The organism is Shewanella inventionis (genome assembly GCF_019931735.1).
In the GTDB taxonomy this organism is placed as follows: Bacteria; Pseudomonadota; Gammaproteobacteria; order Enterobacterales; family Shewanellaceae; genus Shewanella; species Shewanella inventionis.
The window spans coordinates 173014-230684 of record NZ_CP082926.1; the positions used below are offsets into that span (position 1 = coordinate 173014).

General features: G+C 40.5%; 54 protein-coding genes, 1 pseudogene and 1 riboswitch (2 of these 56 only partly in view). Of the genes and pseudogenes, 24 read left to right on the forward strand and 31 right to left on the reverse strand.

Features of this window, described 5'->3' with window-relative positions; translation table 11 throughout:
* On the forward strand, positions 1 to 951 hold the 3' portion of the coding sequence (locus tag K8B83_RS00840) for a glutathione synthetase (protein WP_223418938.1). The gene continues 420 nt to the left of window position 1, outside the view; the window shows 951 of its 1371 coding nt (coding positions 421–1371); its start codon lies off the left edge, out of view; its stop codon occupies positions 949 to 951.
* A 114-nt stretch (positions 952 to 1065) separates the two neighbouring features.
* Here the strand turns inward: K8B83_RS00840 and sigZ are convergent, their stop codons facing one another.
* Positions 1066 to 1602 carry an RNA polymerase sigma factor SigZ gene (gene sigZ / locus K8B83_RS00845; protein WP_188736001.1) on the reverse strand — a complete coding sequence of 179 codons (537 nt, stop codon included), beginning with the start codon at positions 1600 to 1602 and terminating at the stop codon, positions 1066 to 1068.
* A 154-nt stretch (positions 1603 to 1756) separates the two neighbouring features.
* The gene (locus K8B83_RS00850) at positions 1757 to 2641 is read right to left on the reverse strand and encodes a LysR family transcriptional regulator (protein ID WP_188736003.1); all 885 of its coding nucleotides are present in this window, start codon (positions 2639 to 2641) and stop codon (positions 1757 to 1759) included.
* Between the two features lie 148 nt (positions 2642 to 2789).
* Here K8B83_RS00850 and K8B83_RS00855 point away from each other — a divergent pair, with 148 nt between their 5' ends.
* Positions 2790 to 3395 (forward strand): short chain dehydrogenase, encoded by a 606-nt coding sequence (locus K8B83_RS00855; protein ID WP_188736006.1) that lies wholly within the window; start codon positions 2790 to 2792, stop codon positions 3393 to 3395.
* A 201-nt stretch (positions 3396 to 3596) separates the two neighbouring features.
* On the forward strand, positions 3597 to 3821 hold the full coding sequence (locus K8B83_RS00860) for a putative periplasmic lipoprotein (protein ID WP_188736011.1): 225 nt from the start codon (positions 3597 to 3599) through the stop codon (positions 3819 to 3821).
* Between the two features lie 1473 nt (positions 3822 to 5294).
* Here the strand turns inward: K8B83_RS00860 and K8B83_RS00865 are convergent.
* Positions 5295 to 5444 carry a hypothetical protein gene (locus K8B83_RS00865; RefSeq protein WP_223418940.1) on the reverse strand — a complete coding sequence of 50 codons (150 nt, stop codon included), beginning with the start codon at positions 5442 to 5444 and terminating at the stop codon, positions 5295 to 5297.
* A gap of 341 nt (positions 5445 to 5785) precedes the next feature.
* Here K8B83_RS00865 and K8B83_RS00870 point away from each other — a divergent pair, with 341 nt between their 5' ends.
* Genes K8B83_RS00870 through K8B83_RS00880 form a run of 3 tightly spaced genes read left to right on the forward strand, consistent with a single transcriptional unit; the run spans position 5786 to position 8018 of the window.
* The gene (locus tag K8B83_RS00870) at positions 5786 to 6568 is read left to right on the forward strand and encodes a TIGR04255 family protein (RefSeq protein WP_223418941.1); all 783 of its coding nucleotides are present in this window, start codon (positions 5786 to 5788) and stop codon (positions 6566 to 6568) included.
* Complete coding sequence (locus tag K8B83_RS00875; protein WP_223418943.1) at positions 6559 to 7161, forward strand: helix-turn-helix domain-containing protein; 603 nt, start codon at positions 6559 to 6561, stop codon at positions 7159 to 7161. The genes K8B83_RS00870 and K8B83_RS00875 overlap by 10 nt, the downstream gene beginning before the upstream one ends.
* The gene (locus K8B83_RS00880; protein WP_223418944.1) at positions 7161 to 8018 is read left to right on the forward strand and encodes a hypothetical protein; all 858 of its coding nucleotides are present in this window, start codon (positions 7161 to 7163) and stop codon (positions 8016 to 8018) included. The genes K8B83_RS00875 and K8B83_RS00880 overlap by 1 nt, the downstream gene beginning before the upstream one ends.
* 98 nt (positions 8019 to 8116) lie before the next feature.
* Here the strand turns inward: K8B83_RS00880 and K8B83_RS00885 are convergent, their stop codons facing one another.
* Positions 8117 to 8401 carry a hypothetical protein gene (locus K8B83_RS00885; RefSeq protein ID WP_223418946.1) on the reverse strand — a complete coding sequence of 95 codons (285 nt, stop codon included), beginning with the start codon at positions 8399 to 8401 and terminating at the stop codon, positions 8117 to 8119.
* Between the two features lie 52 nt (positions 8402 to 8453).
* Between K8B83_RS00885 and tnpA the strand changes: the two genes are divergently transcribed.
* From tnpA to tnpC, 3 genes are all read left to right on the forward strand, one after another.
* Positions 8454 to 8753 carry an IS66 family insertion sequence element accessory protein TnpA gene (tnpA, locus tag K8B83_RS00890; RefSeq protein ID WP_188741263.1) on the forward strand — a complete coding sequence of 100 codons (300 nt, stop codon included), beginning with the start codon at positions 8454 to 8456 and terminating at the stop codon, positions 8751 to 8753.
* On the forward strand, positions 8750 to 9094 hold the full coding sequence (gene tnpB / locus K8B83_RS00895; protein ID WP_012088183.1) for an IS66 family insertion sequence element accessory protein TnpB: 345 nt from the start codon (positions 8750 to 8752) through the stop codon (positions 9092 to 9094). The genes tnpA and tnpB overlap by 4 nt, the downstream gene beginning before the upstream one ends.
* Before the next feature lie 84 nt (positions 9095 to 9178).
* Positions 9179 to 10723, forward strand: coding sequence for an IS66 family transposase (tnpC, locus tag K8B83_RS00900; RefSeq protein WP_223418948.1), 1545 nt, complete (start codon positions 9179 to 9181; stop codon positions 10721 to 10723).
* Between the two features lie 29 nt (positions 10724 to 10752).
* On the opposite strand, the pseudogene K8B83_RS00905 reads toward tnpC, so the two are convergent.
* The 8 genes and pseudogenes from K8B83_RS00905 to K8B83_RS00940 all read right to left on the reverse strand — a co-directional run.
* A pseudogene (locus K8B83_RS00905) lies at positions 10753 to 11115 on the reverse strand (IS982 family transposase); the annotation flags it as partial.
* Positions 11116 to 11686: 571 nt separating this feature from the next.
* On the reverse strand, positions 11687 to 12343 hold the full coding sequence (locus K8B83_RS00910; RefSeq protein ID WP_223418951.1) for a Qnr family pentapeptide repeat protein: 657 nt from the start codon (positions 12341 to 12343) through the stop codon (positions 11687 to 11689).
* 584 nt (positions 12344 to 12927) lie between these two features.
* Positions 12928 to 13209 carry a hypothetical protein gene (locus tag K8B83_RS00915; protein WP_188923194.1) on the reverse strand — a complete coding sequence of 94 codons (282 nt, stop codon included), beginning with the start codon at positions 13207 to 13209 and terminating at the stop codon, positions 12928 to 12930.
* Between the two features lie 128 nt (positions 13210 to 13337).
* On the reverse strand, positions 13338 to 13985 hold the full coding sequence (locus tag K8B83_RS00920) for a hypothetical protein (RefSeq protein ID WP_223418953.1): 648 nt from the start codon (positions 13983 to 13985) through the stop codon (positions 13338 to 13340).
* A 334-nt stretch (positions 13986 to 14319) separates the two neighbouring features.
* On the reverse strand, positions 14320 to 14886 hold the full coding sequence (locus K8B83_RS00925; protein WP_223418954.1) for a hypothetical protein: 567 nt from the start codon (positions 14884 to 14886) through the stop codon (positions 14320 to 14322).
* Between the two features lie 83 nt (positions 14887 to 14969).
* Complete coding sequence (locus K8B83_RS00930; protein ID WP_188923196.1) at positions 14970 to 15368, reverse strand: hypothetical protein; 399 nt, start codon at positions 15366 to 15368, stop codon at positions 14970 to 14972.
* A gap of 3 nt (positions 15369 to 15371) precedes the next feature.
* Entirely contained in the window at positions 15372 to 16289 is a 918-nt protein-coding gene (locus K8B83_RS00935) for a zinc dependent phospholipase C family protein (protein WP_188923197.1), read from the reverse strand.
* A gap of 504 nt (positions 16290 to 16793) precedes the next feature.
* The gene (locus K8B83_RS00940) at positions 16794 to 16967 is read right to left on the reverse strand and encodes a hypothetical protein (protein WP_188923198.1); all 174 of its coding nucleotides are present in this window, start codon (positions 16965 to 16967) and stop codon (positions 16794 to 16796) included.
* A 209-nt stretch (positions 16968 to 17176) separates the two neighbouring features.
* Between K8B83_RS00940 and K8B83_RS00945 the strand changes: the two genes are divergently transcribed.
* A complete protein-coding gene (locus tag K8B83_RS00945; protein ID WP_188923199.1) occupies positions 17177 to 18058 on the forward strand; it encodes a WYL domain-containing protein in 882 nt (293 codons plus the stop codon).
* Positions 18059 to 18078: 20 nt separating this feature from the next.
* A complete protein-coding gene (locus tag K8B83_RS00950) occupies positions 18079 to 18849 on the forward strand; it encodes a hypothetical protein (protein WP_188923200.1) in 771 nt (256 codons plus the stop codon).
* Between the two features lie 492 nt (positions 18850 to 19341).
* Here the strand turns inward: K8B83_RS00950 and cas6f are convergent, their stop codons facing one another.
* The 4 genes from cas6f to K8B83_RS00970 are packed head-to-tail and all read right to left on the reverse strand — an operon-like array spanning position 19342 to position 24330.
* A complete protein-coding gene (gene cas6f / locus K8B83_RS00955; protein WP_223418956.1) occupies positions 19342 to 19962 on the reverse strand; it encodes a type I-F CRISPR-associated endoribonuclease Cas6/Csy4 in 621 nt (206 codons plus the stop codon).
* Positions 19955 to 21004, reverse strand: coding sequence for a type I-F CRISPR-associated protein Csy3 (gene csy3 / locus K8B83_RS00960; protein ID WP_223418957.1), 1050 nt, complete (start codon positions 21002 to 21004; stop codon positions 19955 to 19957). Before csy3 ends, cas6f begins: the two co-directional genes overlap by 8 nt.
* A gap of 9 nt (positions 21005 to 21013) precedes the next feature.
* Complete coding sequence (locus K8B83_RS00965) at positions 21014 to 23110, reverse strand: type I-F CRISPR-associated protein Csy2 (protein WP_223418959.1); 2097 nt, start codon at positions 23108 to 23110, stop codon at positions 21014 to 21016.
* Positions 23104 to 24330 (reverse strand): TniQ family protein, encoded by a 1227-nt coding sequence (locus tag K8B83_RS00970; protein WP_223418961.1) that lies wholly within the window; start codon positions 24328 to 24330, stop codon positions 23104 to 23106. The genes K8B83_RS00965 and K8B83_RS00970 overlap by 7 nt, the downstream gene beginning before the upstream one ends.
* A 394-nt stretch (positions 24331 to 24724) precedes the next feature.
* Here K8B83_RS00970 and K8B83_RS00975 point away from each other — a divergent pair, with 394 nt between their 5' ends.
* The 6 genes from K8B83_RS00975 to K8B83_RS01000 are packed head-to-tail and all read left to right on the forward strand — an operon-like array spanning position 24725 to position 32102.
* Positions 24725 to 26191 carry a class I SAM-dependent DNA methyltransferase gene (locus K8B83_RS00975; RefSeq protein WP_223418962.1) on the forward strand — a complete coding sequence of 489 codons (1467 nt, stop codon included), beginning with the start codon at positions 24725 to 24727 and terminating at the stop codon, positions 26189 to 26191.
* Positions 26188 to 27375, forward strand: a complete 1188-nt coding sequence (locus K8B83_RS00980; RefSeq protein ID WP_263283568.1) for a restriction endonuclease subunit S — start codon at positions 26188 to 26190, stop codon at positions 27373 to 27375. Before K8B83_RS00975 ends, K8B83_RS00980 begins: the two co-directional genes overlap by 4 nt.
* A 47-nt stretch (positions 27376 to 27422) precedes the next feature.
* Positions 27423 to 29978 (forward strand): EcoAI/FtnUII family type I restriction enzme subunit R, encoded by a 2556-nt coding sequence (hsdR, locus tag K8B83_RS00985; protein ID WP_223418964.1) that lies wholly within the window; start codon positions 27423 to 27425, stop codon positions 29976 to 29978.
* 34 nt (positions 29979 to 30012) lie between these two features.
* Positions 30013 to 31134 (forward strand): ATP-binding protein, encoded by a 1122-nt coding sequence (locus tag K8B83_RS00990; protein ID WP_223418966.1) that lies wholly within the window; start codon positions 30013 to 30015, stop codon positions 31132 to 31134.
* 1 nt (position 31135) lies between these two features.
* On the forward strand, positions 31136 to 31456 hold the full coding sequence (locus K8B83_RS00995) for an STAS-like domain-containing protein (RefSeq protein WP_223418968.1): 321 nt from the start codon (positions 31136 to 31138) through the stop codon (positions 31454 to 31456).
* Between the two features lie 13 nt (positions 31457 to 31469).
* Positions 31470 to 32102 carry a hypothetical protein gene (locus K8B83_RS01000; protein WP_223418970.1) on the forward strand — a complete coding sequence of 211 codons (633 nt, stop codon included), beginning with the start codon at positions 31470 to 31472 and terminating at the stop codon, positions 32100 to 32102.
* A 4-nt stretch (positions 32103 to 32106) separates the two neighbouring features.
* Here K8B83_RS01000 and K8B83_RS01005 read toward each other — a convergent pair whose 3' ends face one another.
* Positions 32107 to 32418 (reverse strand): helix-turn-helix domain-containing protein, encoded by a 312-nt coding sequence (locus tag K8B83_RS01005; protein WP_223418971.1) that lies wholly within the window; start codon positions 32416 to 32418, stop codon positions 32107 to 32109.
* A gap of 219 nt (positions 32419 to 32637) precedes the next feature.
* On the opposite strand from K8B83_RS01005, the gene K8B83_RS01010 reads away from it, so the two are divergent.
* Together K8B83_RS01010 and K8B83_RS01015 are read left to right on the forward strand one after the other, a co-directional pair.
* The gene (locus tag K8B83_RS01010) at positions 32638 to 33165 is read left to right on the forward strand and encodes a hypothetical protein (RefSeq protein ID WP_223418973.1); all 528 of its coding nucleotides are present in this window, start codon (positions 32638 to 32640) and stop codon (positions 33163 to 33165) included.
* Positions 33162 to 34574, forward strand: a complete 1413-nt coding sequence (locus K8B83_RS01015; protein WP_188918613.1) for a DEAD/DEAH box helicase — start codon at positions 33162 to 33164, stop codon at positions 34572 to 34574. Before K8B83_RS01010 ends, K8B83_RS01015 begins: the two co-directional genes overlap by 4 nt.
* Here K8B83_RS01015 and K8B83_RS01020 read toward each other — a convergent pair.
* From K8B83_RS01020 to K8B83_RS01035, 4 genes are all read right to left on the reverse strand, one after another.
* The gene (locus tag K8B83_RS01020; RefSeq protein ID WP_188918611.1) at positions 34556 to 35578 is read right to left on the reverse strand and encodes a TniB family NTP-binding protein; all 1023 of its coding nucleotides are present in this window, start codon (positions 35576 to 35578) and stop codon (positions 34556 to 34558) included. The two genes, K8B83_RS01015 and K8B83_RS01020, sit on opposite strands and share 19 nt — an antisense overlap.
* On the reverse strand, positions 35575 to 37425 hold the full coding sequence (locus K8B83_RS01025) for a transposase family protein (protein ID WP_223418975.1): 1851 nt from the start codon (positions 37423 to 37425) through the stop codon (positions 35575 to 35577). Before K8B83_RS01025 ends, K8B83_RS01020 begins: the two co-directional genes overlap by 4 nt.
* Entirely contained in the window at positions 37425 to 38048 is a 624-nt protein-coding gene (locus tag K8B83_RS01030; protein WP_223418977.1) for a TnsA endonuclease N-terminal domain-containing protein, read from the reverse strand. Before K8B83_RS01030 ends, K8B83_RS01025 begins: the two co-directional genes overlap by 1 nt.
* Positions 38049 to 38292: 244 nt before the next feature.
* A complete protein-coding gene (locus K8B83_RS01035) occupies positions 38293 to 39069 on the reverse strand; it encodes a class I SAM-dependent methyltransferase (RefSeq protein ID WP_188736012.1) in 777 nt (258 codons plus the stop codon).
* A 127-nt stretch (positions 39070 to 39196) separates the two neighbouring features.
* Between K8B83_RS01035 and K8B83_RS01040 the strand changes: the two genes are divergently transcribed.
* The gene (locus K8B83_RS01040; protein ID WP_188736014.1) at positions 39197 to 40042 is read left to right on the forward strand and encodes a 23S rRNA (adenine(2030)-N(6))-methyltransferase RlmJ; all 846 of its coding nucleotides are present in this window, start codon (positions 39197 to 39199) and stop codon (positions 40040 to 40042) included.
* Positions 40043 to 40113: 71 nt separating this feature from the next.
* Here K8B83_RS01040 and K8B83_RS01045 read toward each other — a convergent pair whose 3' ends face one another.
* The 6 genes from K8B83_RS01045 to K8B83_RS01070 form a co-directional block, all read right to left on the reverse strand.
* Positions 40114 to 41433, reverse strand: a complete 1320-nt coding sequence (locus tag K8B83_RS01045; protein WP_223419979.1) for a M28 family peptidase — start codon at positions 41431 to 41433, stop codon at positions 40114 to 40116.
* Between the two features lie 127 nt (positions 41434 to 41560).
* A complete protein-coding gene (locus tag K8B83_RS21680; protein WP_373284847.1) occupies positions 41561 to 42298 on the reverse strand; it encodes a lytic transglycosylase domain-containing protein in 738 nt (245 codons plus the stop codon).
* 217 nt (positions 42299 to 42515) lie between these two features.
* Complete coding sequence (locus K8B83_RS01055; protein WP_188736021.1) at positions 42516 to 43055, reverse strand: hypothetical protein; 540 nt, start codon at positions 43053 to 43055, stop codon at positions 42516 to 42518.
* A gap of 438 nt (positions 43056 to 43493) precedes the next feature.
* The gene (locus tag K8B83_RS01060; RefSeq protein ID WP_188736044.1) at positions 43494 to 46649 is read right to left on the reverse strand and encodes an efflux RND transporter permease subunit; all 3156 of its coding nucleotides are present in this window, start codon (positions 46647 to 46649) and stop codon (positions 43494 to 43496) included.
* Positions 46650 to 46658: 9 nt separating this feature from the next.
* A complete protein-coding gene (locus K8B83_RS01065; RefSeq protein ID WP_188736046.1) occupies positions 46659 to 47810 on the reverse strand; it encodes an efflux RND transporter periplasmic adaptor subunit in 1152 nt (383 codons plus the stop codon).
* A gap of 293 nt (positions 47811 to 48103) precedes the next feature.
* The gene (locus tag K8B83_RS01070; protein ID WP_188736048.1) at positions 48104 to 49267 is read right to left on the reverse strand and encodes an MBL fold metallo-hydrolase; all 1164 of its coding nucleotides are present in this window, start codon (positions 49265 to 49267) and stop codon (positions 48104 to 48106) included.
* 106 nt (positions 49268 to 49373) lie between these two features.
* On the opposite strand from K8B83_RS01070, the gene K8B83_RS01075 reads away from it, so the two are divergent.
* A complete protein-coding gene (locus K8B83_RS01075; RefSeq protein WP_223418979.1) occupies positions 49374 to 49982 on the forward strand; it encodes a TetR/AcrR family transcriptional regulator in 609 nt (202 codons plus the stop codon).
* 6 nt (positions 49983 to 49988) lie between these two features.
* On the opposite strand, the gene K8B83_RS01080 is transcribed toward K8B83_RS01075, so the two are convergent.
* Positions 49989 to 50678 carry a DNA-3-methyladenine glycosylase I gene (locus K8B83_RS01080; protein ID WP_188736052.1) on the reverse strand — a complete coding sequence of 230 codons (690 nt, stop codon included), beginning with the start codon at positions 50676 to 50678 and terminating at the stop codon, positions 49989 to 49991.
* Between the two features lie 92 nt (positions 50679 to 50770).
* On the reverse strand, positions 50771 to 51301 hold the full coding sequence (locus K8B83_RS01085; protein ID WP_188736054.1) for a thioesterase family protein: 531 nt from the start codon (positions 51299 to 51301) through the stop codon (positions 50771 to 50773).
* 247 nt (positions 51302 to 51548) lie between these two features.
* Positions 51549 to 51716, forward strand: a riboswitch (FMN riboswitch).
* 95 nt (positions 51717 to 51811) lie between these two features.
* Between K8B83_RS01085 and ribB the strand changes: the two genes are divergently transcribed.
* Complete coding sequence (gene ribB, locus K8B83_RS01090; protein WP_188736056.1) at positions 51812 to 52468, forward strand: 3,4-dihydroxy-2-butanone-4-phosphate synthase; 657 nt, start codon at positions 51812 to 51814, stop codon at positions 52466 to 52468.
* 69 nt (positions 52469 to 52537) lie between these two features.
* Here the strand turns inward: ribB and K8B83_RS01095 are convergent, their stop codons facing one another.
* Both K8B83_RS01095 and prlC read right to left on the reverse strand, forming a co-directional pair.
* A complete protein-coding gene (locus K8B83_RS01095; protein WP_188736058.1) occupies positions 52538 to 52744 on the reverse strand; it encodes a prolyl oligopeptidase family serine peptidase in 207 nt (68 codons plus the stop codon).
* 399 nt (positions 52745 to 53143) lie between these two features.
* Positions 53144 to 55183: an oligopeptidase A gene (prlC, locus tag K8B83_RS01100; RefSeq protein ID WP_188736060.1), complete on the reverse strand. Its 2040-nt coding sequence runs from the start codon at positions 55181 to 55183 to the stop codon at positions 53144 to 53146.
* 338 nt (positions 55184 to 55521) lie between these two features.
* Here prlC and K8B83_RS01105 point away from each other — a divergent pair, with 338 nt between their 5' ends.
* Positions 55522 to 56847, forward strand: coding sequence for an IS4 family transposase (locus K8B83_RS01105; RefSeq protein ID WP_188741272.1), 1326 nt, complete (start codon positions 55522 to 55524; stop codon positions 56845 to 56847).
* A 65-nt stretch (positions 56848 to 56912) separates the two neighbouring features.
* On the forward strand, positions 56913 to 57671 hold the 5' portion of the coding sequence (locus tag K8B83_RS01110; RefSeq protein WP_188739067.1) for a hypothetical protein. The gene runs 3 nt beyond the window's last position; 759 of the gene's 762 nt are visible here — the first part of the coding sequence; its start codon is at positions 56913 to 56915; its stop codon lies beyond the right edge, outside the window.

Consider the following 57671-nt stretch of genomic DNA (forward strand, 5'->3'; position numbering starts at 1 on the left):
CCCTCGGCAATACCTGAAAAAAATACCGCGCTCACCCAATTGGCCTCTGGCATCACAGTTGCCGCATTCAAGGTAAAAAATGAGGCTGGCGACGCAGGTAAACCGACATTTATGATGGTGATACAAAAAAATGAAGATAATGTGTATGACCAGCATTTACTCGAAATTGAGCTTCAACGACTCGGCATACGTACCGTTAGACGCACTTTTGAACAGCTTAGCACTGAGCTTTCTAGCGGCGAAAACCAACGGCTAATATTACAAGGTGTTGGTGGCATTGATGTGGTCTATTTACGGGCGGGATATCAGTACGCTGACTATTATGCTCCCGACATGGACCAACACGAGTGCTGCCACACATTAAGTCAAACACGCCTATTTATAGAGCAACATAATGTGGCCATGAACGCCACCATAAGCCAGCAATTAGCCACCAGTAAAACAATCCAGATGCGACTGACAATGATGCCTGCAACTAACTATGGGCGTTGGGGGCTCAGTATTGAAGAAGCCATGCTGATAAAAAGTGTATTGGCAGAAATGAAACCCGTGAATACCGACACCATTACGTGGTTCAACACCACAGCCAATAAACAACAATGGGTATTGAAAAATCAAGGCGAAGGCGGCGGACATTGTATTTTTGGAGAAGACATCAGTCATAAGCTCAAGCAACTTCCGCCTAAAGAATACGATGCCTGGGCATTAATGCAACGCTTATACCCGCGTGAGCGCGAAGTGCCGACCATGGCAATAAGAAATAGTAAACAAACCTATATTGATAATCTTGTAAGCGAAATAGGGCTGTTTACGGTCACCTTTAATGATGTTCCGGCTACAACGTTAGATGGATATGCAGGCTATTTAGTTCGCAGCAAACCCGCGAATGAAGGCGAAGGAGGCATCCACAGCGGCCAGGGTATTTTAGACTCGTTAGCATTGGTTGATTAAGCGACCCATTGTACGCACATGCGCTATCGTTTATTGATGATACCCAAGCGCACATCAATAAACGATAAACATCGACAACATACAAGCATATTTATTGCGATATTAAAGGGAGTGTTAGCGGCAAGAACGTTTAGGATCTTTGACTGAATAGCCTGAAATGCCGTGCTCATTAATTTCAAAATCACAACAGGCCATTAGCTGTTCGCGAAATTTAACTCGGCTTCGTTGTACACGACTTTTAGCGCCAGAAAGAGACAAGCCAAGTTGATCGGCGATCTGCTGTTGTGGCATGCCCTCTAACTCGGCTAAACGTAAAGGAATACTGTACTTTTCAGGCAGTTCATCAATCAGTGGACGTAAGCATTCGGCTAACTCTGCACGCGCCTCTGCACCGCTATCTTGCTCTTGTGCGACTAAATTGTCAGGCAATTCATCAAAATGCTGCCGGGTCCGATAAAAGTCCATCAAGGTGTTATGTGCAATACGGTATAGCCACCCTTTTAAACTGCCTGCAGACTTCAATTGGTGTAAATTAATGCTGGCTTTGATGTACACATCTTGCAAAATATCATCGACAGCATCAACGTCATCGATACGCTTTGCCACATAGGATCGAAGCTGCGTTTTATGTTTTTGCCATTCTGCCAACATAAGAATATCGCCCTAATCTAGAATTAATCGAAATTTAACAGGTTAATTAAGACGTATTAATTTGCAAAAGACGCATAATATTTTATGTTTATGCGCACATTGTATGCCTTTTAGTTGTAACCACATACTATTGATACTCTGCTAACTCAGCTCATTATTCAACATCAAGTAACGATATCACCCACTTTTGCAAAGGGTCGTCGTGGTAGCGCGGATGCCAAGCGGCAATCACATCAAAACAGTCCGGCGATTGCTCAAGTTCAAGGGTGACTACATCTAACCCTTTAATCGCTCGTAAGGGTAAAAAAGCAATTGAGTCGGTTGTTTCAAGATACATAGGCACCACCGAAAAACAGGGCGCAGATACAACTATGTTTCGTTGTAAACCAAATTGCGCAAACCAATCATCAATAGAACCTTTAAAGTTGGGCCGAGACGGTGACGCAATAATGGTAGGATATTGGGCTATCTCAGCTAACGAAGGTATTGTTTTTGATATTGTTGAATGGGTTGAAGTCACACAAACATGGCGTTCTTCAAACAGCTTAATAACGCGATAACTATCAGGAATATAATCAGGAAACGCGATAGCCAAATTCACCTTTCCGCTTTCCATTTGTTCATGCAATTTATCTATCTCAAAATCTTGCACAATCAGCTTTAAGTTGGGCGCTTGAACCCTGAGTTTGGCAATCAACATAGGCAGAACAATTTGCTGCGCATAATCTGTCGCAGAAATAGTAAAAGTGCCTTTGGCCTTATGTGGAATAAAGGTTTTGGTTGATATTAATGAGTTGAAATCAATCAGCAGCTTATCAACCCCAACCGATAATTCCTCAGCAAAAGGCGTTGGCACAAAGCCATTTGTTTTCCTAACAAACAACCTGTCATCAAAGACGTCTCTGAGTTTTTTCAAATGCTCACTAACAGCTTGTTGAGTCAAACCGAGCTGACTTGCAGCTTTAGACGCATTCTCCTCACGCATAAGCGCCTGAAAAACCTTCAATTGTTTTAAGTCTAATCGGTCTAATTTACTCATAATTTATCCTTCATACATCATCGCTGGCCCACTCCGCTAACCATTAACAAGTATAACTTGTATCACTTACAATTAACGATTGTTTCTAATTGTTTTACTCATTCGCTAAAGTCTACCCATCAAGTTAACTCAATAGATGGAAACAAAAATGAAAACAGTAATTTTAATTGGTGCACTAGGCAAAATGGGTCAAGCAGCGTTATCTGGCTTAGGTAAGCATAAGGTTATCACTGCGGGCCGCTCTGGCAACGTCGACCACATTGTCGATATTACCGATGAGCAATCGATTGAGGCTCTATATGCAAAAGTCGGTCACTTTGATGCTGTGGTTAATACCGTTGGCGTTTGTGAATACGCGCCATTTGTAGAAATGACAGAAGCGCAGTGGATGACCACTGTCATGAGCAAAATGATGGGCCAAATTAACCTAGTACGGATTGGCCAAAAATACATTGCTGATGGCGGCTCATTTACCTTAATTAGCGGCATATTAAATATTAAGCCTATTCCGTTTGCGATTGCCGATGCCACCACCAGCGGCGCCATTGATACCTTTGTAAAGTGCGTCGCCTATGAAATGCCAAGAAACACCCGCATCAATGTGGTTAACCCAACGGTGTTAACTGAAGCGTGGGATGTGTATGGCGAAATGATGCCAGGGTTTGAGCCAGTACCAGGCAAGTTAGTTGGCAAAGCGTTTGAACGTTCTGTCGATGGTTTTATTACTGGTGAAGTGATTTTTGTAGACGCTTAATCTCATGAAAACGAGGGAGCAAAACAACAATGCTCCCTTCGATTAAGCAATTCTATGCATTAGGCCAAGCCATTCTAAAGGCCGAGTCAGTAGCATTTTCACAGCCTAATTTACTCAGCCCTAACGGACTCAAGCAAATCAAAAAGATAAGCGGCTTAAACAGACGTAATCACGCTATCAATTAATATTTAGGAATACACAATGAAAGTTTATACCCTTGCAGCAATCATCATGTTTTTATCCGGCTGTGCGCATTTGCAAACTACTGATACCTCAAGTTCTGAGCGTCAAAACATAGGCTCTCGAGGCACTTATTCTCAAAATATAAGTGTCGATGATTTAGCAACTCAATCCACTGACCCAAAACAAGTATGTAAAAGGATAAAGCGAAATAAACATTTTATCACCCGTTGCCAACCTAAATAAAATCTTGCTAAATAAAATCTTGCCACCCATTTTTAAGGCATTTTTAAAAGTGGACTCAATATTCGACAAAAATAAAAAACATTTAATTTCAATGCGTTACAGCATTCTCGATTAATTTTTCGTACGACTTTAGTTTGCTTATTAGCCAATTCAATTTAAAACACGCCAAAAAACATTACAGCTGTTTTTTACACAGTACACACTACATAAAGGTGGGAGACATGGTTGGCACAGGATATTGCCCGACATTTGTAAGCCAGTTATAGATGAAGTGTAACGATGAGCGAAGCGCCATGATGTTAGTGGTCACAGGCCATATTTGAAGCACACTTTGGCGAAGATACGAGTGAGTTTTTTATTTTAATTCATCTCGGAACTTGAGGCCGTTGAAGACTCCTTACAAAAGAATACGTGAGCAGGCTACAAACGAAGTTAAAAGCAGGATCAGGTCTCATGCCTACCTCGAAAATATGACAGCATGTGTAAATATGTAAAATGGCTTTATTAGGGATTAGCCTCGTTGAGGTTTAATATTCGTGTAATTGGATACACAATCAATATCAACAACACACAGAATAATGTGTTGTAAACAACACCTTCAGCAGGCGCTTTAGAAATAGGTTCATAGAAAAAAAGTGCGATACAAAATGAAAATATTGAAAAGCCGATCTTTCGCGGAACATGACAGATGTCGAATTCAGTTAAGATAAGTTTAAACCAAGGAAAACCACAAACAATAGATATTGAGACAATTGGTAAGATTGTCGTACTCCAATTTTCAATTATTTGTCCTACTACGAGTTGACTCGTACTGGAGTTTGAAAATAGTGCTAGCACTACTACCGAGGTTGTAGCGACCCAAGACAAAAATATAAATATATTGACTAATTTTACATATATATCTGGTAGCTCATTTTTCATCGAATCCCTCTTAAAGCTACAAAAAACCACACTGGAGTTAAACATTTTTAATTCATGAATCAATAATATATAAAACAAAATGTCATTGAATGGGTTAAATTTGTCAAACTATGGGTGCATTATGTCAATGTATGGGTTCAGCGACAAAATTTGTCGCTGAACCTAAATACTGACATAACCGCATATAAAATAACAATCACTTACCTGAATGATTAACCCATACATTGACATAAAATAAACCCATAGTCTGACAAATCGGAACCAGTTTTAGCTGCTAATAATTATAATGTGTACTTTTATTACAACTGAAAGTATATCTCTTGCAAACTCATTTTTGGACAAGACTTGTTAACCCCTTTCTCGTCGTTCCGGCAGGGCCTTTGGGCCGGGATCCAGGTATTTGTACTTTTGTGCTTATTTACTTATGGCCTGCGGACACTAACGTCGTGGCGCTTAACTCACACCAGACCAAGAGGAAACCAACGGCTGTTCTCTCTTTATTCTCTATAAAAGAATTGGCCCATCAGCTACATCAAAATTATCCCATTTGATTTAAATAATAGGTGCGATAATTTCGCGACGTGGATGAATCCAGCTTTTAACTTCGTCTGTGTGTTCTTCAGCCCATCTTGTAGTAAAGAGTGAAAATGCTATCACTTCCGATGGTACATCCTGTACCGCGAAAGCTAGCGGGCTATCCATGCCCAGCTCACGCTATTTTCTTCAACAGCCTCAAGTTCAAAGCTGAATTTAGACATTTTCAAGCAGAGATCAAATAGCTACAGCTTTGATCTTACGGACCGCCCCCTTAACTAAATTTTTATGGCAGTTAAATAAGATCTTTTTTAGATAATCATATAGAAACCTTCCGTAGCACATGGCCTAGCATCACGAATCCATGTAGCTACCCTACAAATAAGTAAAGAATAACAGCCATTTCACACCCTAATAATGTATAAAATATTGTATAAAATAGTGTATAAATTAATATTTACACGTATACTTATCTCGTTCCCATACTAAACACGATGAGATGGTACGATATGCCCGACTATAGAAAATTAGAAAATCAACCACTGGTCTTAGCATTAGTAGAAGTAAGATTTTCTCCAATATTTGGCATCGAAAAGTACATCCCTGACTTGCAAGACAAGCTTCGGGGGGCATACCCTCACGTTGAAAGTAGTCTCAGTCAATCGATAGAGGTTAATGAGCAAGGGGTTAACTTGAGCAATGTGAATCGCTGGGCATTTGCGTCAAAAGATCATAGCTCTGCTGTTGATATTAGCTACAATCGAATTGTTTTTTTTACAACTAGATACCCAAGATTTGAAGGCTTCGCAGAACAAGTTAAGCAACTGTTAGATATATTGAATGATATAGCTAAGCCTTCACTATGTTCACGCATCGGCCTTAGATATTGTGATGTAATAAAGACCGCTCAGGATGAAACACTTGGACAACTCGTTTCTCCCGGATTTTTATTACCAGATTGCTTGTCTCAGTCAGGCCCAATAGCACAACACCTTACAGAAACGGTCATTGAAACTAATGGGATTAGTCATTTAGTGGTTAGGTCGCTTCAAGCTGTGACGAATAATGTAACACCACCAGACATTCAACAAGTACCTGTAAAAATCACACATGATGATGAAGCAAGTAATCGCCTTATCCTAGACTTTGATCATTTTTGGCAAAATGAAGATGAACAAAAAGATTTTTGTCCGAATGAAATAATTCAAATGCTTTCACAGCTTCACATTGATTCAAGAAAAGCATTTTGGAACGTTACAACTGACTATGCGAGGAATGAAAAATGGACATGATTCCAGCAGATATACAGGCCACACAAGCTGCGTTGTCACAAAGCTCTGGTGTTTATTTTGAACCGCAATTCAAAATTCACAGACCATTGAAAAAAAATGAGTACTCTTTACCTCTTGATTCATTTACTGCATCAGGAGCGAACTCCGATTGGTTTTACCGGGCATCTAAAAGTGGTGGGGTGATTGTATCTACCAATGCCAAACAAAATAAAAAAACTCAAAATGATAAAAATAGCGAATACACAATCTCACTGATTGAGAAAATACAGGGGACGTTTAATCTCAGTGTTGAAGAAACTGCTACTATATGTGGCGTTACAAGAAAGACCTTATACAATTGGAAAGATGGTGATAGTCCTAGGAAAAGTAAGTTTAAACGACTGATTGACGTTGCGTTCATAGCGGATTATTGGAAAAGCTCCTCTCTTTCTTCCGACAGAGCATTACTAGAACAACCATTTTACAAAAATCGTTCGATAATGGAATTATTAGCAGATAAGCATCTAGATAAAGACACAATACTTTTTGTTGGTTCAAGAATGCAGCTTGACTCAATTAACGATGCTGCACCGATTGAGGATCCGTTTGCATAATGACAAAAGTGAACAGGTATGGTGAATTTCTTGAACACCTAGGGTGGCTACAGGGTGCTGTAGTCACCGATGCTCACGCCCACGCTATTATAAATAATGCTTCCAATTCCATCGAAATATTTTCTCCTAAACTTCTTTCAGAAGATTTCGTACTAATTACGGCTTCTCAATCTTGTAATATTGCAAACGACGATATGGATTTGGGGCCTCATGTGGAGTTTTCCGTAGGTAGGTTAATAACTAGAATTGATGGCAACTACAGCTACAACAAAAATCCTCGTAAGCTACATACGTCCTATAACGAGGCTACTGATGAAGGCGTGGTTCTCAGAAACATAGAAATACTTTCCAAAGAATCCATCTTCATTGCCAAAGAAAGCTTAGTTACCTCTAATATTTTGTTTAATAAAAATGCTCAATTTGGCTACCATGAAATAGATAGTTATGTAGCATGGTTATCTGGTCACTATAATAAACCTGCTCTACCAACAGCATTTAACAATCGCCTTATTGAGACTGATAGGAAAGACAAAAGAAAGGCTAAAGCCAAATCGCTAAGCCCTTTATTATCAGGGATTTATGTTGAAATAAATCCATTTAAAGAGCTTCCTCCTGATGAGCATTACAGTGTGAATCTACTTGGTTTACTCCCTGTAGGTAATAACGAAGCCGAAATAATTTCTGCGACAAAAACCATGGAAACGTTTGCTGACTTAATGCGTTCTGCCACCATGAATGTTAAGTTAGTTGTGACGACTGAAGATAAAATAACTGTTGCAAGATTGCGAAATTTTAAAAGATTTTACTATGATGATCTTTCATACAGGGAAGTTTCTCATCCTTTACCTCCAGAATGAGATGTCCTGTTACAACGTTATAAATGTTGTTGTGGCTTAGTTATTTTGGCCACCTAGATAGAAATAATCTAATTAGCAATTGTAATTTTTTACGTAAACTAGCCCTGATTCATATAAGCACTATTTTCAAGTTTTTTATACAGTAACTCACCAAGCTCACCAGTAAGCTCATTACCAGTTTCATCTATTAACTTGTAACTTTGTTGACTTCCACCCAGTGAAACAGCCCCCTCAATACCACAGATAATATTATGTGTTGCTTCTCCAACAGCAAGCTTAACTAAAGCCAATACTTTTTCTCTCTGCAAAAGTGTGAGTCCAATATTATCGAGTTCATAGCCTAGATAGGTTGGTCCTTCGTAAGCGGTAAATAAACCCCACATACTCAATCATAAAAATAGTTGTCATAGTACCTCACCAATTTAAGGAGGCACTATGTCATCACAAGAAAAACACCAGTATTGGTCTTCATTAATCGAGCAGCAAAAACAAAGTGGCATTAGCATCACTCAGTTTTGCGCTGAGCAGAACATAAGCTATCAAACCTTTTATACATGGGCCAAAAAACTCCGAACACAGCCGGAGCCACAACGATTGCAACCCATCATTGTGACCGATACATCCGTCGTGAGTGAAAACGTTGTCACGCTAACCCTTGCAAATGGTTTGCGTGCTCAGTTGCCAATTCATTTAAGCGCTAGCCAAATCCAGCATTGGGTTGCTGCCCTACAATGACACCATCTGCTCAAGTTTATCTCGTCACGGGTGTCACAGATATGCGTAAGTCTATCGATGGCCTATCGCTTATCGTTGCACAACATCTTGAAATGGACCCGTTTAGCGAATCCTGGTTTATTTTTTGTAATCGTCATCGAGATAAACTCAAAATCTTGTTTTGGGACACTAATGGCTTTTGGCTTTATTATCGGCGGTTAGAAAAAGGCACCTTTAAGTGGCCAAAGCCAACACACGATGGCGCACTACATATCAGCAAGGCCCAGCTGAATTGGCTGTTATCGGGGTTATCTATCGAGCATCACAGAGCACATCGACCAATAACTAACCTAACAGTGTGATCAAAAAGGCGATCACATTTTTATGCTTGAACGATCCTTTTTCGCTGTCACAATAAGGAGAAATGAATACAAACTTCGCTAATAATGACAACACTTCCTGATGATATTGAGCAACTTAAGGCCATGGTACTGCAGCTGCAACAAGCTGCTGACATTGCACAGGCACAAGCGTCATTAGCCAAGGAAGAAGTGCTTGTTGCTCAAGAAGAAATCACCGAGCTTAAAACACAAATCCAGTTGTTAATTGAGCAATTAAATTTAAGTCAATCTAAGCGGTTTTCTTCTAAGAGTGAAAAAGTCGCCAAAGGCACCTTCAACGAGGCCGAGCAACAAGATATTGCTGAGCCATCAACGCAAACAACAAAGAAAACAGGCCGTAAACCGTTACCTGAAGCGCTAGAGCGTGAAGTTATCACACATGAAATTGACTCACCTTGTTGTGAATGTTGTCAGTCTCCATTGCACCAATGCGGCGTCGAAACCAGTGAAGAGCTTAAGATTATTCCTCAAAAAGTCACGGTTATCCGCCATGAACGGGTGAAATATGCCTGTCGTCAGTGTGAAAAAACACACACAAGCTCACGTATTATCACCGCCCCTAAGCCACCCAGCTTAATCCCCAAAAGTATTGGCAGTGCCGAGGCATTTGCCGCCGTTGTCACCGCGAAATACGTCGATGCACTGCCACTTTATCGCCAGGTTGATATCTTAATCCGCTCAGGTATCGATATCAGCCGAGCGACATTAGCCAATTGGTGCGTACAATTAGGCATGAAAGTTCAGCCCATTATTGATGCGATGCAGTCACAACTGCTTAATGAAAAGCTGATTTGCGCTGATGAAACCACTGTGCAAGTCTTAAGAGAAGCAGACCGAGAAGCACAGTCAACCTCGTATATGTGGGTGTATCGCAGTGGTGAGTTTGTCCAAACGCCTATCGTGATTTATGACTATCATCCAAGCCGAGCAGGCCGTTGTGCTCAAGCGTTCTTGTCTGGCTTTTCTGGTTATTTACTGACAGATGGCTACGGCGCTTATGGCACATTAAAAGATGTCACCCATGCTGGCTGCATGGCACATGTGCGCCGAAAGTTCACTGATGCACAAAAAGCGAGTGGGTCAAAAAAAGCAGGTAAGCCCGAAGTTGCACTGAGCTATATAGCCAAACTTTACGCTATTGAAAAACGTTCAAAACAACTCAGCGCTCTTGAGCGCCAACAATTAAGACAACAAGAAGCTGTACCAATATTAGCGGAGTTTAAAACCTGGCTGGAGAAACAACAGGTACTTCCCAAAGGGTATTTAGGTAAAGCCATTACCTATGCACTAAACCAATGGCCAAAATTATTAACTTATCTTGAAGATGGTGACATTAGCATCGACAACAATGTCACTGAACGAGATATCCGCCCGTTCACAACGGGGCGTAAAAACTGGATGTTCTCAACGTCAGTCAACGGCGCGCATGCCAGTGCGAACTTGTATAGTTTAGTGATGACCTGTCGAGCGAACGATATTAGCCCATATTACTACTTCAGACACTTGTTTACCGAGTTACCCAAGCGCCAGCCTACCGATGATTTAACCGATTTAATGCCGTGGAATGTTGTTCTGAGCAATTTGGCTTAACGTTTCACTGCTTCATTTACCGCTTACTGACAGACTTCAATTTTAGTGGAGTCGACAAACTGAATTCCAGTTGGCTTTCCAAGCTTTGAAGTCAGATAGCTACACATGGGCACAACGACGCTAGGCATTAATGCAAGGAAACGCGTATAGCTTAACAACTCAGGAAAATAGGGCTTTAGCTGGCGACAAACATAGTTCAGATAGTAATTTTTGAAATCTCGGTAATGTGATTGATGGAAATGAATAATAATGGTCATCACTTCTGCAGGAGAAAGGCGACAAGCTCTATTGCGCTTCATTTCACCATTTTCAAGCAGTATGCGCTGCCAATGTGGGATAAATAAATGACAGAAATCATCGACATCACAATAGGTTTCAACTAATTTATTCATGCTCGTTCCTTTTTCTAATCACTCTTGGTCGAATGATCGGATCAAGGAACGAGCATTTAGTTCCTTTAGGGAGCTAATTTCTTATCCGAAGCTCAGGTTATTTAGGTTGGATGAGGGCGTTGGAGCATGTATCTACAGCTAAGGAATTTACATTAGAAATGTTATTTGACGCTGCATTTAAGTGTGAGTACGTACCAATCAATAATAAAAAGTGCATAGATGATGAGGCTTTAGAGCCTGCATTCTAGCGCTACACTATGACCGTTTTGTGCCAATCTCGGTTAATCGATTAGTTGCCTTAACTTTTAACTTCAGTAAGAAAGCAGACGTTTGGCTTTGCTACTATAAAGTTAAATTTTAGCTTAGAGAAACATCAAACTTTTGTGAAGCCGTTATAATATTTAATCGAGGTTTTATGCTCGCTGTGAGACGGGTTTAAGCTCTTTGCTGCCAGTGAGAATCCATCACTTGATGATAACTTTGAGCGATTAGAAGACATGTATAGGTCAATTCATAACATTAACTCCTTAAGGAGCTAATGTTATGAATTGCGGTTAATAGTTTTGCCTATTTAGCTTGGTAATACGATAACACCTAAGCTATCTAACAGTTGCTCTTGTTGCCAATCACAAATTTTCACCCCATCAAGCCTCACTCTTCTAATGTTGAGGCCATTTAATTCTGTATGTGTTAAGTCGCAACCTTGCATTTGGAATTGCTCCCAAGCATCTTCTGAAAATTCACTTCGGCTTAAGTCTGAATTTGTAAGTGAAGCACCTTGAAGATTAGCTCCACTCCAGCGGTTTTCAAATAAGTCACACTTCTCAATGCGTACACCAGCAAAGTTTGCATAAGATAAATTACACCCCGTGATGTATGCCGAGCAAAAGTATGTATTACGTGATATTTGATTTTCGAATCTCGCTTGAGAAAAATTGGCACCTTTCAAATCACATTCTCTAAATTCAATACCTAAGCAATTCGCTCCGATAAAACTAGACATAGATAATCTACACCCTTTAAAGCTGGCATCTCGTAAGTTGGCGTAATCAAATCGACAGCCATCATCGATACCTTGCTCTACAAAGTTGCACTCATTGAATTTGACATCCGTTAAATCAGCCCTATTAAAGTCACATCTATAGAAGTCACACTGTTTAAAATGCATATCTTTAAGGTCTTGGTTAGAAAAGTCGTGATTGATATAGGTTTTGTTAGTGGCTAGCATAATGGTCTCCAAATGATGATGCGCGAAGGATATCATCTATACACATAAAAACACCACCAATAAAAACCATTAAAAAACAACAGTTTGCGAGGTCGTTATTTGGCTATTTAAAGGCGTCAAAATGAGGCTTTAAGGGCTACAAGAGTACCGAAAGGTACGCGAGATTAAAAAATAAACTTTATCATCTTAAATGAGTGCTGAAGGTGGTTACTATTCTTCATTGATTCATTAACTCTCTATGTAAAGTTAGCACTTCAAAATCGACTGTATTTGGCACCTTTGAAGTCATGCCAATATAATTACTTGAACGACCGTTATGGTGGCTTTGCTGTCTGTCAGGATAATAGCTGACCTATTGAATTATTTGCTCTAAACAACCAACTATACTTTTAATGCTAATTCGGAATTTTTATTGGTATGTGGGATTAATTGACCGCTTACGGTCCTTCTTTACCTTTGGAGTATGAGGCCACCAAACAATCTATAGATTTGACCACATTATTTATAAACTCTTTCGGTGACATAGTTTCCCCCAAATTACAAAGTGTCTAGCAAGCTAGTGATCCCTGAACTTACCAAACAGATTATTTCAATTCGTAATTTACAAATTGATTCCATTCGCCTATGGCATCGTCAGCAGCATTTAAATGTTTTTCCGATGCGTCATTCATTTCCTCTACAAAATCAGCAATGCATTGCTTGTAGCGCATAACATCATCATTAAAGCTATCTATTTGCCATTGTGATGTAAATTCATAAGGCTTGTAAGGTTTCGAACAAGAAGGTGAAGGAGTGAACATATCACTAAAAGCAGGAAAGCTAGAAAAAACCACTAGAATTAGGGGGATAAAGTGTCTGTAACGCATTGAACTATCCTTGTCTCTAAAATTAACCAAAATATCTTAATTCAATCCTAAGAACGAGTCACCAAGCAAAGTTATTAACTGTTAAGTAACACTTATACTTACAACCGTTTACTATCTATAGCGACAAATTAAAGTAACCCCTTTTTCTTTCGCCAATCGTTAACTTTAGCCTTTGTTTTTTCAGTAAACCCACTTCTAACATTATTTAGAATTATATTTTCGGACCCATGTGATGAACGAAGCCCCCAATATTGAGATGAACGACACATAATTACTAGAATCTTGCCATTCTTAGCTTTTGGAATTAACACATCTCGAAGATAACTCTGGGCAGCCCAAACACTAGGTATGCTATTAGCTATGAACTGGACTTTATCCATATTGACAGAGGCATAAGGAATTAGATTGAACACTGCAATATTTTTAGCAGCAGCTTCAATATCGCCAGAATACAAATGCTTTGCGACAGGTTGAAACCACTTATCCCAGCTAGGAATATCATATGGATAAGGCTGTTCACCATCTAATTGTTTAGAAAGTACCTCTTTTAATTCTGCAGAGCGTATCACCTTACTAGATCCATTATCTACGCTTGGATTTGCATAACAAAGGACAATACTTGCTGTTTTCAAAGGTCCAAAATATGGGCCAGGAGGAAGCTCATATTCAAATTCACCACCAATTAATAACTTAAGCTCTTCCAGGACAATAGCATCATTCGGATGTCGGAAAGTGCCTTTGGTGCGGCAAGCGCACCAGTAGTCAAAAAAGTCCATTTTTAATCCTTATGTTACTAAACTGATTATTGGCTATATTTCTTTTACTTACTGTCGCTGCAAGCGAAAAGTCTGACATGAGTAGCTTCCAGCTTTCAATCACTTACCTTAATAATTAACCCGTACTTTGTCATAAAATATAACAATAGTCTGACAAATCGAAAGCTCTCCGATAAATGTCCACGTAGTATGAGCTTTTATTACAATAACGGTTCTGTTCTTTAGTAGATCACCTTAAAGCAAAAGTGAGTTTAAATTATGGATACAATTAAGTCTCAACCGGTGATAGCAATTAGCCACCACAAGTTTGTTGATTGCATGACTTGCGATATCCCTACTTTATCTTTAATTTTTCATGAAAAGACAAAACATTTTTAGGAATATTGTTGCCACTATAAAGCTCTACCTGCCAGATCCTGTCTTTAACTTCTGGAATACCTAGCCTCTTGAAAAACTTCCTATAATGCGCAATTTTTGAACTGTGGCTTTCATGAAACTCTATAATGACTGCATTTTTAGATTTAAAGAACTCGATGATAGAGTTGAGAAATTTTTCACCGAGTTTATTTTTGGTCAAATCTGCATTTAGAGCAAAATGCCTGATACGCACAGTTCCGCCTGAATGCATTGAAATACCTTCAACATTTCCAATTTTGAGTGAGTATTTATATTCTTTATATTGACATCTTATGTCAGGAAAGCTGCTGTAGCCATGAGTATCTGGAAGGCCTTCTAATGGTGCTATCCCGTACCCAGTTGTCCATTCGAGTTTTGCTCCATAATATCCAAAGAAATATGCTTCAGGTTCTTTTAGCCATTCATTAATGAATAGCTCATTATAATTAGGGCTTTTGCCATACTTTCGATTAAACTTTATCTTTTCAATTAGATTTATAATCATTGAAGTTCTCTAGGATAGATTTAATTACAAGACGGTATCAAGCTCATCTAATGTGATGACCAAATATTTAAGCAACGACAAAATCATTGGCAGAGCAGAGCGCTATCAATAGTAAATTCACAACTATCAGCTTTAGCATCTATCCAATGGTTTACGTCCAATTTACCATTGCAACCAGCATCCTCAATAATGGCGATATTTTCATCACAAAGTAGCAGAATTGCATTACCACTTTGTATTTTTGTCATTATCGTAAAATCTTTAAAAGGAGCAATTAACTGTGGATATCGCTCTGATATTTCAGACAATAATTGAGCACCATCATCGACTTGCTCACCACTGAACTTAAGGTGTCCATCGACTGCTTGGGATAAATCCTTAAACTTTGATGCTAAATCATACATTGACTCATCATCATATTTATCAGTGCAAGAACAACTTAAGGATAAAAACATCAATGCAAAAAAAACGATAAATTTCATCGGTTAACTCCAAGCGGTAAGGGTTTTATTTTCTGAAAGGCCTGTATCTAAGTTCCAACTTAAAAACATATTATCGTCACCATCTTCAAAAACTGCTTTTGCCAAATAGCACCAATATTTTTGAACATTCTTTACCGCCAAATCAAAGATATCATCGTAATCCATACTCCCATTTGGAGTCTTCAAGTTTTGAATATAAGACATATCAAGATCATCAATTGATGGATAAAGAATTCCAACTGAAGCAGCTACATGACGAGCAAACGGAAAAAGTCTATGCCCTTCATCAACATTGTCCACGACTATCTGGAATCCTTTATGCCACGAATGAATTTCTGGAGGAGAAGAACTAAACTTATCTGGAAATACAGTTTTTAAAGCGTCATACCATAAACCATGAATGACACTATCCAACTGAGATGAATCATTTAAATCAATACAAGAACCAATATTCAATCTAACACGATCAGCCAAACCAATGTCACCAAGATTAAGACGCCCCCAGATATAGGTGTCCTGATTCATCTCACAGATCCGATGCTCTTTCTGATTTTGCTCATAAGGCCCAACTCTTAATTGCACCACAGGATGAACGGTTATGTCACAAATAACATGAGCTACGTAACCAGAGAGCCATGCAAATGCCCTTTCCTGTTCCTTATTTGATAACTTCTTCGTTAGGTTAATAAGCTTTTTAATAAATAGATCTACACTTTCATAGTGCATTTTATCAGCCCATTCATTCTGCTCACTGTCGCCGATTTTCAAATAAGGATAATCAGGGCTTACACACCCTAACTCCATGAAACTTTTCTCTCTAGAAAGTATCAATTTTGCCTTTTGTGGCATATCCAATTTAGATAGGTCATTGTTTGATGATGCAAGATTTACTGCCGTAATATGGGCAAATGCTCCAGGCATAAGAACTCCTTTTCAAAATTTATTAAATTTACACAAATCTAAAATAGCTAAGCCACTACAATTCGGGAAAACATGACCGGAACCGGCAATTCTAATAATCGAATACCGAATTAATAGATAATATTGATCACATTAGAAGGTTGTATGACCCAAGTAACACTAGGGTCATACAACCTATCATATTTCTAACAAATAGTTAGTGTGGTAATGAGCGTAAATGTGAGCACACATTTTCCCATTGACCTGCTCGGTAGCGCATATATGCGCATACTCGGCCAACTTTTGATCCAGACATAGCTGTAATCTCCAAAAATATAAAGGAGGGAGCTCTGGCATATTGAGTTGGAAGCATCTACCCTGTAGGATGTAACCGTATTAAAGTGGTCCTAAGGTATTTACTGACTTGAGACCTCCCAGTGTTGAGTCGATAATTATTGTTGGTAGCAATATTTATCACCAGCTCAATACTTAAAAGGCTTCTGCTAACTAATAGCTGAAGCCTTTTTATTTTTCTTTGGTAACACCTTTATAGACTCCGCCTGTTTTTTTCACACTCATAAATTGTCCCGTTTCAGAATCACGTTTCGTCCATAATTGTGTTTGTGGATTGAATACTTGAGTACGTTCACGTACAGCACCAATTCTTGCATTATCACCGTAAGGTTTGTTAACAGCCATTATCACGCTCCAAATAGTATATATTGTGTTATAAATTAAAAATGGCACACAATGTAGTGTTTCCATTAATTCCATTATAATCGGAACAAAAAAAGATCGCAAGCATAAAGATGCTGAAAAAGTGACCACCAGATCATTTTGATGTTGTTATTGTTTAGGATAAGTGCTAATTTTATCGTCAATATCTATAAAATAGCAGGCATAAGCACATGCAATTACTCCCTGTAAATCGTCAAGAGCGATTAGCTTTTATTGAACTCAATTTATTATTTGTAGGCACAATCACAAGGAAGACATTGAAAGAAAGGTTCCAAATTAGTGACGCTGCCGCAACTAGAGATCTAATAGACTATCAAAAGTACTGCCCTGATAATTGCACTTACGATAACAAACTCAAAGCATACCTATACAATCAAAGTAGCTTTACTCAACAATTTGAAATTGACGTTAATGTTGCATTGTTAGAATTAACGGGACAAAGGCAAAGTCTGACTCAGAAAACACATGAACGATTTTTGAGTAGTGAAACTCTAGAAATGATTACAAAACCGAAGGTTGAAATCGTTTCTGCAATAACGAGATCTATGGCTAGCGCTATTCCTATAGAAATTGAGTATTACTCTGTTCGATCAGGGAAGCGCCGAGCAGTCATTATTCCTCACTCTGTCGTTAATAATGGGGAAAGATGGCATTTCAGAGCTTATGACAGAGAAAAAGACTTATTTTCTGATTTTGTTATCACTCGAATTGAAAAGGTTAAAGGAATCAAAAGTAAGGTTAATAGCTATGAAAATAAAACTAATGATACTGAATGGAATAGCGAAGTTAGGCTAGTTTTGGTACCACATCCATTATTGCAGAATCCACGCTCTATTGAATTAGATTATGCGATGCAAAATGGTGAACATAGAGTGACTGTAAAAGCGGCCTTAATGGGATATTTTCTCAGACATTGGAATGTTGACTGCTCGCCCGCCGATAATTTACTAGTTGGCAAACAATATCATTTATGGTTAAAAAACAATGAAGTTATCTTACATAACCAGCAAAGATTTTTTGTACCTGGTTTCGAAAATCATAAGATAAATTAAGGCAAAAATGGATAAAGGTGATGTTAGATTCTTGGGTTGTGGATATTGATATAAAAGTTATTATTGCTTTGATTAGTATTGTTGGCATTCTTATAACTGCCATACTGAGTAGTTCTGGGTATTTTTACCGTAATAGATTTGAAAGCAAAAAAAGTGCAAGAAAAGTGCTCTATTTGCTTCTAGAGATTCGACACGCGATAAATGTGTCACTTTTTGATGTTGATGAAGTAACAGATCAATACATTGAACATTTTGTAACACGCCTACAAAGCAAAGGTATGCCGGTCAAGAAAGAAGAAATTGAAGGAACATTATTTGAAATGATCAGAAGCCATATCGATAATCTAAATTCAGCAATTAAAACAGACATATCAATCCGCTTGTTGCCACAATTCGAAGATACATTAATGGAACTAGCTTCTGTGGCACCGGTGCTGGCATATCAACTACGTGGCAAAGAAAAAATAGAAGCCTTAATTGATCTTACAAACACATATATTGAGAGAATAGATTCTGAATTGATTCCAACAGTGAACGTAGATTGGATGAAAAATATGTTGGTCGATATTTCTCAGCAACAGAAAGTAGATACGTTGAAAGAAGTATCAGCGAGCTTAGATACAGATGTAATCTTACTGGCAAAACATTGTGGAAGAAGTGACTTATTGAAATGTAAAAAGGCGTTAAAATCGGGAGCTAGCAACAAATTAGACTTTCAAGATTTAGATAAAGTGATCGATAAAATCATAGATAAATTAATAGTTACTGCTAGTGCACAAAATCCTAAATAACACCCTATACCAATACAAAATACCATCACAGTATGAGTTAAATTAATAACCGATGAGTAACCAATAAAAAGCCTCCTCTCAGTGACACAAGAGGAGGCTTTTACTACCTTTTCGGCAGTTTGTGCGCGAACATATACGTCGAAACGATTATCTTCTTTTTCAACTGCCTATTCGGCAGAGACCGCATTAACCTATACATCATATCGATTGTTTTTATTTTCAGCTGCCTATTCGGCAGGTCACGTTAGTCTCACCGAGGGAGGAAAGCCAGCTAAATTTTCAGCTGCCTATTCGGCAGGTCACACTTGCCGCGAGTCGAGCCAAGTGATTATGTCATTTTCAGCTGCCTATTCGGCAGGTCACAATAAACTTACCAAATAAAATGCTACAAGATCAACCACTAAATATCCAAATAGAATAATGACCATTTAATTTTCGAGATGGGAAATATGCATAAAAATCATATAGTAAAAATAATTTAAAAATAAAGGGTTAAACATTATCTGTTAAAAATGATAAATCCGGTACGGTCCCACTAACTAACTTATTAGTGGCAAAGCCATAACTATTAAATAATGGTTCATATTGTTTCTCACCCACAACCTTCTGAATATGCAATATATAATCTTGCTTGGTACTTTGACTAGTCATTGCAATTCGATGAAAAACATCAAGCTCTCTTGGCTCAGTATTTTTACTAGGTTCGAAGATCTCACCTCTCGCTATTGCCCGTTTTTCCAAACGTTTTAATCGTCGCCTTGCTTCGCCAATAAACATCTTAGCGATTGCTTGGTTTCGCTTAAATCTAACTTCAGGACAGTCAACTGGAACAGTTTCAACCTCACTCACTTTAAAATAACCACAATCTTGCATGTCTTGAAAGTAGGACTGTTGTTTAAGCTCATTTAATATTGATGTATCACTGTGAACAAACGCAACAGCATTACCAATTGATGTTTCAGACCAAGCCGGAAAACTCACGCCTAAACCCGCTATGTCATGCTTACTGACATAACCATGTAAAACAGAAATACACCGGCCAGTAAGTAACTCAAGATTGGCTTCTTTAGGTAAAAAACGAATCATAAAATAATATCGCTGTGCGTTACTCACCTTTTTTTACCTCTGCTTTTTTCTGAAACATACCGCCTTTAATCAATACAGCAAATAAGTAATAAATATCAGGGTTTATGGCCTGAAAATCATGTGCATCAAGCTGATTTAATTCTTCTAGATAATGTTCCGCATTAATAAAAATTGAATAAAAATTTAATGCCGTATTGGGCATTCGTCTAGCAATATTATTCTCTTTGTCTGCACCATACTCATGTACTCTCAATCGTTTCGAATCGCCCCACCAATCATCAATTAACTGTAACGCGGCTCCAATTTTTACTGAGTTAAAACTAACAGCGTACCGTCCATCCAAACATTTAACTTTTGAAAAGTTTTTGGTCACATCAACTTTGTCTGCTTTCATATTAAATACTTGGCTAGGAAAGATTTCTTGGCAAAACGATGTGCTAATTTTAGCGGTAATATCAGCACTCCAATAAATCGTCGGATCAGTCAAAGCATTTGAAAGTTCAATGCTTAATTGCTCCAGAGTCTTCAAGTCATTGTCGTTCCAGCGACTTTCCCAGGCTAGTTGGCGAGTATTTTCTACTTGATATGTATTACCAAGACTCGTTTTAATCAAGATATGAGTATCACCAGAATTTTGATTTCGCCATAACCATGTGCCAAGCATCAGATTTTTACAGTATCGTGTAGCAAGCTCTTTATACCCACCACAAGCATTAAATTGTTTAGACAATAACCTTAAAAGCACAATGACATCATCGTTGTTACATGCATTTGGGGTCAAAGAGTTCGCTTGGACACGTAATGAAAAGCGGCAATAAATATGCTCCACATTTGGGGGAACATAACACTCTTCAATAGTTATAGGATTACAATGAGCAAGATCTTGCGGGGCCACATTTTTAGGTTCAAAACTTATATTAAAACCTTCTGTAAAACCCGCTTTTTGACCACGAATACGTGTAATATCAGCCTCTAGAGGAATAAAGTCTGACTCAGGTGTTTTGTAAAAAAATACGGCTTTACCTGGGTGTAGTGAACGCTCATACTTTAAAAAATTACTCAACTCCATTGCCATTCCTTAGATTCTTTTCATTAACAAGAATTGCTCTTTAGCCTCAAGGAACCAAAAAGCTCGCCTGTAAAAATTCAGTTGACCTTGTAACCTTATATCAATAGCAGAATCACATGATGCAAGTCCAATTACAGGTTCGCCGTAGCTATGTAATGAAGCGATAGAACCCGCTCTTGATTTAGGTTTCTCGAGTAATATATAGCCAGCCATAACAGAACAAAGTGAAGCATTGTTCTCTAATAGTACTGTTAATTCTCTAACACTATTAATAGAGTGTTTTGTTGGCATAACCCACTTACCATAGGCAGGAAAGCGACTTAAGATTGAATAAAGTAAGTCTTCATTTTCATATAGCTTACACCATTCATAATCTGCATTAACTGAGGGACCATGCATTGTTCCTCCGGCAAAGCGAGAAGGAAAACAAGCCTTCAATTTAGTAGTACTGTTATCCAGTTTCGCTAAATCATCTTCATAACCATCAATATGAATAACAAGGTCAAAAACTAAGTCACCATTTCTCTTATCTATAATACCAGGGCGGCGAAATTCACTCTCTTTGCGCCCTTGCATTGCAAATTCAGGTAATTGGGTGCCTTTTACATAATCAAACTCACGAATGAACCATGCAAAAGAAGTAAGTCGGATCGTGGTGCCTAACATTGCATTTAACTTGCGTTGATAGTTATGCATCATCCCCCAAACAGCGGTAAGTGATGGCAAGCCGAAGCAATAAGGATTTGATAACAACTGAGCGTCATAAACGCTTATATTTTTAAGGTGCAAGTATCGCTGCAATTTTTTAGCATCAACGACTTCAGCAGGACCTCTGGATAATTGCTTTAAAATCCAGAGTAATTGATTTTTTAAGGGCTTCATCAAATCTGGATGGTATGCATATTTTCTGGTTTTATTCGAATTTGATAACATAAAATTCAAATGACTAAACAACAGTGGTAAAAGACTTTCCCAATCTGAGTCTGGGTGATTTAAAAGTTGCCACTCAATACCATCTTGATTCAACAAACCAGCTTTAATATCAACATCATGTTCTTCTACTGCTTTGCGTCCCTCAATTAGCGGTGCTAACCATGCGCTCAGCGAATGTCTAACTTGCTTTAAACTGGCTACTTTTGCTTGCCTTCGCTGTTTGACTGCAAGTTCGGCGTAATTATCAACAAGCTTATCCAATGCATTGGGAAATTCATTTCTAAGTAAGGCGTATTGATCGAATAAGCTCTGACCATGCTCTAATCTAGTCAGCATAGACTCATGAAAATTTGATTTATTGTCTGATATTTTCGGTGGATAATTTAAACACCTTACCTTGCCTCCTAGGCCTGCCACTAATTCACTAACCGCCCCAGGGCGGTTGTAGTTTAAATGCGTATAACGCCCTTCTCGCCGAGAGGCAGCTTGTTGAAGTTCTACTTGCAATCCATGGCTAACAACAGGTGTGATAGAAGTATAGCTATCGTGATATGGCATCAAGACTTGAGTTGAGTATTTATCAACATAGGAAGGTAGCTCACTCTGCGGTAGTCTTAGTTGAACTTGGGCACTAATTACATTCAGCGACTTAGCTGAAACACCTAACGCTTTAAATGCCGACAACCACTCTTTAGGTATCCCACCACAAAAAATATTGGCAAGGCAAACTAATCGGCCTTGCCAATAAAAGTAACACACAAATAATTTAGCGAGATTTATTTTAGCGCTATTGTTCGACCAACCTAAGGTTGGGCTACAGTCTGCACTGCTTAACACTTGTCGTTGAGGCACTATAGGCTTAGCTATTAACCGCTGCTTACTCACACGGATATCAGGATATTTTAAGTTGTGTGTATGAAACCACTCAACTTGCTTAATGCATTCATTGAGATGGTACTCATCTTTTAGCGTTGCTTTGGCATGCTTTTTATCTAGTACGTCTTTCACTGCTTTTTTAGGGAAGGTCAAGTTTACTAGAATGATCAGCGCTTCTTTTTCACAGCCTGTCACATCGACACTGTCAGTAAATGAGCTAAAACCACGCCTTATCGCTTCTGTCCGCTCATCAAGCTCTTTAATTTGTAACAACTCACTTAAATGCTTAATTACCATGCTGATACGTACATCCTTTGGTCTGATGAACCAAAGCTATTTTTATATTCAACAACCTGTCTTAAATAAAAAATAGCCGCTTGAGGATCTATTCGATACTTCATTTTATGTCTAAACGAGCTGCTTAATACCCCGTCCTGATACAAACGATAAATTTGTTCATGGGTTGTTCCCAAAATCACAGCAGCTTCACTAATACTCACCAGCATATCGGCAACATTAGGCTTTTTCGATTTAGGATGCGCAGCAACTAAACGACTTAAAAATTCCAACACTGTTTTCCGAATAAAGTGAGTTTCTTTTTCATCACGGTAGATATGCGGCAGGCCCATAATTAACTCTCCATAAATAAACCGAAAGGAAGTGCGGTTAAACAAATCAATCAACTTATTATCAGCATTCAAAGTCATAAGATTTAATTCTTCGAATACATTTTGAGGCCAAGCTTTAAAGTAAGTTACTGCGGCATTAAACGGAAAATCCTCATGTTTAACATACCTCCGCTGAAACCAAACCAAGCTAGCAAAACGTTGAGATATTGATACTGACTTAAATAATGAGTTTTCATCCTCCTTATCGCTCATCAATTTAGTCGCTAATTCTACTTCATCATTACTGGCAGGCTTTACACACCCTTTTGCTAATTCAAAACCACAAACACAGTGGCTAATCGACTCATTTTCAATGTAGTTAATGGGAATTGAGCATTCAGGACACTGATGCAACAGCTGACATTTATGCTTTGCACATGCCTCTATGGGGGTTAAATGCCATATCTGCCGAATATAAGGTTCATCAGATAAGCAATGGGGGCAAACCGGTATCGCATCAGTTCCCATAGTGGAGTGATAACGAATAAAACTCAGTGGAATATCAACGCCATTTTTGTGTACAGCAGATAAGCCAATGACGGTTCGGTCTGACTTTAACAAAGCCAATTTTTGAATTTCAAATTGCGGCAAGCCAAGCAAAGACTCAAGTAAACCTAATGCTCGCATTCTAAAGTGGCTGTTATGTTTGGCGTGATAAACATTAAGGCGTTTTAAATCGATAGGAAAAGCACCATGGGCTTCAAAATCAAGCTCATGTAGCTCTTCACGTATAGCTAGGCTGAGTTGCTGATATGAATCAAAAAAGTTCTCGGCCACTACCCGTAGCAAGTAACTTTCGAGCGACTCATCATTAAAAGCACGGGATTTAGGTGAAAATAGAAAAGCCATACCATACCAAAACTAAGGAAGTCTTAGCTTAACTTATAAGCCTTTATCTAAAATTACAAGAAACAATTATGTTACATCGATAGCATTGGAAGTATAGCAATCATCAAAAATACAATAGGCGTGTAATAATCGATTCAAAACATACTTAAGTACTATGAAATAGTGGCAATAAATCCTTTGAAAAACTTGACCAAAAACCATCACTTACTGCAAATTAGTTGGTAAGATGAATCCTATTATTGTTAAGTGCCAGTTTGAAGCACTAAACACCCTAAATCATCGCTTTATTTACCCATTTTAATCTCTTTTATAAAGCGCAAGGGCAAACCATATTTCACTAGCTCAAAGCCAAATCTTGCTGCTAGTACCATATTGCAATAGGTATAAATTACATATGTTTGAACAAACATTTAAAAACATCGATGACATTTTTCATAAAGACGCAGGTTGTTCTAGCGAGCTCGATTACACCGAGCAATCATCATGGATGTTGTTTCTTAAATACCTTGATGACTTAGAGTATGCAAAATCACTTGAAGCACAGCTAATGGGCCAAGAGTATCAATACATCATCGATGAGGACCATCGCTGGAGTAAATGGGCTGCGCCAAAAGACGCTGAAGGCAATTTTGACCACAACAATGCCCTAACCGGTGATGACCTAATGGATTACGTCGACGGTGAGCTATTCCCTTATCTAAAAGGCTTTAAGCAACGCGCAGAAAGCCCTAACACCATTGAATATAAAATTGGTGAAATTTTTGGTGAGATTAAAAACAAAATTCAAAGTGGTTATTCATTACGTGATGCATTAGAAAAAGTCGACCAACTAAGTTTCCGTTCACAAGATGCCACTCATGAGCTGTCACACCTGTACGAATCAAAAATTAAAAATATGGGTAATGCTGGCCGAAATGGCGGCGAATACTACACCCCAAGGCCACTTATTCGCGCCATGATTGACGTAGTAAAGCCACAAATAGGTGAAACCATTTACGATGGTGCAGCGGGTTCGGCAGGTTTTTTATGTGAAGCCTTTGATTATTTGCGCCAAGGCGGCCGTGAGACAAAGCAACTTTCAACCAGTGATTTAAAGATACTGCAAGAAAGCACCTTCTACGCCAAAGAGAAAAAGTCACTGGCTTATGTTATCGCCATCATGAACATGATTTTGCATGGCATCGAGGCGCCCAACGTATTGCACACCAATACCTTGGGCGAAAACTTGGCAGACATACAACCTAGCAACCAGCACGATATTATATTAGCTAACCCACCATTCGGCGGCAAAGAGCGCCCTGAGGTACAGCAAAACTTCCCGATTAAAACCGGTGAAACTGCCTTCTTGTTTTTACAACACTTTATTAAAACCCTAAAGCCAGGTGGTCGCGCAGCTATTGTTATCAAAAATACGTTTTTAAGCAACACAGACAATGCCGCCATCGCTCTACGTAAAGAACTATTAGAAAACTGCAACTTACATACGGTACTAGACTGCCCAGCTAAAACCTTTTTAGGTGCTGGGGTTAAAACCGTCGTGTTGTTTTTTACCAAAGGCGAGCCGACTCAAAACACTTGGTTCTACCAACTCGACACAGGGCGTAGTCTTGGCAAAACCAACCCACTTAACGATAATGACTTGAAAGAATTTATCGAGCTGCAAGCTGCATTTAAAGATTCGGATAAATCTTGGTCATTAGATGTGTCCAAACTCGATCCTACAACCTGGGATCTGTCGGTTAAAAACCCCAATGTGGAACAAGAAGCCTCACTACGCTCCCCCCAAACGATTATTGAAGAGATCATTACTCTGGATAAAGAGAGTGAAGTAATTCTGGCTAAAATTCAGGAATTGCTATGATGAAAATCGCAGACTTTTGTAAAACGGCTGCAGGTGGAACTCCACTAAAAAATAATAAGTTATTTTACACTGAAGGTAATATACCTTGGTTGTTGAGCGGTGAAGTCGGCCAAAAGAATATTACAGAAACAAAGAATTTTATTACACAGGCTGGGCTTGATGGGTCATCTGCTAAGATATTCCCTGTAAACTCCATACTTATTGCGATGTATGGTGCTACGGCGGGTGAAGTTGGAATTCTTCGTTGTAATGCATCAACAAATCAAGCTGTATGTGCGATTTACCCAAATGAAAAAGTAATACCTGAATATTTGTACTACTTCTTCCTTAATCACAAAGAACTGTTGGTTGCACAAGCGGTTGGAAATGCCCAGCCAAATATATCGCAACAAAAAATTAAAAATACAGAGATAGAACTTCCACTTATTTCTGAACAAAAGCGCATCGTTGCCATTCTCGATCAAGCCTTTGCTGAAATTGAACAAGCTTTCGCCAAGACAGAACAAAACCTTGAAAATGTCCGAGAATTGTTTGAAAGCTATTTGCAGCAGGTATTTACAGCAGGTATTAATGAAGGAAAAGTAAGTCGATTAGAAGACCTATGTACTTTTAGCAGCGGTAGTACTCCATCGAAAAAAAATGATCTCTATTGGGGTGGTAACATACCTTGGATGTCTGGTCGTGATATGAAATCGACTCAACTGTTTAACTCATTTCTGCATATTTCTCAATTAGCAATAGATGAGTCAACAACTCGTATCGCTCCTAAAGGGACAATTTTGATACTAGTTCGAGGTATGGGATTAGCGCATGGAGCTCAGGTGTCGGAGCTCATGGTTCCTAGTGCATTTAATCAGGATATAAAAGGAATTACCCCAAACTCCAATATTGTTTCTAGATATCTTGTTTTTGCACTTCGTCATAGAATAAATTTTGGCGATAACATTCTAAGTAGTGCTGCCCACGGAACACTTAAAATTAATATGGACGAGTTAAAAAACGTCGTTATTCCTGTTCCGCTCAAAGCTCAGCAAGAGCATCTTGTAAGTCAATTTGATATTTTAATTGAAAAGATAAATTGCCTTGAGTCTATTTATCAAAGAAAACTCGCAAACTTAAACGAGCTAAAAAAATCAATCTTACAAAAAGCCTTTGCAGGCGAATTAAGTAAGAGTATTGCTTAACTAGTAAGTTGTTAATAATGGAAATTAGCCAATAAGGATGTATAGCTATGGCGATGAATGAAGCCGATACAAGAGCCAACTTGATTGACCCCAAGCTAGTTAAGGCTGGCTGGGGTGAAGTTGATGCGAGCTTCATTCGCCGTGAGGTAAGCATTACTCAAGGTCGCATTATTGGTGGCGGTAAACGTGCAGCAAGTTTAAGTAGCGACTATGTGTTGGAATACCGTGGCCGCAAACTGGCCGCCATTGAAGCGAAAAAAGAACAGTTAAGCTATACCGAAGGCGTGCGCCAAGCAAAAGACTATGCCGAGCGATTACAATGCCGCATTGCTTATGCCACCAATGGCCGTGAGATATATCAAATCGATATGGCCAGCGGTGTAGAAGAGCTCGTAGAGCGCTTTTTAAGCCCTGATGAGCTATGGACTCTGGCCTTTGATCCTGCATTTAGTACCGATGCTAACGCAACCGAGCCAAACTACACTCCTATTTGGCGTGAACGCTTTGCGCAAATTCCTTTTGAGTGTAAAGGCGATTGGCAACCACGTTATTATCAAGAAAACGCCATCAACAATGCCTTAGAAGCCATTGCCCAAGGGAAACCTAAGGTATTGTTAACCTTAGCGACCGGTACAGGTAAAACCTGTATTGCCTTTCAAATTGCATGGAAGTTATTTCAAAGCCGTTGGAGCTTACCAGCGCAAAAGCACCCTAGCGCAGCAAAGAAACGTCCACGGATATTATTTTTAGCCGACCGCAATGTGTTGGCTAACCAAGCCTTTAACGATTTTGGTGCTTTTGGTGACGATGCGCTGGTACGCATGACACCTGCAGATATTCGTAAGCGTGGCGGTGTACCTAAAAATGCCTCTATCTTTTTTACCATCTTCCACACATTTATGAGTGGACCAAATAAAGAGATTGAAGAAAAAGAAGACGGTGAAATAGCCCAAGACGACGATGCTTATTACAAGCACTACCCAGCTGACTTTTTTGACCTAGTTATCATTGATGAGTGTCACCGCGGTGGTGCGAATGATGAAAGCTCATGGCGCGACATTCTTAAGCATTTCTCACTTGCTGTTCAACTCGGATTAACGGCCACGCCTAAGCGTACCGACAATACCAACACTTACGCTTACTTTGGCGATGCGGTTTACAGCTACACCCTCAAACAAGGCATTAACGATGGCTTTTTAACCCCGTTTAAGGTGTACCCCATTGTCGGCACTATGGATGAATACGTTTATACCCCTGGGGATGGTGTTGTTATACAAGGTGATCCAGAGCCTGGTAAGCTTTATAGAGAAGGCGACTTTAACCGTATTATTACCATTCCAGTGCGCGAGCAAAAACGTGTGCATTACTGGATGGATAAATTTAATCCAAAAGAAAAGACCATTGTGTTTTGCGCCACACAAGAACACGCAGGCAAAGTGCGCGATGAAATTAATCAATACGCTAGGCAAAAAGGCTGGACGACCAATACAAATTACTGTGTTCGCATCACGGCTAATGACGGTAAAGACGGTGAGAAAGATTTAGAAATATTCAAGGATAACGAGAAAACCATCCCGACGATTTTAACGACGTCACGCAAACTGTCTACCGGTGTTGATGCTCGTAATGTGCGCAATATTGTGTTAATGCGACCTTGTAATAACATGATTGAGTTTAAGCAGATTATTGGTCGTGGCACTCGGCTGTATGATGGTAAGGACTTCTTTACCATCTACGACTTTGTAAAAGCCCATCATAATTTTGCTGATCCTGAATGGGACGGCGAACCTGAACCAACAGAACCTTGTGAAACGTGTAATGAAAGCCCTTGTGTTTGCCAACCAGAACCTTGTTCAATTTGTGGTTTTACACCTTGTAACTGCCCTGACGAGCCATGTGCTGAGTGCGGCAACGAGCCCTGCACTTGCGAGCAACCACCATGTACCAAATGCGGCTTAAGCCCTTGCATCTGTCAGCAAGAACCCTGTGGTGAATGCGGTAACCAACCATGTACTTGCGGCGGCACTGAAAAAATAGTGATTAAACTGTCTGACGGCAAAGCGCGCCAAATATTACATATTTCATCCGTAATGTACTGGCATGGTGGTAAACCTGTTACCGGTAAAGAACTGGTTGAGAGCTTATTTGGCGATATGCCGCAGTTCTTCAAAGATGAAGATCATTTACGTGCGATATGGAGTAATCCAGATACCCGCGAACAACTACTGTTAAACCTCGCAGAAGCCGGTTACGACCACGAAAAGCTTGAAGGGATGAAAGACCTCATCGATGCTAAACAAAGCGATGTATACGATGTACTGAAGTATGTCGCGTTTGCCACTGAGGTCCACACAAGACAGGAGCGAGCCAACAACGCTAGACCCGCTATCGTGCAGTCGTTTGGGGATTATAAACAACAAGAGTTCATCAACTTCATCTTAAGCAAATACATTGAAGATGGTGAGGATGAGCTTTCACCCAAAAAGATGCGCAGCTTGTTAGACTTAAAGTACAACAACATCAATGACGCCATCGCAGAGCTAGGTACACCTTTAATTATTAGAGATACCTTTATTGGATTTCAGAAACATTTGTATGATTGAAATATGGATAGTTTATATTTAAACAAGGATTAGAATGAAAATCATAAAAAAGATACACACTAATGGCTACAGAAAAAAAACACAGAGAAATCTAGTTAGCAAACTAAAGCGGATGAGATTTAATGCACGCAATGAAAGCTGGGAAATTCAAGAACTTAAGAGCTTATGCGTATTATATAAAAAACACATAAAAGCAAAAAGCAACCTAGCTAAATCGTTAATTAAAAATGGTAGAAAAGTTATTTTACCGGCTCCTGTATCAATTGACTATTATCAAGCGCCAAACTATCGCACAACAAATTTATTTCTGTCTAATATTACAGACTGCATTGTTAGAGCTAAACGGAGAGTTTTCATTGACTTTTCTGCTACTGAGCTTATTTCTGCAGCCGCAATGTTATCTTTTCTAGCTCAAATAGAGACTCTAGTATCAATGAAACATGTTCAAGGAAATACCCCGATATCATTCTCACATCCAAAATCAAAGAAAGTTAAGAGCATCCTAAATCAAGTTGGTTTTTACAATTTACTAAACAAACCTGTTGGAAAAGTAGAAGAGTTTGAAGACGTTAATTTTTGGCACCACACATCAGGTCTTTGTGCCGATCCAAGTAAAGCAAGACCTATGTTGGACGCTATATCCCATGAGATAAAGACAGAATACTCAAAAAAACTATACCGTGGATTTATAGAAGCGATGGCAAATTCTGTTGAACACGCTTATCCTACCAGTGGGTCTTGTAATAAATGGTGGACATTCGCAGGAGTCAAAGATGAAACACTTATTGTTGTTATATGCGACAAAGGAGTCGGTATACCAGAGACATTACCTCATACCCAGCCTGCATCAATTCTAAGTGCGCTTCTCTTAAAATTTAATGCAAACTTTAACCAAGTGAAAGATTCTGCATACATTCAGGCTGCAACTTCACTACAGAAATCATCGACTCACAAAAAGCATAGAGGAAAGGGATTGCAAGATGTCATGTCAGTTATAAGATCAACTGGAACAGGTTATCTATCAATTTTTTCAAATAAAGGTAGATACAAATACATGGGAGAAAAAAAAGCCTTAAAAGAATCCATAAATGATTACACAACTTCTGTAAATGGTACAATTATCGAATGGAGCATTCCTTTGGTAGTGGAGCGATAAAATGAAAACAATTTATATTAAAGATAGGTTCCCATGCCCAGGCCCTCGCTATAAGCGTTTAGGCAATGCTTCTGGCGAAGATTTTAGAGAATGGTTAATTCGTGAATTAAATCATTCCTCATCTTTAACTGTAAATTTAGATGGTACAGTCGGATACGGCTCATCTTTTTTAGAAGAGTCATTTGGAGGTCTTATTAGGGAAGGTATCGCCCCTCATATCGTAAAAAGTATTGTCATCATTTCAGAGGAAGAACCTGATCTCATTGATGAAATTGCAGGCTATATTGAAGATGCTATTATCGAGATATCTGAAAGCGAATAATACAAGGACGACTATGAGCAATCAGCATGAAGCTAAAGAGAACACTGAACTGAAGAATCAACAAATTTCAGGAAATAGCTCAAATATTGAACTTCACAAGGCGATATACACCAGCAGCAATATTACTGAGAAATCGCTTAAAAAAAATGATTCTAATAACGAATCCATCCAAGAAAATATAGTACCTGCCTCAAATTTTAATTTCGTAGAGACACCTCAAATAATAACATGGACAATGTTAATTATAGGTTGGGTGATCACTCTTACCTTGTATAAAAAAAATAAAAAAAACTCTGCAAACCAGAAGCTTAATGATTACCATGACGGATATATTAAAGAGCTTCGAGAGCTTCTCTTTGCTATAGAGGAAAATTCGATTGGATATTGGACTTCGAGCCCAGATGATAAAGATCAGATTATTTTACTTAGATTTCAACGCGAGATAAAAGAATTGACGTCTAAAGCTAGAGAGATTGAAAGAGTAAAAGGTGTAGCATATCAAGCAAAATTGTTCACTAAACTCAGACAGTACGTGACATTAGATAATGATGAGCGGCCACTAAAACACAATTCAAGTAGAATAAATGAATTAAGGACCATAGTTTCAGAGATATCTAGAAGCTATACAAGAAAAAGCCAATGTTAATAAATTAACGCTTTATGATTTGTTTTATTAACTCACCTTTATCTTCTTCACTCATCTTTTCAAGCAAGCACAGCAACTCCGCCGTACTTTCTGACTCGCAAAAAAAGTAAGCCACTGGTACACCTAGCTCATCAGCCATGGCTTTTAAGGTCTTGTAGTCGGGTGTATGCTTGCCCTTTTCATATTGATTCATACGCGCACTCGCGGTGCCAATTTCCATGCCTAACTGGATGCCCAACTGCTTTTGGCTAATGCCTTTAGCGGTTCGAGCCTGTTTAAGCCTGAAAGGAAGTGGATTGGTGTTTTTATCTGCCACAAGTTCAACATAGTCAGTCCTTAGATAACTCAGATTGTCTTAGTTTTTTTAGTTCAGGTATACTAAGGAATACTTAGCTTTTTAATGTTTGTTGTCAAGATTTAATCTGAGCTAAGTCATATCAAGCTATCTATCAATGAAGATACCGTTGATTTATAAGTAACAAATGTCATGGAGTGGCTCGTTAAACATTGAAATTAAACACTATTGGTAAAAATCGTGACCATAAAATTAATCCGTATAAATGAAACTTTGCTTAGTATTCTCATTGTCGAAGAGCTTCAACAGTTCACTGTTACTCAGATAAAAAATTTGATAATGAAGACAAATCCCTCTGTTTCGCCAAAAGAAATAGATCAGTTGGTTCGTCGTGCTTGCGCAAAACTGGTAAGTGTTGGATTTTTAGAGAAAAAATATCAGGGGAAAAAGCATGTTTATTATAAAACAGCACTGTTTGATAAGTCACAGCTAGTGCCCAGTAAAGCGCGCATGAAAACGACAATAACGATATCTGCCAGCTCTCAAGAATTAATGCGACTCAAAGCGACACTCAATCAATACCAAGTAGATTTACTTGGATACATTGGGGAGGCGGAAGAGTTTAAACGCCTAATTGAGGAAATCCCAAATTCAAAACCCAGGCTTTATCCCAGATACATGAATGCTCGTAATCAAAGTTCAACCCTGATGGGGAAGATTAAGGCTGTAGAGTCTTGTCTTAACGACCTTAAAGGCTTATCACAGTGAAGTTAAGACAATGGCAAAGCCAATGCGTTGATGCTGCGTTAGCACGATATCAAACTCAAAGTCATTTTATGTGTTTAGCCACACCAGGTGCGGGTAAAACCATTATGGCGGCAGAACTAGCCGCAAGACTTATTGCTATGGGTAAAATTGACTTTGTGCTGTGTTTTTCTCCATCGTCAGAAGTCAACGATAGCATTAGAAGTACCTTTTCTAAACGCTTAAATAAGCGCTTTGATGGACTTATGGGAGCAATTGGTAGTGTCTATACCTATCAGTTTTTGCCCTCATTAACAGAAGCATTCTGGCAGCTTTTACGTACTCATAAAGTGTTTGTGATTATGGATGAAGTACATCACTTAAAGGGCAGTCTACTAACTAACGCCAATGCTTGGGGTGAGGAGGTGCTGTTAAACATTCAATATAATGCAGCTTATACTTTGGCACTTTCTGGTACACCTTGGCGCTCAGATAAGGCCCCTATAGTACTTTCGCGATTCACTGAACCAGATAATACAATCCACTGTGATTTTAGCTATGGATTAAAGCAGGCAATTGAGGATAACGTATGTCGTCAGCCGAATATTGTTTTAATTGATAACAACAAAATCAAACTAGAAACGGATCAAGAGACTGAGACATTTGCATCTATAGCTGAGCTTTTGTTAGATCTAAGATACAGCTATCAGGCGTTAATTAATCATCATCAAATAATGCATTATATGTTGAATCAGAGCGTTAAGAAATTGGCCGAAATACGCCAGAGCAACCAGAATGCCGGCGGTTTAGTTGTAGCAGCTTCAATTAAGCATGCTAAACAATTACTCCAAATACTTGTCTCTGATCTTAAGCAAAGTGCTTGTATCGTGACGTCTAACTTAAAGCATCCTTCCCGTATTATTGATGATTTTCGACAAAGTAACACTCAGTGGATTGTTAGTGTGGGGATGATTTCTGAAGGTACTGATATCCCTAGGCTGCAAGTATGTTGTCATTTGAGCCGAATAAAAACTGAAATGCATTACCGACAAGTGCTAGGTCGCATATTAAGAGTTAATTCAGATGAGGCTCAACAAGCTTGGTTATTCACTTTAGCAGAAACAAGCCTGACAGAATTTGCTTATCGAATTGATCAAGATTTACCAGAGCAATCAGTGTTTATAGATCACACTGGCTCACAGGATTTAGATCTAGAGTTGCCGCAATCAAAATCGAGTAAAACAATTCAGGCAGATGACGGTAATGAGTTACATGTGGATCTGTCAGGTTTTTCGTTACCTCATACTAAAGGCCATGCTAGCGCTTCATATAAGTCAGCTATAGACGAAGAGAACACTTACAATTTGGCTTTGTTAGGTTCATATAAAGAGCAAATCGTCAGGATGTTTGACAATTATTTACTCAGTAGCTGAGCCAAGGTTTGTGGTTTAGAAAATACTCTAGCAATCAGCATGTCTTCTGCTGACATTGCATTTGAGTTATAGCGAGAATGCTCAAAAACTTCAGAAATCAGAATATTCTCTGTTGGTTGAGTAAATGGATTATTTAAAACTGGCCCCGATGTTCTATTGAAAAGTGTTGTATAAGCATCAGCAAAATGTTGATTTTCTAGCGTGTTAGCACGGGTGAGCAACGCATTCTTCAATGCTTCTAAAAGGAGGTGTTTTAGAATCCTATTTTCACCTCTACAAGCTGCAAATAAGGGAATTGCCACATGCTTGTCTTCCAGCTTGGGAGGCTCTTCAAAGGGCATGTACTTAGCTAAGCCCATCAGATATTGGCGGTAATACTTGCTGTCTTTTTGAAGACTAAAATATTCAAGCTTTCTTCGGCGTATTAACCGAGATGACCATTGCGGCTCTTCTGCAATTTGCACAGCCCATGGCATACCCACTAACACAATAGGCACCTTGGCTTCTTCGCTAATATACTTCAATGCATTGGCAATTAATTGCCGTTCTTGAACAGTTTTAAACTCTATTAATTCTTGAAACTCATTGATGATAAGCAGCTCAACCTCTGCCCTAACCAAACTACCGACAAGTTTTTTGGTCAAGTCAGTCTCATAACCACGCTTTTTTCTTTGGTGACTACCAAACAACTCAAGATCCATTAATATTTGAGTTAAGGTTGCATCTAACCCTTTTCCACTGGATATACGGCTCACTAATACAGGAATGGATTGACGACTGTAATTCTGGCTAGCGAAGACACGTTTTTTATAGTGATTTATCAGATGGCTTTTGCCTACACCGGTATCACCCGTTAATAGCATGCATTGTTGGTCAGATTGAAAATGACGATTTAATCTTAACTCATCAAAATCGTTAAAAATGGTTTTAATTTGTGGATGAAGCACAATGCAGTCACTAAATATTTGTAATTGCTCAATTTGAGCAGAACTCAAGGTCTTCATTCAAAAGCCTCTAAATCATCATCCCAATTATCGAAAACATTGATTTGTTTAGTTTCTGATTTATTAGGTAAAAATAAGTTTAGTTCCTCTGTATTTAAATTAATCGTCCTTTGACCTGTATTGCTGATATCGGCTAATTGAGCCTGTTTTTTTACTGCTGAAATTTTAGCTTTTGTTTTGGATGCAATAAATGCTTCTTGCTCTTGCTTAACTCGCGCATGAATTGCCATACGCGCTTTAGCTAAACCTAGGTTGTCCTTACTCTCACGTATTGTTTCACGATTAATTTTCTTAATTATTTTATGTTCGTGAAGACTCAAACCATTAGCATACCCAGAGTTATCGGTACAAGGCACTTTGAGGTATCCATCTAACTCCTCAAGGTACACATGGATATTAGACAGGTCATCAGGGTCTATCTTTATCAGTTTTTTTATTGTGTTTTTCGTTTGTGGGTAGTGCTTACGATAGTCTGCTAAAGCAGTAGAGTCATACATCAACTCTTCATATTTAAAACCATTTCGAGTTAATGTTCTTTCATCAGTGATTCCCATCAGCACAGTAAATCGTTGTTCGTCCTCTTTACTCATCTTTTGTGGCGGGTAAATATCAAAGCCATATTGCCATTGTTTTATGGGAATACGCGTTTCACGTGAGTCGGAATCTTGATGATAAACATCAACAATCCAACGATGAAACTCTTCAACAAAGGTCGAGAAGCGCATAATAGCGTCTTTTTCGGGTTTATATTCTTCTTTTGCCAAGATATTCGAGAAGGTTTTTCCTGGTAATTCTGTTAAAAAATACTCGTTTATCATCCCAAAGAAACGTTCTACAAATGGCTTTAACCAAGGTTGTTTAACTGGGTTATATTGAATATTTATTCCAGTTTCTTTACACGCATGCTCTAAACTTTTAGACCAAAACTCAGCTCCATTATCTACAACTAGATTTTCAAATTTGCCAAAGCAAGGCCACTCATTTTGAAGCTCTATATCAAGACCTTCAAATGATTTTGGTTTTATTGCATGCACGATTGCTTTGGCTGCTGAAACATATGAGGGCGAGCGATAACTTAAGTGGAACCCCAAAACACAACCACTAAAAACATCGACGATTAAGGTTAAATAAGGCCTGCCTAGTGGGATAGATAACTCATCATCAAGTAGGATTATATCAAGCGGTGTGTGGTCAATTTCTACACGTTCTAATATTCGAGTTGGAGGTATGTGTGATGAACAATAAGCAAACCATTGGTCAGCTTTAAATTTACCATGCCTTGCAACTGCCACTGGATAAGGAGGTAGTGATTTTATTCTTTGGTTAAAACTTTTGTAAGAAATAATAGGAATTTGCCCATCAATAATGTTTTCATTCTCAATAGTGATGGCGTCTTTGTAGTATTGATATGCTGTAGATACTCGAGGTCTTTTAGCATCTAAAAAACGAATTAGTGCTTGCTCAAAAAAAGCTTCATCACCTTGAGTACGACTTGTTCTATTACCCATTTTGTGTCGCTTGGCGACTAATGATGCAAGATCGCCGTTACTGTCAATGTAGCTTTTACGCCAACGGACTAACGTTCGCCAGTTAGGTCGCTTGTCCATGTTTGCAGTAAAAAGTGTATCAAGAATTGGGTCTAAATTTTTTTGAGTCCATCCACCTGTAATTTTCTTTTCGATGAAAGCAATAAGTTGATATTTATCGAGAGCTTTATCTTTTAAAAAATCGGGGAAGGTATCTAAATCTCGCTTGACTAATTCGGCATCAGCTAACTTAACATATTGGGCTGGAGTATCAGGTTTACTAACTAATTCAGAGTCATTGAATTCATCCTCGAAGTCCATCACTCAATGCACCATACAGAAGGATTACAAGTAAGATCATCATGGTTTAAGTTGGTCTTGATTAATCCTTTATGTATCAGAGAATAAAGATATGATCTAGCCTCAGCTAACGGTAATGACAGCTTAATTGCAACATCACTTACGTTAATTTTTCCTGTTCTTTTTATAAGCTTAAGCAATTCAATTTGAATAGTATTTAAGTCATAGATACCTGAATACCGGTGCAATATTTTAAGATTATTTAGAATAGGATTTACGCGGATTTGACGTTCTGTAACCAAGATAAGATCTGCTCCCAAGGACTGAGCGACCACTTTCTTGGCTGCGAATTGAGATCTAAAAATAGGGTCAAAAATTTTACTGTAGGGCTTATATTCATGATATTTCATAGTCCCATCATTGTAGTAAATTAGCGCATCAGGCGTATAAAATGCTCTTACGCCGTCAAAATCGTAATAAAACTTTTCAGGTTGACTAATAAATATTTTGATCGATTCATTGTACTCAAGATGAAAGTACGCATCAAACTCCAATGAACTCTCACACATTATTGTTTCGCCAACTTTTGCACTAGCAAATTTAAATATATTTTTATTAGGTGAAGGTTTACGTAAATTTCTCATATTTTCGATAAAAATTGAACAATTTAAGTACACTTAGTGTACTAACATGCGAAAATTTGTCAATGTATGGGTTATTAATCGCTCAAGATGCTGATATTAAAGAAAATGGCTTTTGGAACATAATTACAAAAACCATTTTTATGTCATTGAATGGGTTAAATTTGTCAAACTATGGGTACATTATGTCAATGTATGGGTTCAGCGACAAAATTGTTAAAACTTAAGCACTACTACTTAAACACCACTATTTCATCGCGGCTTTCACGTACACATCAAAGCGATTTTTTTTCTGGGCTAATACCATACTGGGTTTTATCCCGTCGAGATCTTCAGCGTAATCAGGGCGTTTTACGACTACACGCTTGCTGGCCAGTGCCATTGCCGGGGCTAATAAGCCGTCGGCGTCGAGGTCGGCACCGACTAAGGTTTGAAATACGCGCATTTCTTTTTTAACTAATGCTGACTTTTCGCGATGTGGGTACATTGGGTCTAAATACACTACGTCTATTTCTGTACCAGAGGATTGCGCAGCATCTGCTAGTGCATTAAGGCTTGAGCCATGAAACAGACTCATCAAATCCTGCATCCACTCGCCAATTTCGGCGTCTTCGTAGGCGCGACGTAGGCCGTCTTCTAATAGTGCGGCAACCACAGGGTGGCGCTCAACCATAATCACTTTGCAGCCCAGGCTTGCCAATACAAATGCATCGCGGCCTAAACCTGCTGTGCCATCGACAACCGTTGGCGTTACACCTTGCTTTAACCCAACCGCTTTGGCGATAGACTGCCCGCGCCCACCACCAAATTTGCGCCGGTGTGCCACAGCACCTGAGACAAAATCAACGTTAATACCATCTAATTTGGGTTCATCTCGTTTGTACAAACTCAAACAGTTTTGCTCAAAGCGCAATTCAAATGCGGCGTCTTTGTCCCACACGAGTTGCCAGCGAGTAGCGATATCCACCAATGTTGGGTACTGCTGATTAAAAAAGATAGGTGTCTGCAACAAGATAAATACCATGCCAAAATAAAAACTACCTCATTATGCCAAAAGCCATCACCAGTGAATACCTATACCTCACGCCTGAGAAAACTTATAATGATGGTATTACACAGTTTTTACTGTTCATTCGTTAATGGAAACGCCCATGCTTAGTTATCGCCACGGTTACCATGCAGGCAATTATGCCGATGTGCTTAAACATTCAATGCTCATCCAAGCATTAAAAGCCATGCAGAAAAAAGAAAAACCTTATGTGTATATCGACACTCATGCAGGCGCTGGCGCGTATTCGTTAACGGATGAGTTTTCGCAAAAAACCGGCGAGTATTTAGAAGGCGTAGCTAAATTATGGGACCACAAAAATCTCCCAATCGCCCTTGCCGATTATGTTGAGACTGTGCGCCATTTTAATGCTGAATATGACGGTGAGCTGAGGGTTTACCCTGGGTCGCCGGCAATTGTTGACGTGGAATTACGCCCGCAAGATAGAATGGTGTTGCACGAGCTACACACAACCGACCATGAGCTACTTGAAAGTTATTTTATTCAAGACAAGCAAGTCAAAGTGATTAACGACGATGGTTTAGCTGGGTTAATCGCGGCGGTGCCACCTCTTGAGCGCCGAGGGGTGATTTTAATTGACCCAAGTTATGAAATTAAAACCGATTATATTGATGTTGCGAACACGCTGATTAAAGCCCACAAACGCTTTGCAACAGGTGTTTTTATGTTGTGGTATCCGGTGGTAAAACGTGAGCAAACTGAAGCCATGCTGACACTGCTTAAAAATAGCGGCATTAAAAAGCAACTGCGTATTGAGCAAGCCATTAATGCCGATAGCGATGAATTTGGCATGACCGCCGCTGGCTTATGGGTGATTAATCCGCCGTGGCAAATGGATGACATGGCTAAAGAAGCATTAGAGTATTTAGCGCCTTTATTAGGCCATGCTGACGGTTACACAACAGTAAAATGGGAAGTCGGCGAGTAGCCTCCATTAGATAATAAAAAAGCCCGGTGCATGTTAATGCTCCGGGCTTTTTAATAACAAACTTAAAATGATTACTTAAAAAACGCGCCTGCCGCCCCAGGAAATACCACTGGGCTGACATTACCGTTGGCAGCAACACTTGCTACGCCAAATAAGTAATTATCAATCACTAGATTATCTAAAGTAAATGTTTCCACTTTGCCAACATAACGGCTGTGAGTCCATTCTGGCGCGGTCGTTGAGCGCCAATACACCCGATAACCTACTACCGTGTCATCAGTGCTTTTTTGCCAACTTAGCGTAGTACTGGGTGACACCTGACCTTCAATGCTCACCTTAGTTGGCGGCGCTGGTGCCCACGCCTGTGCGGCTAAACTAATTGCATTTAATGCGGTGAGTTTGGCGGTAAAGTCAAAATCGACCCCTTCAATCACATCACCGTAAGCAATGCCGTTTTCAACCCGAATATCTTGATGTTGGCGGTCGTAATGCTCGTTGGTTTCCATAATGCGCACCGCTGGTAAACCGGCTTGATTAAACGGTAAATGATGCCCACCACGGCCAAATCGGTCGAGGCGATACACTAACATAACGTCAAGGTTCGTCATGTACTGGTCGGCTAATGATTTAATTTTACGGGCTAAATTACGTGAGGCAGAATCGTTCTCCCCACCACTAAAATAACGCTCTTTTGCTTCGTCGGCGGTTTCGGCAAAGCGCACACCTTCCGAAAACACTCGCACACTGCTGTTATTGACCACGCCATTAATGCCGGCAATGTTGCCTATCATGTCGTTATTGAGCACAGCTTGCACTTGCCAGCCTTGTGCTTTGGCATAGTCGGCTAAAATATTGCCGCCGTATAGGCCCTGCTCTTCACCCGACAAGGCCGCGTATACTATGGTGCCGTTAAACTGATATTGAGATAACACCCGTGCAGCTTCTAATGCGCCTGCCACACCGGAGGCATTGTCGTTTGCGCCTGGTGAAATAGAAGTGGCATCCAGCACGTCGGTAACACGCGAATCAATATCACCGCTCATCATCACCACACGCTTAGGATCTGTTTTACCGCGTTGAATCGCGATAACGTTGACCACTTCTGTTGGCTTGGCGATACGCTTGCCTTCAACCGTTTTGGCTACGGTAACAACCTCTAAACAGCCACCACACTGTGTTGAAATTCGCTTAAACTCGGCTTCTATCCAGCGTCTTGCTGCGCCAATACCCTGGGTGTCTGACTGCGTGTCAGATAAGGTATGACGAGTGCCAAAATCAACCAGGGTACGAATATCTTGCTCAATGCGCTGTGCTTGTGGCGCATTAGCAATGTCGTATAAGCGCATGTCTTCTTGCGATGGTGCAACTGATGTTGCTGGGGTTGCCGCCATAGCAGGAACCGTGGCCGCACCTAGAATTAATAACCCTGCTAGGCCCGCTAAACAGTAACCGCTCTTAGGGCTGAGTTTGACGCGCTTTGGCGCTGCTTTGTGGATAAGATATTTCATATGACCTCGATTAACTGGCTAATGCTTTTTGGTAGCGTTTGAATAATATTTTTACGCGCTTCACATAAGCTTGAGTTTCTGGGTATGGCGGAATGCCACGGTATTGGGTGACGGTGCTTGGGCCAGCATTGTACGCGGCGCACGCTAGGTCTAAATCACCATTAAATTGGGCTAATAGCTGTGCTAAATAACGGCTACCACCACGAATATTTTGCTGGGCATTTAATGGATTGTCTACGCCCATGTCACTGGCGGTGCCGGGCATTAATTGCATTAAACCTTTAGCACCCGCTTTTGAAACGGCGCCAGGCTTAAACACAGATTCTGCATGAATCACGGCTCTAATTAATGCTGGGTCTAACTGATATCTGTGTGCGGCTAACGCCACATCGGTAGCAAAGTGCGACGTAAATAACGGGATTTTATACCAGTCGATGGTGGAGTCTGGTCGGCAGGCAAAGCACTCGTACAACAACACTTGATAGTCGGCATCTAACGGTTGCTGATCACTAAATACCATAATCCCGTTAGCTTGCTTATATTGGTACACTTTACGTTTTTCAACGCCAAGATCGCTCACAATACCGTTTTCAGAATATTGCGCTTTAACTCTGAGTTTATTTGGTGTTGTTGAGGATTTTTTTAGCGGATAGTCGTTGGTTAAGGTGCGAGGTCTAGAAGTATCATTAACATAGCTATTATCGAGTACAAGCTGATCATTGAGCGACGTAACAGGGGGCTGTTCAATCGCATTAACATGCTCAAGCGCGGGTTCGCTTACGGCTGATGGCTGTAATGAGCGTTGCGTTTTTTGCTCAGGCCGTTCTTCAATGTATTTGGCTTTAATTTTCGGTTTAACGACATCTTCAACCTCAGGATAAACCACTTGTTTGGCTTCTGCGGTTATTCCCAGCAACACAGTGCCGGTAAGTAAAAGCGCCAAACTATTACGCCATAACATGGGCTTATTCCTGCACTTGGTCAAAAATGGGCATCGGGGCAATCCGCGCAAATTTTGCCACTGCCGACCCAGGAAAAATTTTTACCCCACTGTTTAACTCATCCACGGCTTTGCGATAAAAATCTTCGGCATGTACAAAATCAAGTTCAAGCTGTAAATACTCGGCCAATTGTTCAGTGCATAGCTTGTCTTTATTTACCGTCGACAGCAGTGACTCTAACCCTTGATCGATTTGTTGCCAGGCGGCAATAGACACTGACAATGAGCCACCAGCCACATTTGACTCTTCAATGGGTTGGTTCCAATCATGCTGGGGTTGTATGTGTTTTAAGTGGGCAAGTTGCGCTTGCTGTTCAGCGGTTAAGGGATGTTGATATGACTGTCTTTCACGACATAATTCGGTAAACAGCGTTAATCGTCTATCGATTTTTGAGTCGATCACTTTTAGCGCTTCAATGGCTGAAGTGCGTTTTTTAAGTAAACTGGCATACCATAGATAAGCCAGAATAGCAGCTAAAGTGAGGCTAAGTAACAGCGCCTGCATGGTGACATCCTTTATTATTGTTATTCACTATCATAATCATTATTTAATCAAAAGTTCATCTTTATCAACAATCTCTTCGTTAAAAAATAACCACAAAGGTGTTTAGTCAGGACAAATAGATGTTAAAAATCTGTTTTAATTAAGATCTTAATCATAACACAAACACAGAAGAGTACCTGGATGATATTTACACAAGTAGTTTTTTAATCAGTAAATTTTTCAATAACCTAAAGCAAAACCACTTAGGGTGTTTTTTAAACACAATTTAAGTTTAGTCTTTTAAAAATAGTCAATTAGCAAGATTTAAGTATCATTTAATTGCCGTTAAACTGGGTTTTACGTGCTACATCCTTTTTTGACCAAATCACTGCAGAAAAGTCTATGGCTACAGACACAAAAAAGCCCAGATTAACTGGGCTTTTAAACACGGTTCAGTGATTATATCGACTTTCTATCATTATCGATTTGCTCATGCTCTGCTTCGGTTATTTTTTCACGCTTACTAAAGATGCGTTCAACCACCACAAAGAATAACGGCACAAAGAAAATACCCAGGAATGTCGATGACATCATCCCGCCCAGTACAGCAGTACCGATGGCATTTTGACTGCCAGAGCCAACACCAGAACGAATGGCTAATGGCACTACACCTAAACCAAAGGCCAATGACGTCATTAAAATTGGGCGTAAACGTACTCTCACTGCATGCAGTGTTGCCTCAATTAAGCCCGAGCCTTTCTCAAAGTATTCTTTAGCAAACTCAACAATCAAGATGGCGTTTTTAGTTGCCAACCCAACCGTAGTTAATAAGCCGACCTGGAAGAATACGTCGTTAGGTAAACCACGTCCATTCATGGCGAGCAATGCCCCAATAATACCCAGTGGCACCACAAGAATAACCGATAACGGCACCGACCAACTCTCGTATAATGCCGCAAGTACCAAGAATACAATCAAGATAGACAGTGCGTATAAGCTCGGAGCTTGGTTGCCAGACAACCGTTCTTCGTATGACAAACCATTCCATTCTATACCGTAACCTGGTGGAAGCTGTTTGGCCATTTCCTCTAGTGCACTCATTGCCGCTCCGGTACTGTAACCCGGTACTGTTGCGCCTTGAATGTTGACCGCAGGTACACCATTAAAACGCTGTAACTGAGGTGAACCAAACTCCCACGAACCAGTAGAAAATGCCGAGAACGGTACCATTTCGCCATTGCTATTACGCACATACCAGGTATCTAAGTCGCTTGGCTGCATGCGATACTTTGCTTCACCTTGCACATACACCTTTTTCACACGACCGCGGTCAATAAAGTCATTCACATAAGAGCCACCCAACGCCGTCGCCATGACGCTATTAACGTTATTAATATCAATGCCTAATGCGCGTAATTTAGCGTGATCAACGTGAATTTGATACATAGGTGCGTCTTCCTGACCGTTAGGTCTTACACCCACTAAATTAGGATTTTGCGACGCCATTCCGAGCATTTGATTACGCGCTTCAATCAACTTATCGTGACCTTGGCCATTCAAATCTTTTAAGTACATATCAAAACCATTGGCGGTTCCCAGCTCAATCACCGAAGGCGGTACAAAGGCGAACACTAAGGCTTCTTTAATTTGCATAAAGCGCCCCATTGCACGGCCAGCTAATGATTGCACATCTTCACCTGGCGCTTCACGGGTAGACCAATCTTTTAAGCCAACAAACGCGAGCCCCATGTTCTGACCTGAACCGGCAAAACTAAAGCCTGCAACGGTAAACACTGAGTTAACAATGTCTTTTTCGTCATTGAGGTAATAGTCATTAACCTGCTTAAGCACTTTTACGGTACTTTCTTGGGTTGAGTTTGTTGGTAAGATGGCTTGAGTAAGCAAGATACCTTGGTCTTCATCAGGTAAAAATGCCGTTGGCATACGTAAGAAGATCCAACCCACCGCAATCACTAAACCAATGTAAATTAACATCACACGGAATGAGCGTTTTAAAATACTGCCAACGCTCGACTCATAACGCGAGGTCATTGCATCAAACTTACGGTTAAACCAACCAAAGAACCCCGTATCTGCGTGGGTATGACCTTTTTTAATGGGTTTTAACATGGTGGCACATAATGCCGGTGTGAGTACGATTGCGACAAACACAGATAACGCCATTGCCGATACAATGGTAATGGAGAACTGACGATAAATAACCCCAGTAGAACCTGACATAAATGCCATAGGCACAAATACTGCTGACAAGGTCAAACCAATACCCACCAGGGCACTGGTGATTTGGTCCATCGACTTGCGGGTAGCCTCAAGTGGACTTAAGCCCTCTTCAGACATGACCCGCTCAACGTTTTCGACCACCACAATGGCGTCGTCCACCAGCAAACCAATGGCCAGCACCATGGCAAACATGGTTAAGGTATTGATGGTAAAGCCTGATGCCGATAACACAGCAAAGGTACCGAGCAATACCACAGGGACTGCAATGGTTGGAATAAGTGTGGCCCTGAAATTTTGCAGGAACAAATACATAATTAAGAAAACCAATACAATGGCTTCTATTAATGTATCCACAACACCTTCAATCGATTGCTCAACAAATGGCGTAGTATCGTAGGGATAAACCACTTCAAGCCCTTGCGGGAAAAACGCCTTCATCTCATTAATTTTGGCTTTAACACCTTCTGCGGTGTCTAGAGCGTTGGCACCAGTGGCCAATTTAACCGCTAAACCAGATGCTGGTTTTCCATTGTAATAAGAGTCAACGGCATAACTTTCTGCACCCAGTTCTACTCTAGCGACATCTTCAAGGTACACATTTGCACCTGATGAGTCAGACTTAAGAATGATCCGTCTAAATTGTTCTGGTGTTTGTAAGCGGCTTTGAGCTGATATTGTTGCGTTAAGCTCCTGCCCAGCTAACGATGGGGCGCCGCCTAACTGGCCCGCAGAAATCTGCGCGTTTTGCTCACTAATCGCCGCAGTAACATCAATACTGGTTAAGTTGTACTGGGTTAATTTAAGTGGGTCTAGCCAAATACGCATCGCATATTGTGCACCAAAGAGCCTGAGTTCACCCACACCAGGTACGCGGCTCATTGGGTCTTGAATATTGGCGGCGACATAATCTGAAATGTCACTTTTGCCCATTGAACCATCTTTAGACACAAACCCCATTACCATCAAGAAGCCTGATGTCGACTTATTCACTTTTACGCCCTGCTGCTGTACTTCAGTAGGCAGTAAAGGCGTAGCGGCCTGCAATTTGTTTTGTACCTGAACCTGTGCAATATCGGGATCAGCTTCAGCATTAAAGGTTAAGGTAATTGAAGCATTACCAAAGCTGTCACTGGTGGACGAAATATAACGTAAATGATCAAGCCCAGTCATACGCTGCTCAATCACCTGGGTTACCGTGTCTTCCATAGTTTTGGCAGATGCACCAGGATAATATGCACTGATCACAACCGTTGGCGGCGCAATACTAGGATACTGAGCAATCGGTAGGCCTTTAATGGCTAACACACCTGCAAGCATAATTAATATTGCGATCACCCAGGCAAAAATTGGGCGATCAATAAAAAAACGAGCCATAATTTATCCCTACTTTTGTGGTTGGTCAGCCGTTAACACTTGTGGTGACACTGGTGCACCTGGACGGATTTTTTGTAGTCCTTCGACAATCAATTTATCGCCAGGAGCTAGTCCTTCAACAATACGCCATTGGTTATCGATAACTTCGGCAGTTTTGACAACGCGCATTTCTACCTTGTTGTCTTTATCAACCAACATCGCCACCGCTTGGCCTTTATTGTTGCGCGTAATAGCACGTTGTGGCACTAAAATCGCTTGAGGGTCTTGGCCTGCATTTAGCTGTGCACGCACATACATGCCTGGCAATAAAGTGCCATCTGGATTTGGAAACTCTGCTCGTAACGTCACTGAGCCCGTAGTCTCGTCGACATTCACTTCTGCAAACTGTAATGTGCCTTCATAGTCATAAGTGCTGCCATCTTCAAGCATCAGCGACACTTTGGCATTATCACTTTTAAGCAATTGACCAGAACGTAAATTGGCTTTTAAGCGCAATAGCTGAACACTTGATTGCACAATGTCGACATTGATGGGATCAAGTTGCTGAATCGTCGCAAGCGTTGTTGCTTGATTCGCTGTCACTAACGCACCTGCAGTAACCGATGATTTACCAATTCGGCCAGAAATAGGCGCTTTAACCTCGGTGTATTCAAGATTAATATTGGCTGTATTAATGGCAGCTTTAGCCACTGTAACCGCAGCTTGAGCTTCTTTGTAGGCAGCTTCGGTTTCGTCAAAATCTTGCTTACTGACCGCATTGGTTTTAACCAGCTGAGCATAACGAGCCGCTTTAGCTTTGGCTGATGCTAACGCCGCATTCGCGCTGGCAAGGTCAGCTTCTGCACTGACTAATGCAGCCTTATATGTGGCCGAATCAATTTGATACAGTGATTGGCCTTGGCTCACTTCACTGCCTTCAGTAAAGGCGCGCTTGGTAATAATACCAGACACTTGTGGGCGCACCTCTGCTTCTAAAAAGGCACGGCTACGACCAGGTAATTCGACTGTAATGGCCTGTGATACTGCTTCAACAGTCATCACGCCAACAGGAGAAGGAGGTTGTTGTTGCTGTTGCGCTTGAGCCGCATCCTCTGCTTTGCCACAAGCGGTAATCCATATTGCCGCAGATATCACCGCGGCGACTTTCAATGCTTTGTGCATGTGTGCTCCTACTCCAATTTGCGTTCAATATGGTTCCTCCGTTTTGAGGCATTCCATTTGAAAATAGCTAAAATTACACTGTAAAATTTTCTGTGCTCTTTATCGCACAGGGACAAAATTCAAACAACTCAACCTAATGCAATAAATTGTAAACAAATAATAAGCTTAGGTTATACATGGTAAACTTGTTAATACCTTGTTAACTGAGATCTGCTCAATCAAACAAATTCGATCCATTTATTTGGCGCACTTTACGCCAACATGTTGACAATATCAACTTTTCTGTACTCAGGTTAGGTAAAGCTATTACCAACATAGGCTATCTTATGATCGGTGACAACCTCATTTAATTCATCCATCTTGCGTACATTATCCTGTTGTTCTACATCATCCGTTGCTGGATTTATCATAATATCGCGCCACCATAGCTCGTTAGCTTGTGGATTTGCCAACATCACTGCTTGACCAAACTTAGGTGTTGCCAAAGTGACATGATGCTGTTTAGCTAATTTGTTAATACGTTCAAAAGGTTCAAACCAGTCATGTAATGCTAAATCAAATGTACCATTATGCACGGGTATCATTACCTTGGCGTTAACATCGATATGCGCCTGCAAGCTCTGCTCTGGCAACATATGGATATCGCTCCATAATTCATTATAGGCGCCCGTTTCAATCATACTCACATCGAATGGCCCATATCGCTCACCAATGTCTTTAAACCCACCAAAATAGCCACTGTCACCGCTATAAAAAATCTTGTGTTGCAAACCTTGAATAACCCAACTGGCCCACAATGTCTGATCTCGGTCCAGTAAACCTCGCCCCGAGAAATGCTGCGCAGGGGTGGCGATAATGGTTAGTCCATTTAACTCAACCGATTGCCACCACTCAAGTTCAGTGACCTGAATAGGGTCAACACCCCACGCCGTTAAGTATTCGCCCACTTTAAGTGGTGTAATAAAGTGCTGCACTTTGTCCGCTAGTTGTTCAATGGCGGCTTTATCGAGGTGATCATAATGATCATGGCTAATGATGACGGCTTTTATTGCCGGTAAATCTGCAATACTGATAGGAGACTCATGAAAGCGCTTTGGCCCAGCCCATTGCACAGGCGATGCACGTTCGCTAAATACCGGATCGATTAATACGTACTCGCCATCTAAGCGCATTAATATTGTTGAATGCCCTAAACGATATATCGCATCGTCATGCGTTTGCGAGAGGATGTCTTGAGTCAAGGTCATTAACGGCACAGCATTGACTGGAGCAGGTGCTTGGCGCTGTGTGTTCCAATAGGCTTTAGCAATAGGCCATAAACTGCTTAATCCCGTCTGATAGGCTTTTTCACTATTTGTGAACGGCTTGCTTTTATTGGCTGCTGACCATGTTTTTGTGAGCCACACAATGGCAACTAACATCACAAATCCAACGATAACACCGGCTAATATTTTCATCTCGATACCAACAAAGTAAACTACACGGTGTAGTTTAATAATCTCCCATTGAAAAGTAAACTACTCAGTGTAAAATCTCTTTCATAAACTCGATACAGTGCAGACCATGACTCAAGAAAAACAAACGCGTAGCCAAATTAAACGTGCGGCCATTATTGAAGCCGCCAGAACAACCTTTAAAGCATTAGGGGTTACTGCGACGAGCATGGACAAATTAGCCGAAGAGGCTGGCGTGTCTAAACGCACGGTGTACAACCACTTCGCGACCAAAGAAGCATTAGTGATGACATTAATGACCGACCTATGGAAAAAAGCGTTGTCGCACCCTTCTGAGCCTTATCACCCAAACAAGCCATTGGCACCGCAGTTACAACAATTAGTCCGCGATGATATTGAACATATTCAGTCAGAAGAACACATTGAAGTGTCAAGAATGGTGATTGGTCATTTGTTTTATGCATCTGAAATGCAAAAAGAAATAAAAAAGATCATCAAAGAAGAAAACGCCATTTCACGCTGGATTAAAGCAGCCAACAAAGATGGTCGAATCAATGTTGACGATATTGAACAGGCTCAGGACCAAGTGCACAGTTTAATTAAAGGCCAATGTTTTTGGCCATTAATCTTTCAAATGAACGAGCCTTTTACTGACAAAGAAAAAGATCAGCATGCCGCTGAAATCGTGAAGGTCTTTTTGTGTCGCTATCAAACATGATAGCCACTACACCCGATTGTCACCCACGCCCAATGAAATCGTACGGCTAATTTGCGCCAAACTCATGCCAGACTCTTGCTGCCACTGATTAAAAGCCGCTTGCGTTTGGCGCAGTGCTGTTTGTGAGGTAAAGCCAGCATCCACCACTTTATGCGCAGTTAAATATGACTGCACATCTTGGCTAAGTAAAAAGGTGTCTTTGCCAATCGCGCGCAAAAAGTATGGCCCAGTGTTGCCGCCCAAACGTGCACCACGTTTTTTAAGCACTTGCCATAATCCGGTAATGTCATCTGTTGGCCAATTGGCAATAAACTCAGCAAAACTGCCGTGTTCTGCACTGATTTGCTGGATCATGTAGGCATTATCGACAATGGCCTGGGTTTTCTTTTGGTGGCGAATAAGGGCCGGATCGCTAGCGCGCTGCTGAATTTGATCGGGTGACAGCATTAATACTTTCATCGGCACAAAGTCAAAGAAGGCTTGTTCGTAAGCTGACCATTTATTATCGACCACTCGCCACACAAAGCCACTTTGAAACACACGTTTACTCATCACAGAAAGCAATTGTGCATCAGAATACTCACAGATTTCAGCTGCGCTGAGTGTGTCAGGTAGCAGCGACTTCACGATTGCTGGCCCGCCTTTACGCTCGCAAGCGCGCGCCCAAATATCACTGAATGTTTCTAATGCCACCATGTCACTCCTTATGCCTAATCAACCTAAACTGGCTAATACGGCAAACTCAGGTTGATTGATCTGTATAGATTGATACCAACAATCAATCGTAATTATGTATTACACTCTTTTTTGAGCTGTAAAAACTGTTTCCACTTAACCACTTCGGCCGGTAGTTCTGGCGTATCACCCGTGTAACCCGCTGCCGTAATTAAGGTTTCGATAGGCACTTGCTTACCACGGCACACAAATACCCCACGCACATGGGCAATACAATGCAAGCCACGTGCGGTCACGATACGGTGCTCAATGTAAAAGTATTTTTCATCCCAACCAACAATTTTGGTTTCAATAGTAAATTTTTCAAACGGTTTAATATCGCGGATGTACGTAAACTCGGCGGCGTTCACGATAGGCAGCCATTTATTCTTTAAAAACTGCTTCATTAAACCGATTTCGGCAATCATGTACGTACGGGCTAAATCCATAAAAGCCGGGTAACGCGAATTGGTTAAATGTAAGTTGATGTCGCAATCTAACGGTAAAACGCGATAATTAATTTTACTGGTGCCTAAAAAATCAATACGTTTGCAATGGCCTATTCGCCATAAAAACAACAACGCAAAACGAAAATACAGATTCATCTACCACTACTCCTATTGTTAGCGCGACAGGCTAACAAAGGTCATACCAGTGAGCAAGAAGCTTTATTATCTTTATACCGATTGGCGAATGCGCAAGCCTATAAAGTCTATGCAACACCGTATTTTGTTACTCTTTTTGCGACTCACCCCCCTTTTAATCTCACTCTTAACTGATTACCATAGCAACGCAATTTCAGCTTATTGGTAAATAAGCCAATAAGCTGAAATAAACGCAAACAACATTATTTATAATTCTCAGGGCGGGGCGCAATTCCCCACCGGCGGTAAACTTGAAAAAGTAAGCCCGCGAGCGCTCGATTCATCGAGGTCAGCAGATCTGGTGACTTGGTATTACCTTACGTAATCACTAACAGTCCAGAGCCGACGGTTATAGTCCGGATGAGAGAGAATGGAGATACATCAATCAGCCCACGGCTTTTTGGTGCAATTTGTTTTGGATTTATATCCCTCTTTACAAGCCCTGATTCTGGTCATTTTAGGAGTACAACCATGAATCAGCTATCACTACTTGCCGAATTTGGCGAACCCATCACCCGTGTCGAAAATGCCCTTGCAGCGCTTAGAGAAGGCCGCGGCGTTTTGTTACTCGACGATGAAGATCGCGAAAACGAAGGCGACATTATTTATTCAGTTGAGCACTTAACCACAGCGCAAATGGCATTAATGATCCGCGAATGCAGCGGCATTGTGTGTTTATGTTTAACCGACGAGCACGCCAATAAGCTTGAGTTACCACCTATGGTTGCCGACAACAACAGTGCCAACCAAACCGCGTTTACTGTGTCGATTGAAGCTAAAGAAGGCGTAACAACGGGCGTGTCAGCACAAGACCGTGTTACCACCATAAAAACCGCCGCTAACCGCAGTGCTAAAGCATCTGATTTAGCCCGCCCAGGACACGTATTTCCATTACGTGCTCGCGCTGGCGGTGTAATGACTCGTCGTGGCCACACTGAAGGTACGGTTGATTTAATGCAAATGGCCGGCTTAATGCCTGCTGGCGTGTTATGTGAACTCACCAACGAAGACGGCAGCATCGCCAAAGCGCCTGAAATCGTCGCCTTTGGGTTAAAGCACAATATGCCAGTACTCACCATCGAAGACATGGTGATGTACCGCAACCAATATGATTTGAAGTTAGCGTAAACAAAACCTAATTCATTTCAAAGCTAGAGGCGCATTGCGCCTCTTTTTTATGTCGATTTTCCGCTCAAATCAAAGCTCAGTAATAAAGTCTTGATACTGCTGCATTGTGGTTACGTCTTCTAGCATGCCTTGATGGCCGACATTAGGTACCATAATGAACTGCTTATTAGCAGACTTGCTCGCAGCAAACAGTTTTTCAGCAAGTGCTGGCGGCACTTCTTCATCATCCTCTGCGGCAATCACCAGTAATGGGCCTTGGTAATCATGGGTAACCACTTTTTAATTATCGATATTAGAAAGTCTTGCGGTATTTCTAAGCTCATAAACGGTGCCATGTACCAGGGTGTTTTCTCATCGACCCAATCGCCGGCATTGGTGGCAGAACCATGCAAAACCAGTGCATCTATCTGATTAACCTCAACTCTGGATAAGAGATGTATTGATAACGATATAAATCAATAGATTGACTAAAATCCACTGTCGAGCTTTTGATTTGTTTTGCTAACAAGGCGAATTAACGCGTCAATAGCAAGTTAATTCAACGCAGTGAGGAAGGCAAAGGACTGCTTGAAAGGCGTTTGTTATCCAGAGCTGAGGTTGATTATTTCTGGCTAAGTCCGCGGCATAAAAAAACCGACAATCAATGCCGGTTTTTAACGGGTTTACATTAATGATTTACGCGGCAATACCACTGTGACGCAGTAATGCATCTGTGTTGGGTTCGCGGCCCATAAAGCGTTTAAATAGCTCCATTGGCTCTTCACTTCCGCCCATTTCAAGAATGTTATTTAAGAAGCTTTTACCGGTTTCTGGGTTAAAGATGCCTTCGTCTTCAAAACGTGAGAACGCATCTGCCGATAACACTTCAGCCCATTTGTAGCTGTAATAACCTGCAGCATAGCCACCAGCAAAAATGTGGGCAAAACCGTGCTGGAAGCGGTTAAAGCTTGGCGGGGTTAACACTGCTATTTGGCTGCGTACTTCGTCTAAAATACCTTGAATATCGACACCTTTTGCAGGGTCAAACTCATGGTGCATTCTAAAATCGAACAGTGAGAACTCAAGCTGGCGTACCATCATCATGCCTGACTGGAAATTTTTAGCAGCGAGCATTTTATCGAGCAACGCTTTTGGTAATGGCTCACCAGTTTCGTAGTGGCCAGAGATTTCCGCTAGGGCTTCTTCTTGCCAGCACCAGTTTTCCATAAACTGGCTTGGTAGTTCGACCGCATCCCAAGGCACACCGTTAATGCCCGATACACCGCCAACATCAACTTTAGTTAGCATATGATGGATACCGTGACCAAACTCGTGGAACAAGGTAGTGACTTCGTCGTGAGTAAATAACGCCGGCTTGCCGTCTACTGGGCCATTAAAGTTACAGGTTAAGTAAGCCACTGGTTTTTGCAAACCGCTTGAGGTGATGCGACGGCCACGACAATCGTCCATCCATGCGCCGCCACGCTTACCACTGCGAGCATATAAATCTAGGTAGAAGCTACCACGGTGGACGTTTTCAGCATCATAAATATCAAAGAAACGCACGTCTTTGTGCCAGATATCAACGCCTTTTTGCTCGTTAATGGTTAAGCCAAATAACTTGTTAACAGTAAAAAATAGGCCCGATAAGACTTTGTCTTCTGGAAAGTATGGACGCAGGATTTCTTGCGACACTTCATATTTGTGTTGCTGCAGTTTTTCAGCGTAAAAACTTAAATCCCATGATGCCATTTCGCTTACATCATAGTGATCTTTAGCAAAGGCGCGTAATTCAGCTAATTCAGCGGCGGCCTGGCCTTTTGAACGCTCACCTAACTCATTTAAAAAGCCTAAGACTTGCTCTGGCGACTCTGCCATTTTAGTGGCCAATGATTTATCAGCATAGCTGGCAAAACCCAGTAGATTGGCTAACTCATGACGTAATGCCACGATTTCGTTCATGTTGTTGGTGTTATCAAACTCGCCAGCATTTGGGCCTTGATCAGAGGCGCGGGTAACAAATGCACGGTAACACTCTTCGCGTAGCTCACGATTTTCGCTGTAGGTCATCACAGGCATGTAAGACGGGTAATCAAGGGTGAATAGCCAGCCTGTTAACTCTTTGGCTTCGGCCATGGCTTTGGCTGCAGCGATAGCTGACTCAGGCAAGCCCGCTAAGTCGGCTTCGTTGGTAATCAGTTTAGTCCAGGCTTCTGTGGCGTCTAATAACTGGTTAGAAAAGTTGCTAGTTAGCTCAGATAAACGCTTAACAATTTCACCGTAACGCACTTTTTGGCTGTCATCTAAACCAATGCCCGACAATTCAAAGTCGAGTAAGCTTTGTTCAATCACCTTTTTTTGCGCTTGGGTTAACTCGGCAAACTCCGCAGATTGATGAATGGATTTATAGGCTTCATACAAACCCTGGTGCTGGCCAACGTAGGTGCCGTAATCAGATAGAAGCGGTAAACAGGCATCGTGGGCATCGCGCAGAGCATCGCTACTGACAACAGAATTCATGTGTGATACTGGCGACCAAATTTTACTTAATTCGTCGTCAACTTCTTCAAGCGGGGCGATAAGGTTATCCCAAGTATATTGGCTGTTGTCAGCTAATAACTTTTCAATGGTATCGCGACACTTGGCAATGGCTTGCTCAACCGCAGGCTGGATGTGTTCTGGTTTGATTTTAGAAAACTCGGGTAATACAGCACTGTTTAGCAATGGATTGCTCATAAAGATTCCTCAAAAATAACGCTTGTGACGACTTAATAAACTTATATATGGGGTTAACTTGCTAAGTTTGCAAGCGCTAAAAATTAACACCGAATACTGCAGTCGAACTGCATAGCGCATAGTAGCGACAAATAACGTGATTGTTACCACAATTTTGCTTTACACTAAATTTACATGATCATTATTGACAACCAGATCTCAAACGAGACTGATTATCATTTAATTTTTTATGAAAAAGGCTAACATAGGCATAACACCGATCAGTTAAGAAACTGATCGGTTGACAGCAAAAATGATCCTACGAAAATGACTCCTTCTTTTGAACGGAGTTATTTTTTATGCTGTCTAACTGGCTTATTGATACTGAACTACTTGCTGCCCCCGAAGAACTCTCTATCTTTCAAAAAGAATTGCCATTGGAATGGATTGAGCAGGCGTTAGAGCTAACCAACAAAGCAAGTATTAGGCGCAGAAAACTTCCTGCAGAATTAGTCGTTTGGCTCATTGTTGGCATTGGCCTCTATCGAAATCGTTCCATCGCCGAAGTCGTCTCGAAGCTCGACTTAAAGTTAGTTGATAAGCTGGGCGAAACCGTTGCACCAAGTGCTATCCCGCAAGCCAGACAGCGACTTACAGCCGCGCCCCTTAAAGCCCTTTTTAATATCACTTCTAAACACTGGTGTCATAGGGAAGACAGCCAAGATACATGGCATGGTCTTCAGTTATTTTCTGTTGACGGAACGACATTTCGATGTGCAGAAAATACCGAAAATTCAGAGCATTTTGGCTATATCAGTAATCAGCATAGGAAGCAGTCCGTATACCCAGTAGCCCGCTTATGCGCACTCATGTCATTACGAAGTCGTATGATAAGAGATGTAAAATTTGGTCCGTGTAGTAAAGGCGAAATTAGTTATGCTCGAGAGCTAATTGAATCAGTTCCAGCTAATTCTCTCACTATTTTTGATAGTTGTTACTTTAGTGCAGATCTTATGACAAGTTGGTGGGGAGTCAACCCAAATAGTCATTGGCTTACTCCACTCAAATGTAATACACGCTTTGAAGTTATCGAGCAATACGCTGATAACGATTATCTAGTTGAAATGCCAGTATCACCACAAGCGAGAAAAAAGAACCCAGAGCTACCTGAAAAGTGGCATGCAAGACTAGTGACCTATCAAGAAAAATCCCAGGACAATCATATTACAGGTGTGCTGAGCTCATTAACCAATACAAGCAAATATTCCTCTCAAGATATATTAGATGTCTATTTCGAACGCTGGGAGATAGAAAATGGCTATGGAGAAATCAAGCAATATCAACTTGATGAGAGTATTTTACTAAGAAGTCAGACCGTTGAAGGCGTTTATCAGGAGATTTGGGGAATGCTGATTGCGTATAACTTGATCAGAGTTGAAATAAGCCAAATCGCTAAAGAGGCAGAGGTGTCACCATTGCGGATTAGCTTTGTAATGGCGATGCGTTATATACAGGATGAGTTGATGTGGTGCGCAATTGCTTCGCCAGGAACGATCCCTAAAAAGCTCAAAGCAATGAGGGAAAACGTTAAACAATTTATCTTGCCCAAAAAACGAAAACGGCCCAAAAGTAGGACCGTTCGAATTAACAAAACTCGCTATCCAGTTAAGAGAAGAAACTCTTAACTGAATGGTGTTAAACATAGGCACGAATAATCCTCCTAAAACACAACGCTTTGGACCACATTGACATGACATTCAATTTTAGCATTATTTGTCGTAAACATAGCCTCAACGTTGTTGCCCCCTCACTCGCCATTTTAAGCTTGCTGGTTTCCGCTTTTGCATTAGCTAGCAATGAAACATCACCCGCTATTGGCCTGAACCTAGGGTGGGACAATCACTATATTACTGAAGGTAGAAACAACTTAACTAAAGGCGGAATAGCTTGGGCTGCTGCCACGGCAGAACATAACGATATGGTGGTATTTGCCGTTGTAGGTAGAGCCGACCAAGTACACTACACCGAGTGGAACGCTGGGTTAGAATACGCATTACATTTTCATGATGATGTAGATGCTACAATTGGCTATCAACGTCTTGAATTTTATGGTGATGAACGCGCATCTGATAATGAGTTTTTTAGCTCAATAGCCTACAAAGGTATTGATTGGATAATACCTGCCATACACTACACTTATGCCACTGAAGCATCTGGTTATTTTGTTACTGTAAGCTTGCACAACCCTTGGGAAATCAACTCTCAATTCACCTTCACACCATACCTGTCTCAAGGCTTTGACTTTGGTTACAGCAGCGAAAAACATAATGGTGCCAACCATGTACAATTTGGCCTAGAAGCGGAGCATCAATTTAACGACAATCTTGCCCTAACCGCTCATATTAGCCATAGCATTGCGTTAGAGGACATAAAACAACAGGCTCAAGCAGATGGCCAATTAGGCAGTCTCGATGAAACCTATGCTGGCGTATATTTCAGTTGGGGATTT

Excerpts from the sequence above, each read along its gene's own strand:
- K8B83_RS01020 (WP_188918611.1), bottom strand. The coding sequence starts at position 35,578 with ATGAAGACCTTGAGTTCTGCTCAAATTGAGCAATTACAAATATTTAGT.
- K8B83_RS00965 (WP_223418959.1), bottom strand. The coding sequence starts at position 23,110 with ATGGTAATTAAGCATTTAAGTGAGTTGTTACAAATTAAAGAGCTTGAT.
- K8B83_RS00930 (WP_188923196.1), bottom strand. The coding sequence starts at position 15,368 with ATGAAATTTATCGTTTTTTTTGCATTGATGTTTTTATCCTTAAGTTGT.
- K8B83_RS00850 (WP_188736003.1), bottom strand. The coding sequence starts at position 2,641 with ATGAGTAAATTAGACCGATTAGACTTAAAACAATTGAAGGTTTTTCAG.
- K8B83_RS00975 (WP_223418962.1), top strand. The coding sequence starts at position 24,725 with ATGTTTGAACAAACATTTAAAAACATCGATGACATTTTTCATAAAGAC.
- K8B83_RS00945 (WP_188923199.1), top strand. The coding sequence starts at position 17,177 with ATGCAATTACTCCCTGTAAATCGTCAAGAGCGATTAGCTTTTATTGAA.
- K8B83_RS00870 (WP_223418941.1), top strand. The coding sequence starts at position 5,786 with ATGCCCGACTATAGAAAATTAGAAAATCAACCACTGGTCTTAGCATTA.
- K8B83_RS00920 (WP_223418953.1), bottom strand. The coding sequence starts at position 13,985 with ATGGACTTTTTTGACTACTGGTGCGCTTGCCGCACCAAAGGCACTTTC.
- K8B83_RS01025 (WP_223418975.1), bottom strand. The coding sequence starts at position 37,425 with ATGGACTTCGAGGATGAATTCAATGACTCTGAATTAGTTAGTAAACCT.
- csy3 (WP_223418957.1), bottom strand. The coding sequence starts at position 21,004 with ATGGAGTTGAGTAATTTTTTAAAGTATGAGCGTTCACTACACCCAGGT.
- sigZ (WP_188736001.1), bottom strand. The coding sequence starts at position 1,602 with ATGTTGGCAGAATGGCAAAAACATAAAACGCAGCTTCGATCCTATGTG.
- K8B83_RS00885 (WP_223418946.1), bottom strand. The coding sequence starts at position 8,401 with ATGTGGGGTTTATTTACCGCTTACGAAGGACCAACCTATCTAGGCTAT.
- tnpB (WP_012088183.1), top strand. The coding sequence starts at position 8,750 with ATGACACCATCTGCTCAAGTTTATCTCGTCACGGGTGTCACAGATATG.
- K8B83_RS01040 (WP_188736014.1), top strand. The coding sequence starts at position 39,197 with ATGCTTAGTTATCGCCACGGTTACCATGCAGGCAATTATGCCGATGTG.
- K8B83_RS00940 (WP_188923198.1), bottom strand. The coding sequence starts at position 16,967 with ATGGCTGTTAACAAACCTTACGGTGATAATGCAAGAATTGGTGCTGTA.
- tnpA (WP_188741263.1), top strand. The coding sequence starts at position 8,454 with ATGTCATCACAAGAAAAACACCAGTATTGGTCTTCATTAATCGAGCAG.
- K8B83_RS00970 (WP_223418961.1), bottom strand. The coding sequence starts at position 24,330 with ATGGCTTTTCTATTTTCACCTAAATCCCGTGCTTTTAATGATGAGTCG.
- K8B83_RS00995 (WP_223418968.1), top strand. The coding sequence starts at position 31,136 with ATGAAAACAATTTATATTAAAGATAGGTTCCCATGCCCAGGCCCTCGC.
- K8B83_RS00855 (WP_188736006.1), top strand. The coding sequence starts at position 2,790 with ATGAAAACAGTAATTTTAATTGGTGCACTAGGCAAAATGGGTCAAGCA.
- K8B83_RS01030 (WP_223418977.1), bottom strand. The coding sequence starts at position 38,048 with ATGAGAAATTTACGTAAACCTTCACCTAATAAAAATATATTTAAATTT.
- K8B83_RS00875 (WP_223418943.1), top strand. The coding sequence starts at position 6,559 with ATGGACATGATTCCAGCAGATATACAGGCCACACAAGCTGCGTTGTCA.
- K8B83_RS00880 (WP_223418944.1), top strand. The coding sequence starts at position 7,161 with ATGACAAAAGTGAACAGGTATGGTGAATTTCTTGAACACCTAGGGTGG.
- K8B83_RS01035 (WP_188736012.1), bottom strand. The coding sequence starts at position 39,069 with ATGGTATTTATCTTGTTGCAGACACCTATCTTTTTTAATCAGCAGTAC.
- K8B83_RS00915 (WP_188923194.1), bottom strand. The coding sequence starts at position 13,209 with ATGCGTTACAGACACTTTATCCCCCTAATTCTAGTGGTTTTTTCTAGC.
- K8B83_RS01060 (WP_188736044.1), bottom strand. The coding sequence starts at position 46,649 with ATGGCTCGTTTTTTTATTGATCGCCCAATTTTTGCCTGGGTGATCGCA.
- K8B83_RS00990 (WP_223418966.1), top strand. The coding sequence starts at position 30,013 with ATGAAAATCATAAAAAAGATACACACTAATGGCTACAGAAAAAAAACA.
- ribB (WP_188736056.1), top strand. The coding sequence starts at position 51,812 with ATGAATCAGCTATCACTACTTGCCGAATTTGGCGAACCCATCACCCGT.
- K8B83_RS00865 (WP_223418940.1), bottom strand. The coding sequence starts at position 5,444 with ATGGATAGCCCGCTAGCTTTCGCGGTACAGGATGTACCATCGGAAGTG.
- K8B83_RS01045 (WP_223419979.1), bottom strand. The coding sequence starts at position 41,433 with ATGGCGGCAACCCCAGCAACATCAGTTGCACCATCGCAAGAAGACATG.
- K8B83_RS01070 (WP_188736048.1), bottom strand. The coding sequence starts at position 49,267 with ATGAAAATATTAGCCGGTGTTATCGTTGGATTTGTGATGTTAGTTGCC.
- K8B83_RS01075 (WP_223418979.1), top strand. The coding sequence starts at position 49,374 with ATGACTCAAGAAAAACAAACGCGTAGCCAAATTAAACGTGCGGCCATT.
- K8B83_RS01080 (WP_188736052.1), bottom strand. The coding sequence starts at position 50,678 with ATGGTGGCATTAGAAACATTCAGTGATATTTGGGCGCGCGCTTGCGAG.
- K8B83_RS01055 (WP_188736021.1), bottom strand. The coding sequence starts at position 43,055 with ATGCAGGCGCTGTTACTTAGCCTCACTTTAGCTGCTATTCTGGCTTAT.
- K8B83_RS01065 (WP_188736046.1), bottom strand. The coding sequence starts at position 47,810 with ATGCACAAAGCATTGAAAGTCGCCGCGGTGATATCTGCGGCAATATGG.
- prlC (WP_188736060.1), bottom strand. The coding sequence starts at position 55,183 with ATGAGCAATCCATTGCTAAACAGTGCTGTATTACCCGAGTTTTCTAAA.
- K8B83_RS01105 (WP_188741272.1), top strand. The coding sequence starts at position 55,522 with ATGCTGTCTAACTGGCTTATTGATACTGAACTACTTGCTGCCCCCGAA.
- tnpC (WP_223418948.1), top strand. The coding sequence starts at position 9,179 with ATGACAACACTTCCTGATGATATTGAGCAACTTAAGGCCATGGTACTG.
- hsdR (WP_223418964.1), top strand. The coding sequence starts at position 27,423 with ATGGCGATGAATGAAGCCGATACAAGAGCCAACTTGATTGACCCCAAG.
- K8B83_RS00925 (WP_223418954.1), bottom strand. The coding sequence starts at position 14,886 with ATGATTATAAATCTAATTGAAAAGATAAAGTTTAATCGAAAGTATGGC.
- K8B83_RS01085 (WP_188736054.1), bottom strand. The coding sequence starts at position 51,301 with ATGAATCTGTATTTTCGTTTTGCGTTGTTGTTTTTATGGCGAATAGGC.
- K8B83_RS00935 (WP_188923197.1), bottom strand. The coding sequence starts at position 16,289 with ATGCCTGGAGCATTTGCCCATATTACGGCAGTAAATCTTGCATCATCA.
- K8B83_RS00950 (WP_188923200.1), top strand. The coding sequence starts at position 18,079 with ATGTTAGATTCTTGGGTTGTGGATATTGATATAAAAGTTATTATTGCT.
- K8B83_RS00980 (WP_263283568.1), top strand. The coding sequence starts at position 26,188 with ATGATGAAAATCGCAGACTTTTGTAAAACGGCTGCAGGTGGAACTCCA.
- K8B83_RS00860 (WP_188736011.1), top strand. The coding sequence starts at position 3,597 with ATGAAAGTTTATACCCTTGCAGCAATCATCATGTTTTTATCCGGCTGT.
- K8B83_RS01000 (WP_223418970.1), top strand. The coding sequence starts at position 31,470 with ATGAGCAATCAGCATGAAGCTAAAGAGAACACTGAACTGAAGAATCAA.
- K8B83_RS00910 (WP_223418951.1), bottom strand. The coding sequence starts at position 12,343 with ATGCTAGCCACTAACAAAACCTATATCAATCACGACTTTTCTAACCAA.